This is a genomic window from Bacillus sp. CH_48, assembly GCF_038008465.1.
Taxonomy (GTDB): domain Bacteria; phylum Bacillota; class Bacilli; order Bacillales; family Bacillaceae_G; genus Bacillus_A; species Bacillus_A thuringiensis_S.
The window spans coordinates 1-57,671 of sequence record NZ_JBBOZF010000001.1; the positions used below are offsets into that span (position 1 = coordinate 1).

A 57,671-nucleotide genomic window follows, 5' to 3' on the forward strand; every position below is an offset into this window, starting at 1 on the left:
TCTTGTTCATGAGACAGGTCTTTAGACCAGTCTATCCACCCTGCAATTCCACACATAGTGTCTACCTTCTCTCAAATAGTATAGAAACCGACTAAAATCAAATATCAGTCGGTTTTCCGTAAAAAAATCCGACTAAAAACATCTTTTAGTCATGTTTATATAATAAAATGAATTGAATAAAAAATCAAATAATTCATTCAAGAAAGAAATCACCGTCCCCTTTCACTTGAATTCTCATCGTCCGATTAAAAAATTATTACCTTAAACTTTCATTTTCATCCTAAGTGATACAGTTGCATTCTATTATAGTTATATACTAGAAATAAGAATGGTGTATGTTATTCTATAAGAAGCAAATAGAGGACTTTCTATTAGGATTTACAAAATTAGAAATGAACTAATACAGAATGTAAAGACAGAAAACTTCGCTAAATATTTCAAGGATAGGGTGTAGACAATGATCAAATTAGAAAAAGAAAATAAAAAAATGAAAATCATTCAATCTGCCACAATACTGTTCTCTATGCGTGGTGTCCGTAACACAACGGTTGATGAAATTGCAAAGACAGCTAAAGTTGGTAAAGGTACTATTTATTATTACTATACAGATAAAACTGAAATATTATGCGACTGCTATATGCGTCATATTCAGCTTAAACGCTCACAATTATTTAATTTATATAAAGAAGAAAAAGATGTTTTACTTCGAATACAAAAAATTCTTCATTATATCAGCCTAGAATATCATCAAGATCCATTTGTTTCTACACTCTTTCAAGAATATAAAGAGTACCATTCACCTGAAATTACAACTTGTTTTAAACAATCTGAAGAAGAAGCAATTAACATGATAAGTAATTTACTTGAAAAAGGTTATCAGCAAGGAGCTTTGCATAAGGTCCCATTACCGCTTACAGCTTTTATGTTAGTACGAATGATTTTTAACTACGAACAGGATTATATAAAAGATGATAAAAGTGATACAGAATTTCTGCAGTTACTAAAACATATGCTTCTTAAAAACTAGTTTTAACAGCAAAAAAATAATTGTGGTACAAATATATGAAGAAGAACGTGAATAATGGATGGTTTCATAAGCTCTTTTCAGACTGGACAAACCTGCAAAATATCTAACGCTTATGTAGGAATGACTGATAAAATCCCAACCCGTGTAATTGTTCATCGACTAATAAAAGAATAACAGCGATTACAAGATCAAACTGTAAGGGAAAAAAGAATGAAATAAAGTATTCTGCTCGTAGCTAATACTTAGCGATATTAACAAGAAGTACCAATCATTTACTTGTGCTGATGGGAGAAGTAAATGATTGGTATTCTTTACGTTAGCCAATATAATTTTAATTTAAAACATGATAAGCATTCTTCCTCATTCATCGTTGCAAAAAAATAAAACGAGAAAGATTAGAATGCGAATTCAGGTGATGTTTTTATCATGTACTAATATTCGAGTTCATTTCAATGTGCTTAAGCTTTTTATTTTTTACTCTATTAGATATAGGTTCACATTACTAATCTAATTAAATTAGATTAGATTATTTAGGCACCCTCTTCTGAATCCCATATTTCAATAAATTCAAAACCTTTTAAATCACTTTGTTCAATAAGAATCTTCAATTCATCTGAAATAAAAACAGCCGTGGGATGAATTTTCCCATTTATATAAACCTTAAAAATCATCTCATTTTGAACAGTATTACTATCAAATGCGAATTTTTCGCATCCTATTATTAAACCTGTAATCAGTTTTTTAAAAATTGCTTTATCACTATCAATTGCATCTAGTACATTCAACACATGGACCAAGTAATATACCTCACTAGTTGAATCGCGTAAAAGTGGTAAGAATTCAACATTATGGCCTATTGAAGGTTCTAATAATGTTTTTGCTTTTTCACTAACCATTAGGGCACCAATTTCTCCCCAGAAGTGTGGAAAATCAGTGGTCTTTCCTCCTTCTAAGCATTCAATAGGTAACTTTCTCCATGAATCTATTAGTTTTATTGTAGAGTTGAACTTCTCTTCAAAAAACTTTTTATCTTCTTTATAATTTAATAATTGAAAAGACTCATAGTTATCAGAAGAACTTCTTAATTCCCATATCTTCATAACGATTCTCCTTTACTACTGAGTAATATGTTGTTGTTTCTGAACCTTTACTTATTTATAATAAAAAGCTTATACAATTGCATAAGCTTTTTATTTCTTGCTATATTAGATATAGGGGTATCTAATTAAATTAGATTATTTAGGCACCCTCTTCCGAATCCCATACTTCAATAAATTCAAAACCTTTTAATTCACTTTGTTCAATAAGAGCCTTCAACTCGTCTGAAATAAAGACAACCGTCGGATGAATTTTTCCATTTATGTAAACTTTAAAAATCATTTCATTTTGAACTATATTAAAATCAAATGCGAACTTTTCACAACCTACTATAAGGCCTGTAATCAGTTTTTTAAAGATTGCTTTATCACCATCAATCGCATCTAGTACATTCAACACGTGGACCAAGTAATATACCTCACTAGTTGAATTGCGTAAGAGTGGTAAAAATTCAACATTATCACCTATTAAAGGTTCAAGTACTTGCTTGGCTTTTTCACTAATCATTGGAGCACCAGTTCCTCCCCAAAATTTAGGGAAATCACTATGAATATCTCCTTCAATACACTCTATATATATATTTCCCCATGAATTTGCTAAATGAGTTACTGAATTTATTTTTCCATCAATATATTTTTTGTGATCTTCTTCAAAATTTAATAACTGGAAAGACTCATAGTTATTAAACTTACTTTTTAATTCCCAAATCTTCATACTTTCCCTCCTACAGGATCTGTTACTTACTCAATTTTTATTACTTTGGTTGATTTAGTTTTATACTGCCATCTAATAATCCTTCTCTGATTGTTTGGAGCGCTGCAACAGCATCAGCTTGAGTACCACCAAACTCTTTAATCTCTGTCAACGTATTATATACTAATTCTATATACTCAGGTCCATGATTACCTATATGCATTGCCTCCGTAGTTACATATTTACTATCTATTGCTCGATATCCAGGTAAAAATACTCCGTTAGCAGCAGAGTTAGGATCTATTTCAAACTCTTTCATTAATTTTTGTATTTCCACAGCCCTACCATCGTTCCACGGTACAATATGATGTGCGGCATTATGGTATGGAGGCGGATCAATTCCAGCATCTTTTAGTTCTTCACGTAACACTTGAGATGCCGTATAAGAATTAGGATATTCCTTTTCTACAGTTACCCTATCAAGTACTTTATCTGCATATTCCTGAATTACATCTTGTACATCCTTAACTCTACTTTTTCTACCAGTCGTAGAAAACATAAATGTTTCACGAGCTTTTTGTAAGACTTCAAAACTTTTTATTTGATTGCTTCCAAATCCACTTGCACCTGCAAATGCCAACCGATCAGTCAGTGGCAATTTATTTGCGAAAGAAGACACTCCTGTATAGAATTTTGCACCTTTTGCTAATGTAGTGACTTTACTTATCCCCTTATCACCAATAAGTCCAAGTCCAATTTGTGTAAAAGCATAACTTCCCCACTTAGCACGACTTTCAGCGTCTCCATTTATTACATCATTAATAAACGAATCTGATAATGTGTTCCACATAGCGGGTAAGGTTTCATTTAAATGAGTAAAAGCGTACCCCATGTTCTCCCATGTTTCCCATTTACCAAGTGCGACAATACCATCTATTGTATCTTCAACTGCTTGACCCGTACCTGCTAAAATACCATCTATAATTTTTTCAGAAGTAGATTTTTCAGGAGGTTTCTTGCACACCGCTCCCTCTTCTATTGATCCTTCCTTTAAAAGATTATCAACTTGACGTTTTCTTTCATCAGCAATTTCTTGGATCGAAACGGTCCAATCCATATTTAATCCTTGTGTACTAAACGTACCACTTACAGGACTAAATCCTTTTCCACTTTGGACTTCAGCAAGGCCGGCAGTAAGGCTAGCTACAAGTTGAAGAGCTGTGTGGTAGTTATTACTGGACGTATAGTTAAATTCATATAGATGCTCTAATTTTTCTTGCAGTTTTTTTCTCATCTCGACTAAAACAATAACCATGGCATCTATTCCAGGCAATACTGTAGCAATACTAATCGCTTCTATACTTGCTACCATTCGATTAATTTCTTGAATTTGCTCTCTTATTTCTTGTTCAATGACATCTGTGGAAGCAACTTGTGATTGAAAATCGCTTGGAAATGCATCATTTTGACGGATTAATTCTTCACATAAATAAATGATACCTTGTGCTAAAGGACGAAAAGTTTGGACAAAAAATATTTTTGCACTACTATATGTTTGCCCTTGTAAAACTGTATCAGTTGCAAAGGTATCAATTGATTGGATTGCTTGCTCCATAGCTTGGATAGTAGTGACACATACAGCATTCATGCTTTGGGTCTGATTTTGTACTTCCCCTAAATACATATTTAAACTCATGCTTTGTCCTCCCTTTTTAATCGCTGTTGCCGATAGGTAAGGTCGGTTTCTAAATCAATAAGATTGCGCCTTTCTTTAAGTAATGTTTCTTTTTGATTTTCCAATTCCAATGTTAATTTCCGCTCAATATGTTGCGACTCTTGAAGCTTATTCATAAAAAAATGAGAAACATCTTTATCACCATGCCATGTTTCTAAAATCCTATTAAATAAACGATTATTTCGATTTCTCAATTCGTGAAAGTCCATTTCTGCTTGTCCCTGGATTTGAATCTCCGTTTGATTTCGATCCTGTTTTTCAAATACTATCCGTAACTCATGATTAAGTTCATTTATTTGCTTTTCTACATCTTGACTCATCTTATTCTCCCTACCCTTCTCCCTTTACCGTAGGTTGCCACATTAGCGAAATGTCTTTTGTAGTTCGTTATCCATTCTTTCAAAATCCTTAGCTACTAAATGAATATTATCAATTGCTTGTTGAAAGGCCCCACAAAATTGTCTAGTCAAATCTAGCATTTGTTGATTCGCTTCTTGCGCCTGAGCATTAACAGATAGTGTAGTACGGCTCGCCTTTGCTATAGAACGATTTGTCGCACCTTGAATTGTATCCGATGCATTTTTCATTTGTGTAGCAATTTGTGTAGCCGTTTGAAAATTACTTTGAAAGTTTCCCATCATTTAAACCCCTTCTAGTTCCAAAATCATCAAGAAAATTATACCATGTAAGAATATTTCAATGTATCAAATATTTCTAGTAAGGAATTGATAGCTCTTAATGATAAGAATGAAGCTTTTCATACCGAATTTCAATTAAGGATCGCTTCAACAGATGTAGTTGAACTAGAACTATTAGAACAAATTGAAGAGATTGACCGAATAAGAACAAATACTGAAGTTACGAAGCAAGTTATGCCACTAGCAGATATGGGTGCAATGGGGAACAAATATTTTTATGGAGTTTGGTTTAGGATGAATTGAAAATAAAGGAGCAGGCCAAATTGGAAAAGTAACTTCCCTTGGAGACTCTGTAAAATTAACAAGATTCTCAGAGCATATCCCCCTATTTCAAGTCCATTATCATTGAAAGACCTCCAATTAAAGATTTGTTTGTTACTGTATGTAGAGTGAACAGTAAGGGAGTAAACAATACTACAACTAAAAGGTTTGAAGTTACGAAAGTAGAGGGAAAAAACTCCCATGAATCTAGAGGTGCAAGTTTAAAGGAAATTAAATATACCAAAATCTCAACATCCAATCAGTCAAAAAATGGTGCCATTGACAGATAGTAATGGAAAATGAATACTAAATGATAAAAAACAGCTTGTCCAAAACCATAAAGAATTTATTCATTTAATATTAAAAGAGCACCCCTTTTTGGATGCTCTTCGTTATAACTATATATTATTTAATTTTCTTCATTTATTGGTACCATTTTTCCATGTTGAGAATCCGTACCTGTACCTTCTGTTCTTTCAACAGTTTTTGCATGTTTTCCAGGTTGTGATTCTGTACCTTCTTTTGTTTCTACCATTTTTCCTTCTTGAGAATCTGTACCTGTACCTTCTGTTCTTTCAACAGTTTTTACATCTCCTTTAGATGCTGGCACTGTATCTTTAGGTACATCAAAGTTTTTTGAGAAAGACGTTGTTCCATCTGCACTCATTGTAACCCATTGATTCGAACTATTTTCATTTGACTTTAAATTGTCCGTTTTCGCATCATCTGCACCTATTGCACCACCCGCTAATAATCCTGTACTTAAAAATGCTCCTGCTAATAATGTTTTAATCATTTTTCATTACCTCCTGTTTATTTGTAATATTCATCAAAAAAGTATCTAGAGTTAATGTTTTAGTCATTATCTTTATCTACTTGCTTTTTGATTACATTTAGCATAAGGCAAGAATCTATAGCTGATATGGACTGTATCTGGAGATTATGTAAAGAAAAATAGATGATCAATTGTATATCCTAATGGATGCTTAGACAAGATTAAAATTTTATATGAGTTTGATAGTTGAATTATCCTTTGTTTTTGAACGTAAGGTTTATGGCTGGGGCAAAACCTATTGAGGACCTAATCTTTTCTAATTTGAAAATAAACTTTTAAATATAAATTTACATAAAAAAGAAGAACAGAAAAGGCTTGGATTCTATACTTCTTCCCCCTTGAACTACCCCCACTTTCACTTCGTTTAGAAGTGAGGGATTCCTAAGTAAAGAGTTCTATCGAACTCTAATTGATTAGGCTAACCCCGCAGTCCTTGCGGTTAGAATCCTTATCGCTTCATTCTTTAGATTGATACTTGCGTTAATATCCCTATCATGGTTTGTACGACAAGAAGGACAGTCCCATTCACGTAGGTTTAGATTTTTAACGTCTTTATTTTGATATCCACAACAAGAACATAATTGGCTGGAAGCAAATGTTTTCGATACGACAATGACTTGTTTGCCATACCATTTTGCTTTGTATTCTAACATGGATCGAAATTGCGACCAAGATACCTCACTAATTGCTTTTGCTAACTTATGATTCTTTAACATATTCGATACTTGCAAATCCTCTATACCGATAACATCGTGGTTTTTGATGATTTCAGTTGAAATTTTGTCCAAGTAATCTTTTCTAGTATTTGATATGTATTCATGAATTCTAGCTACCTTTACTCGTTGTTTATTCCAGCGAGAAGATCCTTTCATTCTTCTAGAAAGAACACGCGGTGCTTTCGCCAACTTATCTTCTAATGATCGGAAAAACTTCGGATTTTCATAGTGTGTTTCATCTGACAAAATAGCGAAATCTTTTAGTCCTACATCTATTCCAATGTAAGAATGTGTTTTCGGAAGTTTTTGTACTTCTGTTTCAACTAATAGTGACACAAAATATCTACCAGAAGGGTTCCATCTAACTGTAGCATTTACAATACGCCCCTCTACTTCGCGACTTTTGGCAAATCGAACAAGACCTAGTTTCGGCAACTTTATTTTGTTCCCTACAACGGCAATGTTTTCATTTGTTTGTTTTGTGGTATAAGATTGTACGTTGTTCTTCTTAGATTTAAAGCGCGGTGCGCTGTTTTGTTTTTTGAAAAAGCGCGTATAAGCATCCGCAAGATTGCGAACAGACGACTGAATCGCAATACTATCCACTTCTTTTAGCCAAACAAGCTCTTTCTTCATGGCAGGTAGTTTGGCAGAGCATGTACCATAGGTCAAGCCTTTTCCTGTCTCTTTGTATGCATGATTCCATAAGGATAGGAAATGATTGAATACAAAGCGAGAACACCCAATCGTTTTGTTGATTAGAATTGCTTGTGCTTGATTTGGATAGATACGAAACTTATAGGCTTTATTAATCATTATTTGATTCACCTCCATTTTGGTATATGACTATTATACACCAAACATACATTCGATAGGTAGTGGAGTAACACTTTCTGTATGTCGAACAATTAAGATGGCTTCCTGCCATCCCTTGTTCGAAGCCAATTCATCTCCCACCTACTCACTGGGCTGTGAACCTTCACGCTTCTTGAGGAAGGAGTCTTCTTGGCTAAAATGATAAAAAGAAATGCCTCAAAAAAGATAAAATACCTACCCATTCAATTTAGGCAAAGAAATACAAAAAATTGTACGTTTCTTTGCACTCTCTAAACTAATCTTCCCTCCATGTTTCTCCACTATATGCTTAGCAATAGTTAATCCAAGACCTGATCCCCCATTATTTTCTCGAGAATCATCTACTCGAACAAATGCATCAAAAATACTCTGTTTCATATCCTCAGGTATTCCAATTCCATTATCTATAATGTTTATATATACTTTGCTTTCATCCTCAATTAACGATACAAACACGGTTGTACCTGCCGTATTATACTGTAGGGCATTAGATATTATGTTAGAGATAGCACGGTATAGTAATCTGTTGTTAATTGGAGCAATCACTTCTTTAGAGGGAATTTGATATTGAAGGATTAAGCGCTTCGCTTGAAATAAATCATAATATTCTACAAGCAATTCACGAATAAACTCAGATACATCAGTTGGATGTACTTCAAAAGGGTAATCAGAATGCTCTAATTTAGACAGTTCAAAAATATCTTCAGTTAATACCGCAATGATTCGAATCTTATTATATATTACATTCAAAGTTCTTTCTCTTTCACTTTTTTCTGTAATGATCCCTAGTTGTAATGCTTCAATATAACCTTGAACAGTTGTAATTGGTGTCCTTAAATCATGAGACAAATCTACAAGCATCTTCTGCTTGGTTTCTTCCAACCTCTTCTTCTCTTTCTCTATTTTATCGAGTTTTTCAGACATAACATTAAACGAATGCTGTATTTGCATTAACTCAAAATATGTTTCATAGTTTAACCTTTTATCATATTTCCCACTAGCAATTTCCTCAAATCCAGTTGCTAGTTTATCCAATGGCCTGGTTATTTTCCTAGCAATTTGCCTACTAAATATATATACATTCATAGAGAAAAATACAAAAAATAAAACGATTGTAGTAAGCAATACCTTATAAAAAACATATACGTATTCCTCATTTTTATCAGAAAACGTATATTCATACTTTATTGCTTTTTTAGGAACCTTAACAAGGCAATATAATGTTTCACCTTTTTTCGTTACAAATGTTGCTACAGATGAATAATAAGGAAGCTTATCATTATCAAAAAATAAAGTAGCAAATTCTCTTTGTGAATATGATAAAAGCTTATCCTTCTTTTCCCCTTTGGTATAGATAACTTGTAAATTTTCATTAAGAATTTCTACCCAACCACCAAATGATTCTATTGATTCTGCATTAATAGTTTTAAAGTTTTCACGAACTACTTCACTTGCCTTTAAATTATTTAGCTTTCCTAGTTGCTTTTCTGTTTGATACATCAAAAATATAAATAAGATTATCACCGTGAAACCTATTGCTAGTGCAAATATAACGTAATTTTTAATTAAGATATATAAAACTTTATTTTTCATAAAGTTCTTCCTTCCTAGCAAATCTATACCCAAGTCCCCGGATCGTTTTTATATAAACTGGATTCTTAGGAGAATCCTCTAATTTCTCTCGTAGTCTACTAATATGAACCATAATCGTATTATCATCTGCACAGTAATAATCAGACCATACATTTTCAAAAATTTGTTTTTTAGTAAATATTCTCCCTGGTTCCCCCATAAAAAGGGTTAAGATTTTATATTCCGTAGCACTGAGAGAAATGGATTCGCTTGATTTATAGAGTGTACAAGAATGATGATCTAATACTAAATCACCCATATGAATTTGCTTCTCCTTACCTTCTACAGCCTTATCATTAAATTCATAGGACCTTCTAAGGTGAGCTTGAACTCTAGCTATAATTTCTAAAGCACTAAATGGCTTCGTAATGAAGTCATCTGCTCCAATCCCTAAACCTATAATTTTATCTACTTCTTGAGATTTGGCTGACAATATAAGTATTGGGAATTGTAACGTCTCACGAATCTTTTTAATTAATTGGTAACCATCCATTTTAGGCATCATAATATCAACGATAGCTAAATCAATATGATTTTCTTCTAGACACTTTAAGGCAACTTCGCCATTTGAAGCCTCTACAACAAAAAAATTTTCCATTTCTAAAAAAAGCTTTAAAAGATCAATAATATCTTTGTCATCATCAACAATTAATATATTTTTTTTCATACTCTCCCTCGCATCAGTCAGAATTTTCAAAAATCAATTTAAGGTTATTGTAAGGTAAATGAAAGTGACATGAAAGACTAACCGTTTAATATACAGGTATGAATTAAAAAAGGAGGCATTATCACATGAAAAAACTTGTTGGAATTGCGTTAGCAGCTACCATTGGAATTGGAGGTTTAGGAACTTTTGCTACTACTAAAACTCACGCTGCAGTAAACAATCAAGAATCAACAAAATCGGTTTATCAAGTATCTGACGTGCAAGGTGAATTTATGCACATTAAAGTGGGGAAACCTTGGTCAATGACGCCAAGCGGAAAACAATACAAATATGTATTATTTAGTGAAAATAAAATTTATGTAAACCCTAAAACTGGTGTAGTAACAGCATATGAAGAAGGAGCCGCTGAAGGCAGAGTACTCGATAAAAATGGAAATGTTGTTGCTATTTGGTATATCACCGCTTTTAAATAATGAAGGGTTAATTTTACAAGGTCGAAAAGAGCATCTTTAAGTTTATTATGAGAGTATTAAAAGAATTTCAATACTTGTAATTACCCTAAAATAAAAAAGCTTATCTTTTAACACGTAATGATAAGCTTTTTTATTATTCTTTTCATTTTTTGTTTTCGGAAGTATTTCTTTAAGTTGATAGTAATGCGGTGCTATTCCATCACTATCTACAACTATATAGTATCCCAAAACGGAAACAACGGATTGCATTTATATAATTAGGTTTTGGAGAATTGATAATTTTGTTTAGGGATACTTTACGATTTTAACTTGAATGACATATAGTGTTATTTTTAGCATTCTAAATAATCGGGTTCAATGTATTTTTCTGTTTCAGGAGAGCTTTTAATTTCTATAGGATATTTCTTAAAAGCTACAACAGTAATCCTATCTTCTTGAACTAAACTTCTGGATTCATTTATAGAAGAGAAACCTGTTCGCGTTAAAAAATTGTATAAAGAGGATTTTGTCATCCAAAAACTAGTAACGTTATCTAATGATGCCCATTTTGATTTTAAACGTTCTTCTATTGATGAATTAGCAGAGTGTTCTAGCATTTTGTGTCCCTTATATTCATAAGTTTTATAAAGTACTGATACATTAGGAGTAGAAGTGATATGAGTATCAATTATTACAAACCTTTTGCATACTTCATACACTTTTTCTAAAAAGGGGAATACATCTGAGCAGTCTAAATGATATAAAATACCAGAGCATAAAACAATATCAAAATGACCATATTTTTCAGCACTTAAATTTCTTACATCATCTTGATAAAAGGTTAAGTTTTCCAACCTTAATAAATCTTTAGCGAATATAGCTTTTTGTATGTTTGATTCTCTTCCTTCTATCCCTACAACAGTTGCTCCTTGCATAGCAAACTCAATAGCGTAATGCCCCTCTAAACAAGCTAAATCTAAGATTCGAAGATTTTTAAAATCACATTGTGTGATATCTTGAATCATTGTCACAATTTTTTTTAATGCAGGATTTGGTTGTCGAATATCTCTTGTATATAGAGTATCCGTTAATTTAATATCATAAGCGGTCCATTCACCATATTTACGAATAATGTTTTCTTTTTCGAGAACAAAATCTTTCATGATACAATTCGCCACCTTTAACATAATATTATGTGTAATATATATCTTAATAAGATCAATATATGTATGTATAACTTGTATTTAGACGAAGGTAAACATTTTAAAGCTTCTCACTTTATCATGTGGTACGTCCACGATTCCTTCTTTTTGGGAGCCACTCGCAAATTTAGAACAATATGCAGCTCAAATAGTCAACTAATTAAACTACCTATTCATCTCATCTATCTAAATTATAGAAATAATTCTAATTTAACTAATTAAGATTTTTTCTTTTACATAGAAAATCTTATTATATTCATTTTTAGCCATAGCCAGTGCAAATGTCATAATGATAAGTGGGACACCACATTGCTATCAAGATAAGCAAACAAAATACTCCTTAAAATAAAATGAAAAAATACATTATTTTTTCTTATAAAAGAAAAGCAAAGCAAAGAATAAACTTTAATATGTATTAATCCAAACAAGAGAAGATGATTCATGTGAAACAATTTACTAAATTTCCTCTGACATTTTTAGTTATGTTCCTAGCCAATTTAGCGAACTATTATTTTATCCTATTTATGTAATAATAAAAGCCTTCCTCATTATAGGAAGGCAACGTTCTAAAATGAAAACCTATATTTGATTACTAATTAAATTACCTCAAACTGATAATATACACTTTTCCCATTCTCCCTAGTTACTTTAATTTCAGCAAATCCTTTACCAATGACATCCATTCTAACCTTTCCATTGCCCTGTACTGTATATTTGACAACTTTTTCTCCATCTATTGTTGTATGCTTTGCTGCAACTCCATCTTCTGTTCTAGATTGACCAACACGCCAACAGTCACTGCACTTTTTTGTGCTCTTAGATATCATTTCATTTTTTACATGTACGCTGTTAGTAGATGCATCAGCAATACCATTTGTACTCAACAAAATTATGGAAGTTACTAAACCTATTCCTAGTTTCTTTAACATTATTTCATCCCTCCTGTGATAATTCATAATTTTATATTAAACTGAGATTCTTTCAGGTAACTTTCATTTACCTTACAATAACCTTAAATCCCTTTCTGTAGATATCGAATTCTTTGGAAGAAAGAATTCACATATTCATCAATTTAAAAGTTATAAAAGGAATTCAAGGCAAAAAATTATACACCTTCACTTGAGAATATCAATTTTCTCATTTTAGGCATTTCGTTTATTATCTTATTAGGAATGTGGAGACATATTAGGCTTTAGAAACCTTATCTTTTCCGTCTATTACGCTGACCTTTCCTTAACGACATACAAGACATCCAGTGTTAAAGTCACCTCTTATTTCCTTTACCAATGTCCATTTGGTCCAAAATAAAAAGTTCACCAATTAAGGCGAACTTTTTATGTACTATTGCTGCGAGTTTCGTTCACATCATTCTGTCCGTTATTTGAAAAACAAAGAAGTTTTTCATGATATATAATATGTATCTCTAAAAATAATGTGCTTATACCCAATTTCTTTTTAGGTGTTAAATCTGTTCATTATTGTGTAATTTCTATATAACAAAGAAAACATACTAAGATTAGTAGTGTAGACCAAGGCATTGGTTCGCACTACTATTTTTTATATAGTAGAAGTGAAGAAAGGGTCGTGGGTGCTTTGGGATTTTGAATCCGTAAAAAAAACTGACCTTCTTCACTTACCTTATTTGAATTAGTTTTTAGTATGTTGGTCCTCGAGATCGTGTATAAGAAATGGGAATCGATAAGTGTAAGATGAAGACTTCAATTTTCCATCAGGAGGAACTTTATGAGACACGTAATTGCTTTTGATATCAGTATGGGTAAAAGTTATATGGTGATTTATAATGCACAAAAACAATGTATCTTTGAAAAGGAAATCCAACATTTGAAGCCTGATTTTAAAGAGCTACAAAAAAAGATATATGAGCTTACCGAGAAAACTGGTAAATTACCTGAAATTGTGTTCGAGGCAACAGGAATTTATTCTAGACAGCTAGAACGATTTATGCAGGTAGTTTTTCTGTAAAGAAATATAATTCATATTAAACCAATGACTAAAACTAGGTTTTATGAGGATGTTTTCAGTTTGATCACACACTAAGTTTAGACTTCTTGAATTTGAAAGTATAAACATTGCCATGTTCAAGTAAAGGTTTGAACATATTTTCCATATAGATTGGCCCTACATTATTAGCTAATGAAGGTGAAATTTCTTTATAAATTAAAGAAGGAAAATTTATTATAGTATTTTAACTTAATATACAAAACAATATTAGTACACCTATGACACTCTAAATTGTCACAGGTATATTTTCTAAAACTCTTTTTTATCACCCTGTTTTAACTCCCTCCCCAGCCCCCTACATTGTAATTTTAATAATCTAGTCTCGGCACATACCTTTTTTTTGTAGAAAAACTATAGTACAATAAATAACCAAAAGATCTATTTCCAGATTGTCCCCATTTATGTACCTTTCAGTTCATTTTCTGCTATTAGTTCCTTTGTTACATACATCAAATACATAATGACTGGGAAAATTAGATAACTAACAGTTTTACCTTTATCAGTAATAGGATGCCTTTCTTCGACTAGAGCGACTTTTATTATTAACAGAGTTCCCCTAGATCAAATGTAACAATTTATGAGTAGAAGAATATTTTCTGAACTTTAATGTAATGTAAAATTAGTAAAGAACGTATTTCATGAAAAAATGTTAACTAATAAAGAATTAGAAGTGATCATGTGAATAAATTATTACTATCATGTTTATTAGTTACATTCTGTCTAAATACCGCAGGATGTTCTAATGATATGACTATACTAAAGGATAGTTCTAAACCTTCAACACCTACGAAGGTTAAATACATTAACAAAGCGTGGTACAAAAAATATATACCATGTAATAGTTTATGATAAAGGTCATAAGGCGAAATTATTATATATTAATCACGATATAATTAATTGTTCTAAATCTACCTAAAAAGACTATCAATAATGGTGGTCTTGTTTATATTGGTGAGATTGTACTAGTATGATAGAATAGATTTAACTGTATGACGTAGGGTGGTTGGTTGCTGTCCTTTCTCTTTTTTTATATAGAGGGAAAGGAGGTGACTCCTATGATGGAATATTTACTGTCTTTGCTACAGGATTTGTTGAAAGTATTTTTGACAATTCTTGTTACCGGTTATGGAAACAAACTGGTGAGTAATATTAGCAAAAAACGTAAAAGAACCTCCCTACGCCGTCGGAAGCAAAAGGGAAGTTCTAGAAAAAGAAAATAACTTTATTTAGTAACTACCCGCCTTACGACAACAGTTACCAGAAGAGATGTATCGAGCATCTCTTCTTTTATTATATACCCAAGATATTACTGTAATACTACTGTAGTAATAATTATAACAAATGAACATAAAAAATCAATGAGTAATGGACAAAAGAAAAGACACCCTAAGGTGCCTTCTTCCGACTTGAGTAATCCTATAGTAATGCGATGTCGATTAATAAAATAATTTATATAAATAATTCGCTATATCTTTATGTACCCTAGCTGATATAATGTATAAGGAAATTATTGGCTAATTAATAACGCACACATATATTAGGGAGGTACATAAGCCATGTTAGAGGTAATTACGGCATTTTTCTTACTAATTCTCCATTCCATTGTTTATCTCTTTTCAAGTGGAGAAACTAAGCAAATAGCAAAAAAACATATAAAAGAAATTCTTAATAGTCCGGATGGAGTAATAATATTAATTGTTGCTGCGGCACTTCTAATCGGGGGGATATATTTATTATCACTATGATTTCAAATACCTTAGCTTAAAACGTATAAGGAAATTAAAAGTATACAAATAGCACAATTATAAATAATGATATTTATAATTGTGCTATTTTTCATATTTATCATATCTATTATTCTTTCATTATTTTCAAAAGGTGAAACTCAACAAGAAGCAAAAGAAGTTGTAAACGACATTGTTACTGGTTCTAATGGGAAGATACTATTAATCGTTGCTGTGGTATTTGTAATTGGAGGGATATTTATTGTTGGTAGTATTGTAAATGATGGCTATGAATCACCTAAAAATCCAAGTATGCGAAACGATCGTACACCTTTAAATTGTGCTCATTATGGTGGAGAATGGGACACCGGTGGTCTTTTTGGAGAAGCTAAATGTGTTTATAATAAAACTTATAAATCGGATAATAAATAATATATAAAGGCCTTATCTTTTCTATAGGAAGATGAGGATTTTTTATGCATAAAAAAGACACCTAAGGTGCCTTTTTCTAATGTGTTTACATCCTTAATTGATTGTAAATTGATTTGAATACGTGAATTCACCACGATATTTAATTACAGCGACATAATTACCACTTGTATAGCTATCTGTGATAGGTGTTTGCCAAATTTCTGTTCCAGGAATGAATTCTGGTTGTATTGTTTGGAATCGTTCTAGGGTACCATTTGTGTGGATTTTATAAATTTCCATTTGCGCACCAAAATGTTCCCTACCAAAGTGCTGTGTTAAGTAAAATGTATCACCAGTTATTAAATTCCCAATCTTCCAATCAGGTTGGTATGTACTTTCCTCTGAATTTTGTAAATCCATAATGGTTTTGAATCCCCAATCATCATTAAGTGGATCTGAGTAAGCTGCAGCTGCTTGTGAGGTAGGCTTACTCATTTCTACTGCAGTAAACCCACTAAATGTTAACGCTCCAATTAATGCTATTTTTCCTAATTTCATTGTTGTTTCCCCCTGCCAAATTTCAGAATTATTTAAAATCATATACAAACAATAATATAATTCGTTGTATTATATTTCAAATATTTTCTAAAAAAAATCCAAAATAAAAAGACACCCTAAGGTGCCTTCCTCTTACTTATGAATCAAATTTATATTTTGTTCACTTTATTCAGTATGGTGATGATGGCCTTTGTATAGCAATAGAACCAAATCACGCTATAAGCATTAGCGGACATCAAAACATTCAAAATCGGTCTTTTATGTCCGCTAATACTTAACGTAAGTTTTGGTTCCGTTGCTACACAGACGACTATATCCTCTCTACTGACTGTGGTTGCATTTTCAAACAACAAAATTATAAAATCCATTTATATAATATTAATGATTTAAATTCCTCGTATTCCCTCATTCTCTTGTAAAATGTCGCTTTCTTCATGCCAGCCTTATCCATGTACTCAACAGCGTTGATCTTTCCTACCTTCCATTCCTTACTATCCTCTTGCATGTACCAAACATTAGAATTGATACCTTTGAGATTACTGTTCCCTTAACTACAAAGAAAACGCTAAACTTCATATATACTTCTGAGGATGTTATGTAATACTAATTGGTTTTTATGATAATTATTCGTAAGTGGATAATTCACTACGCGCCTCGTCTATTGTATCCCTAGCAATTCTTAACGATTTTAAACATTTGTCTAATTTCGCTAAATCTGTTTGGCTCGCAGCATCTCCATAGTTGTCTATAACAAATTGCAAGTTATCCATCGCCTTTAAAATAGATGAATGTAGACCCTTTAATTCTGTTGGGGGTTCTACATATCGTACACTTGAGATGAGATAAGACATTTTATAGAAAACATCGCCTACTTCTGAAACCCACGATTTGTTTATAGTACCCTTAATTTCTGCATCAGCCTCTAAAATTCTAAATCGGGTCGCCACATCAGATAGGTCCTTTAAATAATCATCCATTACCCATGCATAATGCTGCTTGTCTAAATGTTTATAATCACTTGTTTCGGCTCCTTGCTTTACTTCTTTTTGATTTCCTATATTTTTTTATCCGCAGTGAATTCCTCAACTGCTGCTGTAATGGTTTTTATACCTTTTTTGCTACCAACAAGAGCGTCGATAGTTAAAATACTACAGATAAAAATCACAAACATGGCAATCCACTTAGCCCATTTCAGCATAAAAAAACTCCTTACTTAATATATTTCTCCTAAATTATAATACAGGATTAACGTTCATTATAAACAACATGTCTCTTTACCTAATACCTTACCTTCTGTTTTTCCAAAATCGACATCTTTAAGTAAATCTATATCATGTCAAAAACGATGTTTAAATATTGTATCATTAAATTAAAATATAACAATATAATATTTTCCTATGAAGAATATTTTTCCAAACCAAAATCATTCATAGACTCTTCTTTTCACCATTAAACCTAAATTATACATAATAAATAAAAAAAGAGGATCGCCCCATACTAGAGCAGATCCTCTCTTTCACTTCACATACACATAGGCTTCGTTTGCTGTTACATAATATGTTTTACCTTTACTATTGTGCACTCTATATTGTGGTGAATTATTTACAATTACCTTTGCATCAATAATAAATCCTAAACCTATTTCTACAGTACCAGCAACATCTTTATCCTGCCAAGATGGAGAATCATAGAAACGTAAATTATTTACTTTTGAAATAACCCTTTTACCAATTACTGTAGCAGGTTCATTTCCTTGGTAACGTATATATGAAGAATCATAATAAATCCATTGGTTATCACCAAGATGTAACCAATTTCCTAATTTACCCCATACTTTATAAGTCTCACCTTTTTGTAGCTTACGAATAACACTATTTTCTGTTGATGGTCCAGAGCGGAGATTTACATTGTATCCTTCAATATATGCAATACCATTCGACTCTACTGTACCAGATATTTCATTTGGTTTTTGTGGTTTGGTATCCACTGTAACCGTGCTCCCATTATAAACCTTTAACACATCTGCTCGGAACTTAGCCTCAGATAAGCCATGACTACGAAGATAAGCCAGTGGATCTTCATGGTCTGTTCCACCTAATTTATAAGTAATATCCCTATGTGTCCATAATCCTTTAGAGGGATGAATATTTCGTTCTCGCAAGATTTCCGCAATTAATTCTATATATTTTTCATATGAACGTTTAAATTTCAATGGATCACTTGTCTCACACAATTCCACATGAACAAATCTAGCATTTGCTGCTGGACCTGCCCCCCATGCCTGATGTTTTGTAGATGCAATTTGAATCTTCTCATCCCAATCCACTGCGTAGTGAACAAACGCTGAACGCCATGTACGAGACTCATATTTTTGAATATTAATTGCTGGCGCCTCTGGGGTAGCTGTAGAATGTGCCACAACACCTTCATAAGCTCCAACACCATAACGGTATGGTTGTTTTGGTAAATCAGGAATAAATAGAATTCTATCAGCAAATACATTTGTTTCAATTGATAACACTAAAATAATAGCAACAACTATGGATAAAATATGCTTGTATTTCTTTTTCATTTTCTATCGGCATCCCTTTTTATAATTTTTGTATGGTCAAATAACCCACTAGCTGACAACCCGATAATCATTCCTTGAAATAAATTCATTTTAATATCCTGAGACAAAAATAAAACACCTAGCGTAATGCCAAGTGTTAAATTAAATAACGGAATATATTTTGTTTGCAATCCAGTTATTTTTGCAATTTGTGAAGTTCCTACAACAACCCCAATCATTGCTGTAATTTCAATCATTACAGACCTCCTCCTTTCAAAAAGAAGGTAAGAGCAGCTCCAATTATTCCACCAATAATAAGGCGTAGGATCCAAGTTGTATTAGCACTGATTTTATCTAATTGCTTATTGATATTAATAATGTCCTTTTCATTACCTGTTGTCCGCATTTCTAAACTTCTAATCTCTAATCGTATATCCTTAATATCTTGCCTTATTTCCTGAATATCACCTTTCACCTCTTGTAAACTATCCATTTTGCCACCTCTTTCCCACTTCTTATTTAATTCAACATAAACAAATCACGCACTAAACTACTCCTTTTATTCTTGAATCGATACATAAAAACAACTTAGTATAGAACACTACTGACACTTTCTATTTCCAATCATACTCCAATCCAAAAATTAAATAGCCACTCATACGAGTGACTCTAATTCTTTAACCTTATCTCACATCAAAATGTTCTTCTTTTACCCATGCATTATTTCCAATCGCCAAATAACCATCTTTTCGTGCCAAAATTCTATATGGAACAGACCCGTCTACAAAACCTGTATAATTTCCGTTAGGACCATCATATGTGTTAATACCACCGCCTGGTGGATATTTTGAATAAGCACTAAACCATTGCACATCAAAATGTTCCAGAGCAGCCCATGCCTCGTTTCCGAGACAAATCATAGGATTTTCATACCACGCTGCATCTATAATAAGATACGGTGTTTTATCATAAATTACCCTCGTAAAATATCCTCCTTGCGGTTGGCTATATAAATTAATCCCTCCATTATTCGGATATTTATTTACAGCAATCCCCAGACCTACTGGCTGTATTGGTTTATTATTATTGTTGTTAAATGCTTTATTTACCTTCTCAATGAATTGATCCAATCTTCCCTCGTCAAGCATACGGTGTGGACAATGTTTCCCACTCCACGATTTATGTGTACGTACATTACTAATTGGAATGTTGAATTGTTTCATTAACTGAGCTATAACAATTGCTGCATTATCTTCCGCCTTATAATATCTATCCCCACCGCTTAAAGAATAGCAAATTTCCACTCCGATGGATTTACGATTACCATTTCCGTTACCATCACCAGCATGCCAAGCATTACGATCAAACGGAATACCTTGTACTGCTTCTTTGTCATCTACTGCAACATGGAACGAAACTGCATTATTATTTCCAATCATATAAGAAATTTCATTTTCAGCTGATGCATCATTGTACGTATTATGTACTGTGATGAATTCTGGCTTCATTGCATTGGGACATTTTATAGCATATTTACTTGAATCCACTAATTTTTTTCTAATCTCCATTACTGAACATCTCCTTTTTATTCTCTCGTTTTTATTACTTAAAATTCTCACTGCATTATTTAGTACATCTAGTAACCTAATCTCCATACGGTCAGCATTTTCTCTAATAAATTCCTTGTCTTCACCTGCTAAAAAAGAAAAAGAGCAACTGTTTATCAGTTGCTCTTCCTTTAATTCCTCTCTACACTCCTACACCATCGTTTTAAACGAATTCATAAAAAAGTATCACACTGCTTCTTCCATTTAATTTGATATTTATAGATTTCAAAATACTATCTCACATTAAAATGTTCTTCTTTTACCCATGCATTATTTCCAATACCCAGGTAACCATCTTTTCGTCCTAAAAGTCTATACGGAACAGACCCATCTACAAAACCTGTATAATTTCCGTTAGGACCATCATACGTATTAATACCGCCACCTGGTGGATATTTTGAATAAGCACTGAACCATTGCACATCGAAATGTTCCAGAGCAGCCCATGCCTCGTTTCCGAGACAAATCATAGGATTTTCAAACCATGCTGCATCTATGATAAGGTACGGTGTTTTATCATAAATTACTCTCGTAAAATGTCCACCTTGTGGTTGGCTATATAGATTAATACCCCCATTATTTGGATATTTATTTACAGCAATTCCAAGACCTACTGGTTGTATCGGTTTATCAGTATTGTTGCCACTGTCACCTTTCCCCAAATAATCTAGTGGATTCACAGCATTACTCTTACTAGCATCCCAGCGCCCTTTATGCAATTCAAAATGTAAGTGTTGGCCACTAGACTCCCCTGTGTTCCCCATAACCCCAATAGTTTGTCCTTGTGTAACATAATCGCCTACTTTTACTGTTCGAGAACCACTACGCATATGAGCGTATACAGTTTCCCATGTAACTCCATCAATAGTATGCACAATCATAATACATTCACCATAACTAGATGAAAGATAAGAACGGCTAACCTGCCCGCTAGCTGCTGCATAAATCGGATGATAGCCCGCTTCAGCAAGGTCTACCCCATGATGATCTGGTCTACTACCTCTAAAACCACTTGTTACTCTTGTTGTATCTGTAGGATAAATAAATTTTGTCATATTAGTCTTCCTTTCTATTTTTACACAATATAAAAAAGGTGCTTGAATGAGCACCTTCGTTCACTGTCTATATTTATTATTTTTTGGATGTATTTTAGCTTTTCAAATCTTAAGATTAACCGAACGAAAAGCTCCCCGTTATTATCTAACATCAAAATGTTCTTCTTTTACCCATGCATTATTTCCAATACCTAGGTAACCATCTTTTCGTCCTAAAAGTCTATACGGAACAGACCCATCTACAAAACCTGTATAATTTCCGTTAGGACCATCATACGTGTTAATACCGCCACCTGGTGGATATTTTGAATAAGCACTGAACCATTGCACATCGAAATGTTCCAGAGCAGCCCATGCCTCGTTCCCGAGACAAATCATAGGATTTTCAAACCATGCTGCATCTATAATAAGGTACGGTGTTTTATCATAAATTACTCTCGTAAAATGTCCACCTTGTGGTTGGCTATATAGATTAATACCACCGTTATTCGGATATTTATTTACAGCAATCCCCAAGCCCACCGGTTGTATTGGTTTATTGTTATTACCAGCTTCATCAAAATTCACATATTGTTTAACAATTTCAGAGTAGAAGAAATTCCCTCCATTTTTATATCGATAGCCACCATTGTATGCAACAGCAATAGGCTGACTATATTTCACCATAACACCAGTCGTATTTCCAAGTGATGGAGCAACAACTGTTTTAGAATACAGATCTGCCACCGGTAATGAATGCTGTTTATTGTTAGAAGCTAACCAGCGAAGGTAAGCTCGTCCAAAATTATACGATTGAACAATGGCACTTAAATCTGTAATACCATTTTTCTTCGCATCATCAAAAGCACCCTTTAAATGCTTTACTCCGTAATAAATTGAATCTTTAGGATTTTTAATTGTATTCATCGCCCAACCTTGTGATTCACTGGACTGCATAATATCAGGTGTCGTTTCAGAATTCCCTCCACTTTCCACCATAATAATTCCAAGCACGTAAGGAACTAACTCAGGTACACCTTGTGCAGAACATTCGCTTTCTACCATTGATTGCCAACGTAACACTTGCTGTGGCAGATTTTTTGTTTTAACTGAAGCAGCTAATATACTCATTACTAAATCTCTCCTTATTTTCCTATTATTTTTTTCTATAAAACTCTTAATCTACTAAGTACATCTAACACTTAAATGAAAAATTTTTTTAAAATTACTTCATGTTGCCCACCTTCTTTCACAACAAAAAGAGCAACCATAAAAATAGTTGCCCTTTCGTCGAAATCTTATATTACTACTATAAATCACTTTTTCAATACTTTCTGTACACTGCATGTATCCTACAAAAAGGTAACATTAAAACCCATCTACAAACTTGACAATCTTTCTTATTTCAGCATGTTTTCGGCGAATATAGCCTGTACTATAATGTAATTCAAACGCTATTTGTTCTAAAGTCATTCCATCAACATACTTCATTTTGAGAATTTGATGATCTAATCCTGTAAACTTATTAATTAAAATCTTTAAATCAAATACTTCATTGATCTTATGTCCTAACTCATATTCAATCGCTTCAATCCGATCTTCTACTTTAGCCCCTTCGGATTCAGCAGTTAATCGTACATTTTGTAAGTCCCCACTAGTCCAGCGCTTTAATTCTGCTTTTGATTTGTCTAAGTTATATTCTAAATATGCAATTTCTTCTTCTAGTTTCTGATAATCTTTGAGCCAGTCAAACATATAATAATCCCCCTACTTTTCTTTATTTAAATCCTGCTTTTATTTTGATCACCAAAGATAAACTAACCTTTATTATCAATTTAATAAAATTTATAAATATTAATTATGATTTATATTTTTTTAATAAAGTTTTTAATCTCTCACGCTCTTCTTCAATAGTTAACTCATTATTTTTTATAGGCTGCTCTTCTGGAACATCTTCTTTTTCATGTAACCATTCTGGTACCATTTCACTTCGATTAGTATCCCGTGATCCAAATTGTTTTTTATTCTTACCAAGATCAAACTGTGCATCTAGCATAGCTACATCCTTGAGTGTTTTTACCTTTTTGGTTTCCCATTTTTTAAGAATCCCACGTACATATCTCCACTTTGGTACATTTTCATCAATTGATCTATTTACTGCTTCCCCAATTAGTTCACTACCTAATGATTCACAAAATACACCAAGCTCTCTAATCGCTATTTCACTTAATGAAATTCTATTCTTCATTAAAAATTGATGACTTATTTTAAAATCATCATTTATTAACCTTTGTGAGATTAATTTTTGTTTATTATCATGACGATGATTTATATTTTGTATATCAGTATTTAGTTCTTTCGTACTTTGTATATTAATATTTAGTAGCTTGTGATTTTCCACCGGTAGGTTACCAGCAACAGGTTTTCCAGCAGGTGGGTTTTCCACTGGTGGATAATCATCCACTGGGATTTCTTAAATAATTGTCTCCCACCTAACAATTTTGTTTTTTTCATCTCTAACAGGAAATCTTTTAATATATCCGTATTCTTTTAATTCCTGCATTCCAGCTCTTAAGCTATTTATACCGTCTTTTGCATGTTTCGATAATTCCTCTCTATAAAACACCCAATCATCTGGAAGTGTGAGTATGTAAGCTAATATCCCTTTCGCCTTCCAAGAAAGTCTTTTATCCTTTAAACCGGTATTATTAATAACGGAATAATTATTATCTTTTTTTACTCGGAAAATCCCCATAGTATCTACCTCTCATATTTTAAAACCTTTGTTTACCTACTTATTACATTCTTTAACTGTCCATTCACAGTTCTCTCATTCTGTCAAAATCAATAAATTCTTTTGCAATACCTATATGTCATTAACAAACCTTGTGCATTTATTACGATCTCTAATCCACTCCCTCCATTATTATTAAAATTTAGAAGGTCCGTACTCACTACTTTTAGCTTCCACCTAACAAAATCTACTTTTCATTATTTTCAAACCAGAGTGCGCTTAAAAAGAACTTAAAGTTCGATTTATTACTAAAAAAAATATTATCTACACTCTTATCAAAAAACTTTGCAATCTTCCTAGCTGTCTCCATTGATGGAGTTCTTTCTTTTTGATCAATCATTCGAATATAGCGTTCAGTTACTCCGCAATAGCTAGCAATTTCTTTATATAAGTTTTTTTTCGGATCGTACATTTTATTTCCCATTATCCTACCTCCATAAGAACAATTAGTTCTAAATACAGATTAAAGAACTAATTGTTCTTTGTCAATGCATAAAAGAACTTTTTGTGCTAAAATGAATTCAAAGAGAACAATTAGTTCAATTAGAGAGGTGAACAATATGATAGGACTTAGAATAAAATCCTTACGAAAAAAAGAGAATTTAACCCAAAAACAACTGGCAGAAAAAATTGGGGTATCCCAAAGAATGATAGGTTACTACGAATCAGAAGAGAGGTTCCCTCCACATGATGTTTTAACTAAATTAGCTGATTGCTTTTCAGTTTCAGCTGACTATTTACTTGGTCGATCTGTTACAGACGAACCAAACGAACAAGTAACGCCAAAAGATGAGAAAGATATAGCAAAAAGAATGGAAGAAATAAAGAAAGATCTACAAGGCGAAGATGGCTTAATGTTCTCTGGTGAACCTATGAGTCAAGAAGCGGTAGAGTCATTATTAGATGCGATGGAGTACATTGTAAAACAAACAAAAGTAATCAATAAAAAATACGTGCCTAAGAAATATCGTAATCCAGACGATAACTGATGCAAGCTTAGGAGGGAAAATATTGAAATTCGTCATTAGAGATCTAGTCCAACAACTTTGCACCAAATACAACACGAAAAACCCCTATGAGCTTGCAGATTACTTAAAAATACATGTACTAACATGGGATTTACATGAAGAAATAAATGGTTTTTATAAATATGAAAAAAGAAATCGTTTCATTGTTATTAATACTAATTTATCTCCATCTATGCAGAGAACTGTTTGTGCCCATGAATTAGGACACGCGGTTCTACATACTCATGCAAATACACCTTTCCTGCGTAAGAATACATTCTTTTCCGTTGATAAATTAGAGATAGAAGCAAATACATTTGCTGCGCTTTTGTTAATTGACCAAAAGACCATTCAGCGTGGTGATACAAAAGCATGTATAGCATACAAAAATAATATTCCTGTTGAACTTTTGGAATTTTACAAGCCTTGCTAAAGGAATTAAGATGTTTTAATTGTTGTTTCAAACGCTGACGAGAAAAAGAGAGTGCTCCATCTTTAAAGCAAAAGAAATGAAATAGTATCTATTGTTTAAAAAATCTATACAGTTAAAGCAAATAAAAAAAATGCACCTCTAATTGTTAATTATGTGTCTAACAATTGGGGTGCACTTCAATAACAGTAGGTCTGTTTCAAAAAATCAATAAGCCCTAATATTGTCTATCCTTCACTGTACGAAAATCAATACACTACTTAAATATTACTTTCCTTGTACAGAAATTCCTAATACATAGTAATCTGGATGTAGAGTAACTACAGACTCCCCAGGTTTTACCCACTGTAGAGGACTTACATTTAATTCTACGCTATGATTATCTTTTTCAAAACGATTGATATAATCCTTATCATTTTTTACAAAACTATCAATTTCTTTTTTTAATTCTGGATTTGGATTTACTAATCTATCAATCTCTTTATCAAGAGTGAAATTCGGATTTATCATATGCATCCAGTTTTTCGCTAACTCAACAGTTGATTTGTCAACGACAAACATGAAATAGAAGTTATCTTCATCCTTCCCAACAAACGAAAATGAACCATGAGAGTCTATCATTCTTGGCAAATTAGGAGTATATAGATCAATTTCTGATGCTACATATCTATATCTGAAATTCGCATTATATTTCTTATTTACTTCAGTAACAAGATTTTGACCTTGTTTAGAAATAGATCGCTCTCTTACAGATGAAATTTCAATTGAATATCTATCAAAGAAAAAATCATCTGTCACTAACGCATTGGGAATACCTATTGGCGTTACCCCTGGTTTTTGCTCTGGCTTTGGCTCTGGTTTTGTTTCTTTTTCAACTGCATTAATAGAGTTATATAAGAACTGACTATACGCTTCACGTGTTACAAACATTTTTGGAGAATACATATTACCTCCAGTACCAATTGTAACCCCATTTTCCTCTAATGCACTAATTGCACCGTAAGACCAAGAATTTTTATCAACATCTGCAAATTTTGTTGTTTTCGTTGCCTTAAATTTAAAAGCATTTGTAAGTGCTTGTGCCATTTGTTCACGAGTTAAAATATCATCTGGACCATACTTCCCATCACCAAATCCATTTACAAATCCTGCTTTAGCAAGTGCTAAGATTTCTTTTTCAAACAAATGTCCTTTAATATCAGTAAAAGGATTTTTGAAGCTAGCATCTGCATCTGCTGGTTTTAGGTACATATAAATCATTCGAGCAACTTGCCCACGGGTTACATTGTCACCAAAGCCAAAGATATTATTTCCGTACCCTTGCACTACTTTACGATTTGTTAAATCATAAATTGCTTTTGTAGACCAGTGATTTGCTGGAACATCTTTAAATGTTGTATCTGCCTGTACATTTGATAAAGATGTTAAAGTTGTTGCTGCAAGTACTACACCTGTTAAAATCATTTTTTTCATTTTCATGCTATTTCCCCTTCTTCTCCTAATTATTTTTACGAATGAAAATATACTTTATTTTCCAACGTAATCATAATAACATAAATACATTATATTTATATATATTTATTTATTGTTTTTAATGATAAAAATACTAATTCTCCCCAGAACGCTATAGACTCACAAAAAAACTCTTCTTGCCTATAGAAGAGTTTTTACTACATTTTTACTGTTAAATAGCATTTTCCTTTATCTTAGTAAATGTCTGCTGTATTCTTTTTAAACTAGCCGAAATATTGTTTTAGTATTTCTAGCCCTATTTTCAACTCTTCTAATGAGTTTGTAGAGGATAGAGCAACTCGTAAATACTGATTAGACATGATTTGTGCGGTAATAAAACGCTCGGAATGAAAAACCCGAATGCCGTGCCTCTCCAAATCTGTTTCTAATTGAAATGCATCATAATGATTTTGAATCGGTAGCCAACGGTAAAAACTAAAAGGATGCCCGACAGGATTGTTGGAAGAAAAATATCCTGAATAAAAGCATTCCTATAATTGCATTTCATTGCTAACACACTAAATTTCACAGTGCTTTCCATTTGTTTTGTGACTGATGTTAAATACACTGGTATTTCTCTAAATAATAGTTCTTATCGGTTCATATATTAAATATGATTTTAAGAATACATTTTTTAATGAATAGTTAGGGAACAAATAACATTTAGGGAACATTTGCTTTGAAGTATACAAACCTTGACATAAAAAGAAAGTAACTGCATCAAGCATTTTAGAACAAAAATTCCGAAATGTTGACAAGACCCTAACGAATAAAGGAGGAATAGAGCATGGCTCGCTCAATTCGTGTTCTCTACCGAGGCGTACAAGGCAGAGTACGGAGAAACTTTAACTGGCCCCCTATTAGACAAAACTCTGCAGTTGTAATCACTGCTGCAGAATGGCGATTCTCCGGAGGGGTTTTTGGTTCTGCTGGTCGTCCCCACTTAGGTGAAGCTAATGTCTTTGTAACAAATATCGGCCCGCATGATCCCGAAGGTGGACCAGGTAGTTCGGGTGGAGTAGAATTCCATCTTCACGTCAATTCAGCATCCCCTTTAGACGTCATTGTCACAATTTCTGTACTGGAGGATATTGAAAACTTTGTAAATGCCTAGCACTGTACAACTCGAGAGCTTCTAGTAAGGTTAAAACAATTAGTCGAATGCCATTACTTACCGATTCCCCTTAGAAACCCCAGAGATAAATGGGGTTTCTTTTAGTTAAATAACTATTTGGTTTAATTTTCAAAATAAAATCGCTTGTCCATTTCACTTTGCTCTATCATTGTATTTTCTATTAATAATAAGAACTTTTAGAGGTGAATTATATTGGACAAGTTTTTATCTTTTGCAGTACTTAATCCCGATTCGATTGGACCTACACTTCCACCTATGCAACCTTTTCAATTCCCTTCTGGTCACACAGGTTCAACGGGTACTATTGGTGCTACCGGACTGACCGGAAGTACTTATTCACGTAATAAAAGCACTCCATAAGGAATGCCTTTTATTATGCCGAAGAAGAAAATTTATCAGCTGCAGAACGAGAAAATCCGAATAATCGGACACTTCCTTTAGGTAAACGAGTGATTGGAGGGTTCCCAGAAGATTGGGGAACTTATACAGATAAAAAAGCATTTCATGGAAATATGACATCTACTGATACACTTGGTATTGCACCAAACGCAAAACTTTTCGATATTCGTATCTTCGAAAAAGAAGGAATAGAAGAATCTTTTCTAGATGTAGTAATTGAAGCTTATGATTGAGCAATTCAACAGCTTCGTCGCAATGGGACTCCACAAATACTTTCCAACTCATGGGGGGATAGGTGCAGTTCCAGAGGCCACTGATAACTCAAATCATTCGATGAATCGAATGATTTGAGAAGCAATTCAAACAGGCATATTAGTATTATTTTCAGTCGGTAACTGTGGAGATCCTTGTGGAAGTAGAAATCCTAATTATTGTAGAACGAATGGCCCCGGAAAGAGTATACATGGAATTAATGGACATCCATTAGTAATGACAGTAGGTGCTGCTAATATTAATGATGTTCGTGCAGGATATAACGCTCAGGGTCCAGCTAATTTTGATGAACATAAACCAGATTTCTGTGCACCTACTCACTTTACTGGTTATCATCACAACAATACTGGTACTTCCGCTGCTTGTCCGGTTGCTGCTGGAGTTGTTGCGCTTCTTAAACAAGCTAATCCTGATTTAACATAGAATAAAGCTAAAAAAGTGCTAATGGATACAGCAAAAAACTTAGAGGAACCTGGTTGGGACTCAGATACCGGTGCTGGTATGATTCAAGCAAATGCAGCATTTAATCGCCTTATGGAGCATAATTAGTCTATAAATACTCTTATAATATGAGCTAATCCTTTTTTCATTTCTTGTAATCATTCCACATAAGATCAAAAGTTAGTTTTTAGAAACTCTCCAGCCATCTATAACTGTACTTCGTTCAATTATTATAAAATTAATACAACTCAATATCTTTATCAAATTAGTTTTTAAAATTCTCGTTCTTTACATTACAAAAATCTAATATTCTTTTTTTATTCTAATACATTTTTAAAACAAGATATTTATATTTCTCTAACCCTGAAAATTTCGAGGATTATCTAAGATTTAAACAACACTTTCAAATGGTATTTATATCCAAGATCTTCATGTAATTTCATATATATATCAAAAAATAATTAACCATGATAAATGCAAATTTTCCATTTAATACTTGTATAAACAAATGAGTTCGTTCACAAGTTATATTTGAAATATTGCTTTCTAAGCAAAAATATAATTAAGGTGGTGAAACTATAAGAATGAAAACACCTATTTTCCCTGGTGGTACTAATGATCCTGAAAACGAATTACTTGTTTCCGGCAGTTTTCGTAATCATTCTACAACTGTAAATTCTATACAATCACTAGTCAATCAAGTAAGCGAAAATCAGTTCCAATCATATTTAACCCATTTAGTTTCATATCCAACAAGGTTTTCTACTAGCTCTTTTTATGAAGAAGCCGCAACATGGACTCGTGAGATATTAAAGGAAATGGGATATACAACTAGTAGCGAAACAATACGCGTAAACAATGAAAATAGCCAAAATGTTATCGCAAATAAAATGGGTACAAATCCTGATGAAGAGAAGCACTTAATTATTATTACTGCACATCTTGATTCTGTTAACCATAGTGGAGGGCCTTCATCTAATGCTCCTGGAGCCGATGATAATGGCAGTGGTAGTGCAGGAGTTTTGGAAATTGCTCGTGTATTCAAAGACATTCCCGTACAACATGATCTACGTTTTATCCTTTTTGGAGGAGAAGAACAAGGATTATTAGGTAGTAAACAATATGTTGAGAACCTAACTACTCCAGATAAAAATCGCATTCGAGCAGTTATTAATATGGACATGATAGGAAAATTAAACACTTCGACACCAGCAGTATTAATTGAAGGTTCACCTTTATCTGAAGAGCTCATTAATGGATTAAAAAATGTAGCATCTTTATATACAAATATCGATGTCAAGGTATCTCTAAATCCATTTGATAGCGACCATGTATCTTTTCTTAATAAGGGGATCCCTGCTATTTTAACAATAGAGGGCGAAGACTCTTTGAATCCTAATGACCATACCGCAAACGATACTCTTGAGCATATCTATTATCCACTTGCTCTTGATATTTTACGAATGAATATAGCTTTTATTGCTTCTCAAGTTACAAATTTAGAATGAAAGAGGGAATTTTCATGAACAACTTTACTCATGAAGAAAGTTTCCATAACTCAACAGACAATTCTAAAGACCCGATCCCTACAAGACGTAATTGTGGAACTATGAGTATGCACGAAAAATTATTAAAGGAATCCGAAGAATACAGAAAAGAACGCGAAAAAATTGAAAAAATGACTGAAGAATTTATTAAGAATAAAAAACAATAAACATTTTTACAATCGTTTTCGAATCAAACATTATTCGAAATATTGAACGAAACTTACAGAATATCAGCTAAAAGGAGAAATTAAAATGCCAAATCAAACTAACTCATCAGAAGGAAAAAATACACCTACTGTGCGTAGATGCGCAACTATTGAGCTTCACCATAAATTACTAAATGAGTCTGAACAATATAAGAATGCTCGTATTGAAATTGAAAGTGTAACAAATGAATTCCTGAATAGTGCGCGTCTAGAATCAGAAAGACCAGTTGTTAAAATCCCTGTAGTAGTCCATATTGTATGGAATACTGAGGAACAAAACATCTCAGATGAACAAGTCCATAGTCAAATTGATGTTTTAAATCGTGATTTCCGAGCAACAAACCCTGACATAGCAAATGTACCTTCTGCATTTAAAGATTCTGTAAGTGATGCTAGAGTAGAATTCTTTCTTGCTACAAAAGATCCTGACGGAAATCAAACAAATGGTATCACTCGTACCCAAACAACTCATCAATCATTCTCAGTAGATGATGCAGTCAAATCAGAAAGTGCTGGTGGAGTAAATGCCTGGCCAGCTGATAGATACTTAAATTTATGGGTTTGTAAGTTAGAAGGTGGGCTTTTAGGATATGCACAATTCCCTGGTGGACCAGCTGATAAAGATGGAGTTGTTATCACATACACTGCATTTGGTACTACAGGTACTGCAAAAAAACCTTTCCATTTAGGACGAACAGCTACTCATGAAATTGGTCATTGGTTCAATTTATTCCATATTTGGGGTGATGATGGAAATGCATGCAATGGCACTGATCGAGTTGATGATACGCCTAATCAAGGAGGAGACAATGTTGGTAGTTCACAAGGTGCACCTGGTCGTCCTGTAATAACATTTCCACATACTTCTTGTAACAATGGACCTGATGGCGATATGTTTATGAACTATATGGATTACGTTGATGATGATACTATGGTTATGTTTACAAAAGGTCAAGTAGATCGTATAGATGCATGTCTTGCTGGACCACGTTCATCCTTTCTTACAAATTAATACGATAACCTAATTTTAAATCGATTTAGGTTAGGATTAAGTAATAAGTATATACATGCAATAAGTACCCTATAAATCATAATAAATTAAATCTCGTTAAAACAAAAAGAGATGTCCTAGTACTATATCTAGGGCATCCCTTTATTTTTACTCAGCTTAAAACATAACTCGTCTAAATTTCTAGATTTTATACACCTCTAACAATTAAACAATTATTAGAGATATCTTCTACCTAAAACCATACCGTCTAAACCAATATCATCAGCAGTTTTCAAAGTATTATTTGGTTCCCACTCTTTATAATAAGTTACTGAAACATCAGTTGCAGCTTATGCTCTTTCTCCTAATACAAGTGATAAGGATAATAGCATTGTCGTCGAAAGTACACTCATTCCTATTTTTTTATAAATTGACATAAAATACATCTCCTTTCCATATTTATTCCAACTTTACATAATCAATTAATATATTAAAATATTAAAATATTTTTATCAATTTCAAACTGAATGTTCAGACTATAAAACTAGATTTCACATATCCTATCTAAATACTAAAAGTAAAATATGAAACTACCGATGTTTTATTAGTGATTTCGTATTTTTGTAGTTCAAATATAAATATTGCTTTTTTAATGTAAATTAAACCATCCTCGTTAGAGGTTTGAAATTTTATTGAAATATTTCCATTTAGCGACCTTACAGCCTATTATAAGTAGAAGTATTTCAATTCTCTAACATGGATTGTGGAACAACTTTTTTTCCCACTATTTTAAATTCAATTTCCCCTTTTTCCCCGTATGCAAGTTTTATCATTGGAATAGTTACCATTAATTCTTCTTTCTTTTTTCTTACTGCTTCTAAGTCAATTATTTTCATGTTAAAATCCCCTTTTCTTATTTATTTACTTATAATAACAAGGAGAAAGCACTCATTTGAGTGCTTTCTCCTTGTTATTATAAGTGGACCTTGTAGGACTCGAACCTACGACCGAACGGTTATGAGCCGTTTGCTCTAACCAGCTGAGCTAAAGGTCCAGAGCATAAATTTCACTTCATAGAACTTAATCACTTATAATATTTTACCACATAAGGTATCAATTTACATCACTTCCTATTTAATATGCACATTTTCATCATGTTAACAGTGTTTATACTCCTCATTCCATACACTTTCTAATTCGTACTATGTTCCTATACCCTTATCGGTATTTGTTTAACAATAAAACATAACCTTACTATTAGAACTTAATACCTATATACTCTTTCATTTTATTAAATAAAAAGAAGTTACTCTAATTATAGTAACTTCTTTTCATAATTAATGACTTATTCTTACTATCTCTTTTAGATATCTCTGCATATTTTGATTTACTGCATGAACGTAACATCCATTTATCCCGCGAGATAATAGCACGTAATAAATACGTTTAATATAGGATGTTAACTCCTCATTATTTATATCTGTTCCCTTAATTGGAAGACCATTTCGATCTTTATATTCTTTTGGATTCACCACAATCTTAGCTTTATTTAAATCATAGTCTCCATTTTCTTCACCTGCGTAATCACAATCAATTTCAGCTCCTAAAATCACACCCACATAATTTAAATCCGCACCTTGGGTAGTATGTATACATCCTATTTCCTCTATACTATTCTCAAAGTTAATCCAACCTTTTACCTTTGAGTTCCATCTGAATGTATCGCCTGTAACAGGATCTTTTATATCATAATGATTTTTGTCCTTCTGTGTAATCCATTTCCAAGAATAACCTGCGACTACACGACATAATTCATGTTTTTCATTTAACGCTTTCATAGATTGATTCAACTCTGTAATAGAGTCCATTACCTTAAAGTCATAACCCCGCAATAACCCTTCTTCATACACTCCAACATTATTTGCTATTTGTAAATATTTACGAAGCCATGCTAAATATTGATCTCCAGATTTCAAACGGAATTGTTTATGTAAGGGATGCCTCTTATAATTCGCTGTCAACTGCTGGAATACATCTGTATCTATATCTGCTGGTCGAATTGTTTGGTGTGGATCATAAACTATTGTTAAATGATACGCAAATGTTTCTATTAACTCCAACTCAGTTGTATAACCATTATCGGTGACTAAATGTTTTAAATCACGTGCTTGTTTACCAAAATATTGTTTCAGACGATGGGCTTCGTCCACAAAAACATATTTATATTTTGTGTCCCTACTTTTTGCCTGCTTAATAAATTGTGAAGGTGAAAGTACTGTAATACTTTGTAGACCTAGTTTGTTCATTAAGCTCTTATATAAATTTAATGAGTGATTTTGTGGAACAACAAGTGCTATATCCTCATAATTCAATCCCTCTCTCGCTTTACCAGTTTCACTGTCATAAGCTAGCGCATATAAGATGTTTGTTAATACAATTGTTTTACCGGTCCCCGGGTCCCCTGTAATCAAATGTCTACTATTTGATGTAGTAAGCATCGTATTAAAAATGTCTTTGCAAACTTCAATTTGGTTTGCCGATAGCTCTTTAAATGGTGAGTATTTATAAATAAATTTATTATGTATCTCACCTAAATTCTCACTAGCTACCCCTTCTTTCATTAAATGCTCCCAAATTCCTGCAAACATATTTTCAACATTTTCAATTCCATTATAGAAATGAATTTTTTGTCCTCTGACTTTATTCAGTAAGTTAAATTTTTCATCTGCTAATAAATATTCAATTAACAATGTTTCAATATGCTTAATTGAACTTTCATTAAATAATTCACTTTTTATTACAATCACTTCATTGAATGTTTTAGCTTCATCACTTATATGTGCAACAAAACGCTCATATATATCTGTAGACTTACCTACATACAAATTCTTCTTATCCCGTTGAATATAGACTACTGGTATTCCATCTATTTTAGGATCTCTGATACAACATTGCTCAAACTCTTTTCGCTTCTTTTTAATTATGTAAAATGAAGATAATTTTGCCGCAAATGATAGCATTTGAATAACTCCCTACTTTTTAATTTTAAGAATACTTAAGGATGTGTGTATTTCATACTTTTGAAATACAATCCATACATCCAAATCATGATCTCAACCATCTGCTTTCTCATAACCATTTCAAAAAACTGTAAAACGATTTTCGCTTTACAGTTCGTTATATTTTTTATTACTTCCAAATGCTTTTTCTACAGGATATTTCTCTGCATTCTTTTCCAACTTAGCATGTACTACTTCTTCTAGATCAATATTTAATTTATCACTTAACATAAGTAAGTAAATCATTACATCGGCCATTTCTTCTTTTATTTCCTGCATTTTCGTCTCTGTTGCTTCTTCACTAGACTTCCATTGAAAAGTCTCAAGCAACTCTGATGCTTCTAAATTTAAGGAAATTGCTAGATCCTTCGCATTATGAAACTGCCCCCAATTTCTCTCATCTCGAAATTTTATTACTACCTTTTGCAAATCTTCCATCATTATTAATCTCCTCTCAATCACTTACTATCTCTTTAAAACAAATTCATTACATCTATAATTCCCTCTAATTAACCTTGATCCAGATATAATCATCTTCATATTTAACATTTAATTTTAATCGAATACCCTTCATATAGTCCTCTAATTTTCTTGTAAAATCCTCATCATTCAATTGATCATATTTATCTATGGCTAGATATAACTTGAATATATTCCCTTTCGTTAAATCAAACTCCCATTTCAAAAAATTATGTAACATATTTTCCTTACTCATGTAGTGATTAGCTTCCATATAATCTAGTAATTCATATAGATTATAGTATACCAAGTTATTTGGTTTAAGCTCTTCACATTTGGGACAATATTCTCTATATCTATCTTGTAATTGCATAATCATTTCTGTTCCACATTGATTACAGTTATACATGTACCATTCCCCTTTACTGGATAACCCAATTCGTCTCTCTTATGTTCTTCCTGTCCTTGAAGTTGAAAATTATACTATTTTACTTTAAAAATATTCCTCTTATGCCACTTAAAGTATAATTTATTTTCCGGTTGAATTCCTATCTTAGCTTTTGGTATTAATCCCAATTTCAAATAATCTGTTTCCACTATTAATGAGGAAATATGCAGTCGTCCCTGTCCATCAAATGTGATAAATCCTTTATCATAAAGAGCATCATGATTACAGCACAGTAGTACACCGTTATGCGGATCTAAGCGTTCCATACTTGTACTATCTTTCCATGGCTTAGAATGACTTGCTCTTAACAATTCTGGTAAATCTATTCCGCATAATGCACATTTTCCGCTCCAAATCTCAATTAATTCCTCTCTAAATTTTTGCTGTCCAATTCGGATTTTTGCTTTTACTTCGGATTCCGTCTCAGCTATAACTGGAATTAATGTGTTATTTTCTGTCCTTCTTACCGGATCAACTGCTAACTCTAATTGCTCATCATTTATTTTATAAATGTTTGAATCACCAATTAGTTCCATTAATTTAAGGGCTAATTCTTCATTACATGGATATAAATAACCTTGGTTTCCATTTGCATCTGATTGAAAAGGTGAATATTTAATTGGCAACAGGTGCGATATCTCTTCAAATTTCTCACGTATATTAATTGGTTTTTCTAACTCATGAAATTTTAAAGATACCAAATAGCCTTCATCATTCCATTGATCATGGCTTTTCATAATCGATGGTTTATTCGATTCCTTACAATCCTCTTCAGCTATACTAACTGCTACAATATTCCCTTTTACATAATGAAAGATTCGATCCCCCTCTTTTACATCCATCATTCTTTTCCATGAATGTGGTACATTACCGCCTCTATCCTTTTTAGGTGACCAAATAATTTCTAATCCTTTTTCCTCTTGATATGTATGCCCCTGCATAACAATAAAATGATTCATATACTCTCTCCTAAAGCGTTAACTCATTACGCTGTTTTCTATTTAATATAATACTAAAAAACTCTCCTATGATTAGCAAATTGTCTGTTTCATTTTCAATACCAAACAACCTTTTCTACAGAAAAATTCTGCAATTCCTTTTACTCAACAATTGAGAAATTCAATTTTATAACCATTTATAACAACAAAAGAGTTGACCCAAAAGGCCAACTCTTCTATTTAAAATTATTTATTTCTCTTCTTCTTCTTTTTTTGCAATTTCCCGTTCATTTTTAGCGATTAAATCATGAAAATGTTCTTCTTTATTTTCTTCAATATAATTCATAAGGTCTTTAAATTCCATTTATATCGCCTCCTGTATTTATTATATCAATAATATAATAAATTGTCAGGAAAAAATCTATTAATTATGTTATAAAATTTATACGATATATATTCACTAAAAAACAAGAGCTGATTTCTCAATAAATTGATTATTTCGAGATTCATCTACAATAATTTCTTTTACTCGTTTTGATTCTTTAAAAGCAAAAACTTCTGGTTCCTTCCCGGTATTATCATATAAAGTATAGCAATCTATTAAATCCTTAATTTTAGAAAATGTAATCGCTACTTTCATATGACTTTCTTTAATTATATATTCGGGTACCAATCTTCCTGTTACTTTAAAACGCAAATTAGATCGCTCTAAGGCAACTTTTATTGGGACATCTACAATAATTGCTTTAATGCTAAAACTTGCTAGTCTTAATTGTTGAATTAACTTTTTGTATTTTACTTCATTTTTCATTGTACCATCGTACATAAAGTTTATTTTTCTTTTCATGCAGATTTTTAAAAGTTTCATGGTAATATCACTACTTTCATCATGAACTAAAAAAGCTGCTTGTTTCATTAACTCAATATTTTCAGATTCTATTAACTCTTGATATTCTGGTATTTTTTCTTTGATCTTATCAGGATCTATCCAAACCATATTTTGTTTCTGATGTTTATATCCCTTACTTACTAACTCTCCAATTGAGCTTTTTCCAGCAGCAGAACCACCACCAAGTAATATAGCTTCAGGTTCTTGCTCTTGCTGCGGTTGATCATTTAGAAATAATTTAATGATTTCATTATGTAAAAGCTTACGTTCTATTGTATACTCCCCATTAATTACGTACTTTTCTCTAGTTGGTTTCAATTTTTATTCTCCTCTTCTATAGATGCATTATTGTGTCCCTTTAAAAATTTGAGACCTTCCCCTTTAACTACGCTTATTACTTCGGTATTTTGAAATCTCTATAAGAGATTTAACTTACTATAATTTCATATAACTCTTTTTGTTAGATGTTCTATCCTTTATTTCTTTTTTTTACACATTCCTTCTAAACAACGATTTTTCTCTCTGACTCAATGTCTTCTACATATATCCACTTAAACAAAAAAAGGACTTCTTTAAGTCGATTAATTGTGCATAGCAAAATAAGCTATATACACTAATCGGCTCAAAGAAGCCCTTTCAAAATCAAAACAAGAACAAAACTTGTTTCTACACCTCTACCACAACACATAAGGTGTGGGAATAAACGGAATCAAATAAACTAACAATATAACTATATATTACATAATAAGGTTGTTATTATCAATATTATATATCATACTTTTTCCTATCGTTCACCTTTCTCCTTTTCCGCTTTTAAATAGTTAATCATTGTACTCCATATCTTCAATGTAATACTTTCATTTGAAGCATTGAGATATGACTCCCCTTTCTATATCTAACCTTTAGCTTTATAGACTACTAATATACCTGTGGATCCAGAATAGATTAGTCTAGAAATAAATGAGTTTTATCTATTTACAATGATCTTTGTATATATTTCCATCTATCTTATGGTAGGTAAAAAGATAAATAAAACTTACAGGTGTGAAAGATTTTTAGAACTTCTTATAACAAATAGAAAAAAGCATAAACCCAATCATGGTGCTATATAAAGAATTTCCCCACGTGTTAGGTGCTGAAACTATAGAATTATTTCCTTAAAGAGGAACAGCAATATACTAATTATTAAATCTCACCCTTTTGAATGTTGAGTACGAATCAATTGGTATAAAGTTGTACTTAAACAAACCATTGAATTAATAAACAAAGATCTCATCTTATCCCAATGGAAAGTAATATTTACATCATATAGAGAACTGGAACTGTTCCTGTTCTCTATGCAAAATTTAACAATGTAATACGTAATATTCATGATATAACAGCGGTTGTTAGCGACACTTATTTCTTTCGAAATAAATTTGTTATAGAGTTGTACAATGAAGATGATTTCTCCTTTTCATAACGAGGGGTATCAGTTTTATATTAATTACGTTTTAATGAGCCTACAGAATAATAAACGTTAAAAGCTACAAGATTGTTGAGACAAGTACTGACAGTATTATGTAGTGAAAGAATTCGAATGAGACCGACATTTTTGACAGTTTATTTTCGATACTAAATAAAAAATTATACTGATTAACATAAGTGATTGAAACACAATTCAATATAAAAATATAAAATTCATATATACTTAAGATACATGAATTGTAATATAAAACCGATCAACAATTGAGGCTTCCCCTGACCATTCTTGCCAATTTTTTATATAAATCTCATATACCCCATCCTTTGTGGTACGAAGTTGAAAAATTCTTAAACCAGATGAACCAATACCATTATTACTTAACTTAAAATCATCTTGTACTAATTCAATACCTTCTATTTCTTCTAATGCCCATCGATATCCTGTTGTTGGATTTTCCTTTAATTGTATAGAAAAAATATCTCCTATACTCATAGTAACAGTACGTCCAGAATCTTGTTTGGTTAATATCATAATTCAGCACCTCCTTGCTATATACATCCATCCTCAATAATAACTAAGATACGTTTTGGATGGATGTATATAACTTAAATGTATTATAATTATCCTATGACTAAAAACGTACTTGTATAATACTTTCTCACTTCAATTGACACAAAAATAATCCAATATAGCTGCATTTAACTATTTATAAGTATTCTCCTCGTAATATAAAGGTCTTAAATAGTATCCACACCATGGTTACACCAATGATCTATTCCACATTCTCCATATGCTATACGGAAGAAACCTTGTTCGCCCCAAGTGTTGTTCCAACTATTTTTACAGATCCAGCAGCCTTGGCTATCATCATAGCCAACTATCGATATACAATGTCCTCCAACCTGATTACCTGTGACATGTTTGTATACGCCTTTTCTATAACTTAAAAAATCTTGGTAAACAATTATAGCTGCGCTTACTGGTCCTTTAGTAGATAACCACTCCTTAATTTTTGCAGGGTTCCCTGTCAATTCTGTATAATTTTTAATTTTTGTAAGGCGATTATTTGAATCCGTACATAATCCACTACAATCTTTTTTTGTTAGCCCTTCATCATATGGATAGCAAGATTCATCAACAACTCCTTTGGTTTTTAAAGCCTCATACGCACTTTGAGGCCACCATCCAGTACTACAATTTCTACCTTCAGCTTGTCCATGACAGAAAAACAAATGAGCCTCACTAAAATCGACTTGAAGATTTGGATCATTGTGTTGCATGCGTAAGCTCGCTTCTACAGTGGCTATTGTTCCAAAAGAAACGCATGAGCCACAATCTTTTTGATTTTTTATTGATGTTACAAAATTTTTCCCATTTATATTTCGCAAGTCAAAGACAGGAGGTAAATTTGCTGCTCCTAAAGTCTCAGTTTGGATGGATTCTAAAATGGAAGGTATTTTTTGTTCAATTTCCGTAATACTTGGTGCATTTGTTGGAGGTGTAAGCCCCAACCAATTTTGTTGTTCTTGACTTGTAAGTAATGATAAATGTGTTTCTTCTGCTTCCCAGGTTGCATTAGCCTCAGCTAGCTTTCTTTGTAATTCTTCTACATTTATTTTACCGATATCCATATAAATCATCTCCTTTTTATATAATAAAACACAAATCAAATGTATTATTTATCTAAAAAACTAAACTATACATAGGAAACATTTATAGGTATATAAGAATATTTTCATAAACTACCAATTTAAAATCACTCTCAATTAATACATAAAATAGATATCATTAACAAATTATAACTTTGCAACGATATTAAATTAAACTGGAGGTTTTAATAGTCATGCCCTTATTTAAATATGGAGTATTAAAAGGTAAAGTTTTTGATGTGAGACCCGTAAATTTAAAGGATCGTACTCCTCATTACGAAGTACATATTAAAGCTGCTGGTAATGATTATCGAATTGCCATCAACGTTGCCTCTCAAGATAGTCCTTCAGAGGTTTTATACTATGTAAGTGAAGATTTCAACTCAGAACAAATCACAATTATTCCAACATTAGAAGAAGGATTTACACAAGTCACCAACGATAACCAAGACATTGCATTAGATTATGTTCGTGGTAACCTGTTTGATCCACCAAAAATGATTCCCCTTCCTGCAACAGAAAATGGACCAGATAATGATTTAAATGAGAAAGTGAATCGATATATTAATGAAGCTAAAGAGAAGAATGCTACTGTATACGCTTACGGGGAAAAATTCAAAAATGAAAAAAATAAGGATAAATATTTTGGTTTTTCACCAGGTAGAGGTATTCATGATATTCATATGAATCAAGGCAATAGCTCTAATTGGAAAGGTGACGATGGAATTTGGCAAGATGGCGGCATCCTTATTCAATTTGAAGAAGAAAAGAGATGGGTAGGTATGTTTCTAGCATTTCAATCTCAATCTTGGTGTACAGATAAACAAGGACATGCTACTAAACCAGTTAGTGAATGTAATCATACAAACAGCAAAAAAAGCTTGTAATTGATTATAGAAAAACGATTAAATCTTTACAAACATTTTGGATGCTTAGTATTTGGTATTTTGACGTTTGCTATCTTCTAAATTATAAAACTTAACATATACCTCTTTTAATGTATTAGGTTAGTTAGGTTCTGTATTAGGTCCAGCCTTTATTTCAGTTGAAATGTTTACTTTAGATAAATTGAATTTAAAATAAATGTTCCTTCAATACTGTATATAATCCTATTTCCATGAATAGAGCAGTTAGCTTTTGCTAGCTGTTCCTTTTTTCAAGTATTAATTAACCTAAACAAACCTCAAAAAAACTTCATGTGTTTCTCTTCCACAATCGACATAATTTTCGACTGTACATACAACCTATAAATTATTATTTACTATTTGTTTTATCGCTTTGTGTAAGTAATATGCAAATTATATATATTCGAACGATTTTAACCTTCTCTCCATTAGGGCCAAGTCATGTTATCTTATAAATAATCTCTTCTGTATTTCATTCATTAAATTTTTTTCATTTCCCGCGAACACTTTTATAAAAGTAATTTAGCTAATGGGGCTCCCATAATCCCCTTCTATTTGAAGTACAATTTTTTTATTATGCTTACTGTTCAAGTTATTATAAATTATCCTAAATAATATCTTCTCTCTACTGGATGTGTTTATATACATTCAACCTTTTTATTTCTGAATTTTCTGTTTTATGTTGAAAAATGAGTTGGAATAGATTTTAATAGAGGAAATTTCTGATATGATACTAATTGCTGCATAATATCTTTGGAGAGGATGAAATTGAACAATGAATGTTCATATACAGGGGAACGAGCAAATAACTCATTTATTAAATGAATGGTATCAAAAAATTAGAGCTAGGCATGTAGACGCCGCTCAATTACTTAAACAAGAAATCGAAAACAAAATCCATAACATAGAGGAAAATCAAACGATATTATTATACTTCTCACTACTAGATTTTAGACATCAATATTTAATTGATAGTTTAAGTATTTCTAAAGATAGCTTTAAACAAAGTGATGCTTATAAAACTCCTACAGACGATTTCCTTTCATACTATTATCACTTCTTTAAAGCCATTCATTCCAATGTTACTGGCAATCATAGCCTTGCAAAAATACATTACGATAAAGCTGAATACCTATTAGAAACAATTCCTGATGAGATTGAACATGCTGAATTCCATTATGAGTTGGCCATTTTCTATTGTCATACACATAAATCGATTTTATGTATTAATCATGTAATGAAGGCGAAAGATATATTTTCAAAACATCCTGGGTATGAATTGAAAGTTGCCTTCTGTAATAACCTATATGGATTAGCATGTACTCATTTAAAGGAGTGGGAATTAGCTGAGGAACACTTTATCTCGGCTATGGATACATTCCAAAAAGAAAATTTAGAATACAATATTTTGATTGTTCGTCACAATCTAGGATTTATGTATGCTACACAAAATTTATCCGAGGTAGCATTACGTTATTTATCTGAAGTTAATCAGAAGCTACCTAGCGATTATAAAGCTGTTTTTATTGAAGCTAGGGAACATTATAAATTAGGAGAACATCAAATTGCTCAAGAATTAATAAAAAGAGGCCTACAGCTTTCTACTCAATTGGGAATTGAAGGTTATATACATCACTTTAAGATTTTAGAAAAAATGAATCTAAATAGTTGTGCTACTGATATAGAAAAAACTGTTTTAGAAGGAATTTCTTATTTTGAACGCGAAGAACTATATGAGTATATAAATGAATATACTGAAAAGTTAGCAACCCAATTTTACAAAGAAAATAATCATAAAAAAGCCAGCTATTACTATTATGAAGCTAGTAAAGCCAGTGAAAAAAACTTTAAAAAAGGAGCATTAAAATGAAAAAATTAGCGGTTAGCTTACTTGGTATTTTAATTGTCGTTACAGTAACTTTTGGATCAAGTCCTTCAACAGGTACTCAAGGTACTGTAAATATTATTAAATATTCGCACGGACATACTGGATAATGAAAGGAAGGATTACACCTTCCTTTTTTATTTTTTAGAATGATAAACGTATCCCCTCTACATCTATCTATAAAAATTAAGAAATAAATAATTCAAAAGGTAAAATAAAAATACTACAATTAAAAACTTCCATTTGTTTCTTTTCGTTGGTTTTCCAGCATGTTGTATATAAAAAAATAAGGCAATACCTGCCATAGCAATTAAAAACATTTGATAGTAATCAATCATCTGTAATACCCCCTCCATACAAAAAATAAGAAGTCTCTTTTTAAGAGACTTCTTATTTTTAATACAAACGACATACATAGGCTAAACATACACAATAAAGTCAGGATGATGTACTTTATTGCCTTTTTATCATAACATATAATTTATCATTTTTGTTTAATAATTCCATATAATAAAACTTTATCAACCTTAAAATGTTTTATAATAAACGCTGTAGAAATAAATCCGAATATCGGTTCAAACATTGATTAACTCCTTCTGAACTCATATGTGTAGCTGTATTTGCATAAAACTGATTAAATAATCAAGTAACAGAATCGCTTGCTCCTTCTCGACGATTCCAGATACATAAGACCGTCAAATCTCTTGCACTATACTAACTTTTACATTTTACCAAACCTATCTCTTATTCAAGTTGTTGAAGATGGGTATCGCTGTAGTTCTTTAGTGAACAAATGAAACCCATTCTGAATTGATGGATTTATACAAAACGCCATCCTTTCTGTATATTTCTACAAAAAGAATAGCGTTTTTTGTTTTATGGATACACTTTTTTAACTTAATAGCGACGTGCTATAATCCCCAACCATTTCTGTAAAAGATTAATATCCCCAAATGTCTACTTCAGCTACTGAAGCAAATCCATTCTGTCCATTCGTTACTTCTATTTTTACATACTTTGCAGTAACTGGGTTAAATGTTGCCGTTTTCTTATCACTATTATTTCCCCATGTTCCTGATGATGCTTTTTCATATTTAATACCATCTACACTTGTATAAATACTGTACCCTAAAATACGGCCGTTCTCTGATCCATCTTGTCTTGGAAGATAATCCACTTTTGAAATTGTTTGATTTTTGTCAAGTTCCAATGTCAAATTGTATGGATATTGATTTGGTGTCCAACTGCTATGCCAAAATGTATCTGTTTTTCCATCAATTGCTTTACTAGCTGAACCACTTGATTCCTCACTATTTGCACTTGCTTTCATTGTATTTTTAGGCAATACGTATGGTTTAACAGATGGAGAATCAGTTAGAATATCTACTTCAGCTGCTGAAGCAAATCCATTCTGTCCATTTGTTATTTCCACTTTTACATATTTTGCAGTAACTGGATCAAATGTTGCATTTTTCTTATTACTATTATTTTCCCACGTTCCTGATGATATTTTGTCATACTTAACACCATCTACACTCGTATAAATATTGTAAGTTAAAATACGGCCATTTTCTGACCCATCCTGCCTTGGAAGATATGCCAATTGTGAAATGGTACGTGTATCGCCAAGTTCTAGTGTTAAATTGTATGGATATTGATTTAGTGTCCAACTACTATGCCAAAATGTATCTGTTTTTCCATCTATCGCCTTACTAGCTGAACCCGTTGATTCCTCACTATTTGCACTTGCCTTCATTATTTTTTTAGATAATACAGCAAGTGGTTTAACAGGTTTAGCATCCGTTGCTTCCCATATAGGTGCAATTAATGTCGGGTTATTTAAAGCTTCTACTTTTTGTCTCGTTTCTTGGGTTGCCTTCAATCCCCACTGATCAAAAAACGGTAGTACATTTTGTTTTGCTATTTTCGATGTATTGTAAATAAAAGCTTGTATTTTATCTTCGTCTGTTTTGGGAAGTTGATCCTCTGGTATCTCACGATATAATTTGTGAAGATTTGGATAAAAATCATCCCCATATGCCAAATGAAGCTGCCAAAGCATAACAAGTTTTACAAACAGGTCATCAATATTTTTATATTCTTTATTCGTTTGTTTTAAATAAGCAAAAGCCCTATTATAATCTCCCTCTGTATCTAAACGTGTTGGTTTATTTGGATATATTTTCTTGAATGCAGCTAAAGAATATAGATTAACAGTTACTTCACCCATACCTCTTAAATCATTCCACGTCCATGGATATTGTTGTCTTGCATGTCCCGCTTCATGCATTTGTCCCCATCCAAACTCATTTACATTTAAAGTACTTTTGATTGCTTCACCAGCAGTTGTAAAGACGGCACCATCCCAACTTGCATACATGCCCCAGTTTTGTGCATTAGGGTTTTCTACAAAGGTCCAAATACGACGAGTTGAACGATGTAAAGGATTAGATTCTGTTTCAGATAGCCCCGATATCTTGTCTTGCGCTCGAATCATTTCATCATATTTATTTAATAGTGGCACAGGATCTTGATTTACAATATATTTATTGGCACTATCACGAGTTACAGTTAATACTGCTCGTTCTGATTTCAATTGTACCGCATGTGCATCTGGATATTTGTTCATCATGGCAACCCAGTCTTCTTTCGTGTGTTTCCCTAATTCAAAGAAAGGAATAGGACTTCCGCCTTGCGTTACCTGCACCTTAACTGTTCCTGTACTTTGAAAATTATCTAACCCTAATACACCGCCGTTTGGTGAAGAAATAGTATTAGAGCCGGGAGAAAGGTCAATTTCTTTTCCCCATTCTTTATCATATTGATGTGTCCCAATAATGGCTCTAATCTTTTGCGTTCCTGATACTGTAATAGTAACCTGTTCATTAGGTTTCACATAAATGCCTGTTGGCATATAATTTTTTTGCTCACCTCTTTTTTCTCTTTTTGCTTCATCCGAAAAACTTCCTGTACCTGGAAGATCAAACTCTCTTTGTTCAAGTTGAGTTGCAGTTTGTGCAGTTTCAGCATGTACAGCTAAATTATTTGTCATGATAGGGGCAAATAAAGTAGTTGCTAAAATAGCGGATGTCGCAAACACCTTTATAGTTTTTTGTAATCTACCACTCTTTCTTTTGTTCATATAAATCAGTCCTTTCGTTCAATTTCATTATTACTTACATACGAAATATCAGTTTTCTCACTAATTTCAAAAGTGGATATATTAAATGTACACGTATTTTAAACAATGCTGATTATATTTTTGGATGAGTATAATAACACTTCAAATTCTTTTCCTAATTAATCTAGAGATACATTTCCTTCATTGATTTTTTAAATCACTCCTCTAAATAAGAATTTAAGATAAATGTCCTGTCTCAAAGGTCCTTTCCTAATTTTGGTATTACGAATTAAGTATAATTCGAAAATAAAATTATACAATTGAGAAAAATAGTAATGTTAAAAATTTACATACGCGTAAAGTTTTTAACATTTACTGAAAAATAATGTGTTATATGAGGATTAATTTAATATATTTGGTGTTAAAAAATATTTTTAATAGAGGATTGTTCATTTCCATTCAGAAAAACTCCACCTTGGTGTTTTCAAATTATGAATTCCCCACTTTCTAGTCTTTCTACATAAGATATAAAGTTCATTTACAATCTGATTCATGATTTTTTTAAATTACCCTTCCCTTCTGTTAAGAAGACTTCAAAACTTGAATAGATTACCTTATATCGCTACTTTGTGTATGCAAAATTACATACCAATTCCCATTGAAAATAGTTCTCATTGTAACTATAATGGTTTCAGGGATTGAGATTTTCACTTTCGTTTCAAATCTCACAATATATTAAAGGAGGAAATACTAGTATGAAAAAATTGATTTTAGCAGGGGCACTAGGAATTGCAGTATTATCAGGTATGAACTTACCAGGGGCTGAGGCATCAAAAGCGAGTGCAGCTACTACGAATTTAGAAATTCAAGAAGTCACAAAATACTACTCTATGAGTTCCTATGAAGTGTCTCAAAAAGAAGCATTTAATCTTAAAAAAGGGGAAGAACTTACAGTCTTTGTGCAAAATTCAGGGTTCCCAATTTCTTATACGGTCTTTGATGCTGATAATCAAGTAATTGGTACATTCAATGCTAATTCCCCATATGGTCGCGTATTTAAAGCACAAAAAGACGGTAATATTTCTGTACAATTTCAAGCAGGTGTAAATTCTACGTACATGAAGAAGATGAATTTTACAGCTAAATTTGCTGTTTCTAAACTTAACCAATAATAAAAAATGTAACGATCCTCTTTAAAAACAAATTAAAAAGGTATATCCCTTCAATGGGATATACCTTTAGTTTTAGTGAATTTTATATTGACCAGATAGCTGCTCTTGCGCCATACGAACTAAACGTTTTGTAATCTCTCCACCTACTGAACCATTTGCTCGTGCAGTTGAATCAGGTCCAAGTGTAACACCAAACTCCTGAGCGATTTCATATTTCATTTGTTCAATTGCACTTGCTGCAGCTGCTATTAAGATTTCGTTTGAATTATTATTTTCGCGAATTTGCATTTTTTAAACACCTCCGTTGAATTTGGTAATATCATGCTCTATTTCCAACAAAATATGCAAAAAGTTATTCGTTTAGCTATTTTACATATATACCTAAGCTTTCATCTCTTATATAGGAATAAATAAAGGTATAGGTCATACTCTATACCTACACCTTCCCCTATCCTACTTATTTTTGAATTCCCCTATTAACCCCTGTAACTCTTGCGAGAGCCAATTTAAAGAATTTGCTAACTCTGCAATATCTTGTACATATAGTTCTTGCTCTTTCATACTTTTCTCCACATTACTACTGCTATTCACATATGTATTTGCAATGTGTGATAATTCATTTACAAACTGAACAATAGTTTGATTATCTTTTAGAATGTCACTTGAATGATTCGAAGTCGCTTTAATTTGATTTGTAACAGATTGTGCAGATTCTGAAATCTTTTCAAAAAAAGCACCACTACTTTGAACAAGTATTATTCCTAATTCTACTTCCTTTGAACTCTTCTGTATGGATCTTACAGCTCTCTCTGCTTCAGTCTGGGTTTCACCAATTAATTTAGCTATATCCCTTGCAGATGCCTCGGTTCTTTCCGCTAATATACGTACCTCGTCCGTAACACCTGGAAATTCCTCCCCCATCTCTCCAGCACATGAGGATTCAGTAGAAGCATCTAAAGCTAATGAATTTGTTTGGTTTGAAATGGTTGTAATTACAGTAAGAATTTCATTAATTTCCTTAGATCGTGCTTCTAATGCATAAATACTAGAAGATACATCCTGAACTGTATCTTTGATTCTTTTCATTTGATTCACAATTTGCTTAATCAAATCTTTTCCCTCTACAGAATGCTGTTCTATGTCTTCCGAAACATTCCCAACTTGTTTTGCAGCTCCTTTAATTTCTTTCATCTTACTTTCCATTTCCTGTACAATTCCTAAAAATTTTTGCAGTACATATTCATGAGAATGTGCTCCTAAATTTAATCCTGTTATAGCACTTGCAATTTCTTTAAAGGCTATGCTATTCTCTTTTGTACTTACCGACAATTCCTGTGAAGATGTCGAAACCTGTTCAGCAGTCTGCCTTACTTTATCTATAATCCTATTAAACTTTTTAATAGTGTTATTAAAATAGATATTGGTTATCCCTATATCATCAGATCTTTCATTCAATTTAATACTTAAATCCCCTTCACCAACTTTACGTAACCCTTCTTGTAAATCCTTTAAAGGCGATATGGAGTTTCGTGAGATAAATATTTGCATTGTAATTGCGATTGTTAATGAAATTATAATAAATAGTAAACCTTGTATCATAAAGTTTTTCTTTGTAATTGGAATAATAGAAGCGTCCAAATCCGCTGCAACAATTGCAATTATATTTTTATTTTCATCTGTAACTGGCTCTAAAATTGTTACCCAGAACCCTAATTCATCTTCATACACTTCTGTCATTTGTGCCTGTTTTGTTTGTTTTACTTTATCATATGTTTTTATCCAATAAGTAGGCTGCTCATAGTATTCACCTGGTTTTACAGAAACAGTATTTGCTAATTCTGTATCCAAAGCTACTATTTGTAATTCAGCTTTATCATTTAGCTTGGCTCCAGTAACATATGTTTGCCCAACACTTTTCATATCTTTTATAGCTTTATCTAATTGCTCTGTCAATTTTTCTTTATTCACTCTTTGAGCTGTGGGGTCTTTTGCTACATCTCTTACTATTTCTAGATCTAATTGATTTAATACCGCATCACCTGTTTCAAAAGACTGCCTCTCAAATATAGACATCATACTATTTTGAAACATATTAAAACTTAACGCTCCCATACTTCCAACAAGGGTCAGAATTACTAATACCGTTAGTAATACATTTTTTTGAAGCAACGATAGCTTATGCCAATATTTTTTCATTGATTTCTCCTTTCTTATTTTCAACAATACAAAAACAAAGTAGTAACATATTAAGAGGTTTTCTTTCTGTTATTAATTTAAACTTTAAAATAGCATACTAATCGTTCAACCAAACGTTCCAATTTTTTTCATTTGCGATCGCATCTTTTATATGTCCAGCTACTCCTGGAAATCTATTTAAAGGAAGACACAATACTTCTACTACTTCATCTTTTCTATTTGTACTGATTTCTTCTAAATCGATGATATTAAAGGGTTTGCCTATAATAATTGCTATAATGTTTAATAGACGACTAAGAATATTTAAAATTCCATATTTATCTCCTAAAGATTTTCAAATTAGATTTGTTGCAGTACCTTCAGCGAGGATTTTTTATACTATCGTTAGTTTTAAATAAAGATAAGAATTTTTAAGAGCCTCATCTTTAGTTATTTTTATCTTGCAGAACAATAAAATCTGAAAGTTTAATTCAATCTCCTATTTTATAACTTTTTTCCTTATTTTTCTATAACATTATAATATTTACCTGTACAATCTAAACTTAGACTCTTTTGGCCTTTACTCTTTAATTGTCTTAAATTCATATGAGGTAGCGCAGAAAGTAAATTTTTAATAAAAAACTTTTGTATTAAAAAATGCAAAAATACATACTCCTCTAAAACTATATGCACTTAAATATTCACATAGTAAAATAATCAGTACAAGCGTGTCCTATACAGCATATTTCCTTAACGGGCTTGATATTATATTCATCATAAAATTGGTGTGACCTTAATATCTCACTTAGCTCTTTAATATTTTGATATTAACAATATAGTGTTAATATATCCCTACTTTATCGCTACACCTACATATAAGCCAAGGATTCAATTACAGAACGGTTTTCATCAATAGTAGACGAAAACATGTCAAACAAAAAGAGACTCGATTATTTATTACTTTTCGTATAGATATAATAAAAGATTATAGGAGAAATATATATGCTCAAAAAAATAAATAGATTTATGTTTGCTTTGCCTACAATTTCTTTTATTTTTCTTATTTTATTAGGATCATTTTTATTTGTAATACCATTAGATCTATTCTTACCTGAAATACAACAAAACCCAATAACAGAAGCACCTCTTATTCTTCAAGTTTTATTAGGGGTATTAGCGGCACCTATATATGAAACTGTAGTTTTTCAAGTATTTTTATTTTGGATATTGAGTTGGATTCCTCACATTAAAAATCGCGATTACCTTATCATTTTAATAGCTTCAATTATATTTGGATTAAATCATCGATATGGAATCAATTATATAGTTGGTACAACAATAATTGGTCTTTTATATAACTATGCTTATTGGGTATATAAAAAAAAGAATGAAAAATATCAGGTTACCATGTCTGCTTTTGGGGTTGTTTTTTTGATTCACTTATTACATAATTCTGTTACTTTTATAGCTTCAAATTTATCATTTTAGCCAAGAAGACTCCTTCCTCAAGGAGCGTAAAGGGTCAAAAAGCCAATTTAAATATGTAGAAGAAATGAATGCATTTGCTTGTCCGATGGGGTGTATTTTAGAGTATGCGACAACGGATCGTGAAGGATATCATCAATATAAATCCAACCCAGAAGACTACGCTGTTTGTCCGCTACGTGAGGTATGTTTTTCAAAGAAACAAAAAGTTATCACTCATCATATATGGGAGAAATATAAGGATATCGCTAGAAAAAACAAACTAACAGTTACAGGGAAAAAGTTTTACAAAGTACGCTATTCAACTATAGAGCGAAGCTTTGCGGACGCCAAAGAACTACATGGCTATCGATATGCTCGATTTCGGGGGCTGAAGTCTGTCCAAATGCAGGCTTATCTCACCGCAACTTGTCAAAACATGAAAAAAAATAGCCCTCCATCTGACCAAAAAAGGTCTGGTGGAGGGCTATTTTTTTGAAACTCTATTATTTTATATTGTTTTTATTCGCTAAAATCAAAAACAAACTCATCTTATGACCGCGTTTCTTCTTACGAAATTAAGTAATTGTTTCAATAGCTGGTTTTTTAGTCATAGAATTACTTTATCTCTCAGCTTTATTATTCTGTTCTTTCGCCTAAAATTCCAATATCCCCATTACTTCCTTCGTAAATAGTTTGAAATCAGTTAAATGTTTTTCAATAATTTGACGAACAATATCTAAATTTACACTTTGATAATCATGAACAGCAATATTACGAAATCCAACCATCGCCTTTAACTTATTTGCTAGATCAGCGCTAAGTAATCCTGCTGTAACCAATAAATCAAAGGCCTCTCGACTAGATTGGGGTAGTCCTAATTTTTTCCCAGCAACAATATGCATTGCTAGATCAATACTCGCTTCACAAGCTCTTTGTATATTCAATATTATTGAATCTTGTTTTGTAAAGTCCTCTAAATTTTCAGGGTCATTTCCATACACATCTTGGATTCTTTTTATACAACGCTCTATTGTAGAAATTTTATTTAAAATAACCTCATTCTTCATATATAGAACCTCTTTTCTTTATATCATCAAATACTACCTGTCGTTCTTCATTCAATTTTGAATACATTTTTAAAGTTTTCATTTCAAAAATAACCTTACGTTTTTCATCGGAACAAAATATTGTCTTTCCTGTATGTATAATCTGAGCTTGAAAAACTGTAGAAGCTTCGGATAAATCAACTAAATCAACATCTCTCTGAACACTGTTAGCTAACTCCTGTGCTAATAAAAAACGTTCATAGTTCCCTAATGTTGTGTCACTTACATAAGCTATATCAATATCACTATCTTCTCGTTCTCTGTTCTCAGCCGTTGATCCAAACACAATTATCCAATAGGGATTCACCGTCTCTTGTAATTTTTCTATAATAGCTGTTATCATGCTTTGAAAAATCATTTAATTAATCCCCCTTATTGTACTTGAATTTTATTATATCATAACCAATCATAAATCCTTTAAACGACTATAAATACGTAAACAAAATTAAGCTTTTTTAGTACTTAACTCCTCACAAAATCAGAAGCTTATTTCTGACCTAAAATTATTATAGTTCAGGAGTAGATATATTGTAGCTTTGGATCTTAAATAATTGTTAATAATCCAACACTTTCCTGTTAAATGCCTTTTTTATTTTCTTCCTGCAAAATTAAAAGACTGACAATAACTGTCAGCCTCTTACTTTAACAACTCTAAAGAACTTTCGCCTATTTCACAATATACATTCTAATAGTTTGAGGATATATTGCTCTATTGAACTACCCCCACTTTCACTTCGTTTAGAAGTGAGGGATTCCTAAGTAAAGAGTTCTATCGAACTCTAATTGATTAGGCTAACCCCGCAGTCCTTGCGGTTAGAAGTCTTATCGCTTCATGCTTTAGATTGATACTTGCGTTAATATCCCTATCATGGTGTGTACGACAAGAAGGACAGTCCCATTCACGTAGGTTTAGATTTTTAACGTCTTTATTTTGATATCCACAACAGGAACATAATTGGCTGGAAGCAAATGTTTTCGATACGACAATGACTTGTTTGCCATACCATTTTGCTTTGTATTCTAACATTGATCGAAATTGCAACCAAGATACCTCACTAATTGCTTTTGCTAACTTATGATTTTTTAACATATTCGATACTTGCAAATCCTCTATACCGATAACATCGTGGTTTTTGATGATTTCAGTTGAGATTTTGTCCAAGTAATCTTTTCTAGCATTTGATATGTATTCATGAATTCTAGCTATCTTTACTCGTTGTTTATTCCAGCGAGAAGATCCTTTCATTCTTCTAGAAAGAACACGCTGTGCTTTCGCCAACTTATCTTCTAATGATCGGAAAAACTTCGGATTTTTATAGTGTGTTCCATTTGACAAAATAGCGAAATCTTTTAGTCCTACATCTATTCCAATGTAAGAATGTGTTTTCGGAAGTTCTTGTATTTCTGTTTCAACTAATAGTGACACAAAATATCTACCAGAAGGGTTCCGTCTAACTGTAGCATTTACAATACGTCCCTCTACTTCACGACTTTTGGCAAATCGAACAAGGCCTAGTTTCGGCAACTTTATTTTATTCCCTATAATGGCAATGTTTTCATTTGTTTGTTTTGTGGTATAAGATTGTAAGTTGTTCTTCTTAGATTTAAAGCGCGGTGCGCTATTTTGTTTTTTAAAAAAGCGCGTATAAGCATCCGCAAGGTTGCGAACGGACGACTGAATCGCAATACTATCCACTTCTTTTAGCCAAATAAGCTCTTTCTTCATGGCAGGTAGTTTGGCAGAGCATGTACCATAGGTCAAGCCTTTTCCTGTCTCTTTGTATGCATGATCCCATAAGGATAGGAAATAATTGAATACAAAACGAGAACACCCAATCGTTTTGTTAATTAGAATTGCTTGTGCTTGATTTGGATAGATACGAAACTTATAGGCTTTATTCATCATTATTTGATTCACCTCCATTTCGGTATATGACCATTATACACCAAACGTACATTCGATAGATAGTGGAGTAATACTTTCTATATGTCGAACAATTAAGATGGCTTCCCGCCATCCCTTGTTCAAACCCAATTCATCTCCCACCTACTCACTGGACTGTGACCCTTCACGCTCCTTGAGGAAGGAGTCTTCTTGGCTAAAATGATAAAGAATTATATATTAATCCACCTTTAATTTTTCTTTTACCTTTGTAGGGAGTTCATCTTTTTTCACTTCTTCCCAAGATTTCACACCTTTTTTCTCAGAGTAATATATACGTAAAAACGCTTCTTTACGAAGGTTTTTTAACGCTGTAAACTCCATTTCTTTCTCTTTACCATCCTTATCAAATCCAGGTAATTTATATTCGTAAGTCGTATCCCCATTTACATTTTTCTCTTTTAATTTTTCACCATCCTTGGTAATTTGCACATAATATGTATCTGTACCAAGACGATTTAAATTACACCCGGATAACAACACAGTAAACATCACAAAAACGCTACACATAAGCACTATTCGTTTCATATTATTCACCTCATATCTTTTCTCACAAAAATTATATCCTAATCTATTGGCTGCCAAAATTCATTTCCATTACGCTAACATTACGTTTTTGTAAGGTAGGTAAAACAGCTTAAAATAAAAAGGATATAAATTCATATTTCTATGGAATTCATATCCTTTGTTCTTATTGAGTAAACTATTTTGCCCCATGCTTAATAGGAGGTATTTCTATTATTCTGGGAAAATAAAGCTAGAGTCCCCTTCACTATTAGCGGAATCTTCTTTTGGGAACGTAATAGTAGATCCTTCATTTCCCTTATTCCCTTTATTTATTTCTTGTTCCTCAGGAAATACAATGGAAGAATCATTACTTAAGTTTGGTGAAAAACCAAGTTTAGATAAAATGGCTTTTAAGTCAGGTAAAACACCAATTTTATCAGAAGTTGGATCATTAGATTTCGTTCCGGTGCTAGAATCACTTAAAATATCCCTAAGCTGGCTTGGTGTATATACTTTTCCCTGATTATTTTTTGCTATTCCTTGAATTGATGCTGCAGCACCAGCAATAATAGGTGATGCGCTAGATGTTCCAGCAAAACTAGATGTATATAAATTTGTTATAAATTCACTTGGTTTAGCATCTGTAGTATCTACTGCATTCCCCCATCCATACACATCCACTCTACTACCGTAATTAGAGAAATATGAACGCTTATGAGGAACCCTTGCAGAAGCTGCCCCAACCATAATTGCCCCTGAATCTTTAAAATCAGGGCTATTACGATTTAAAACTTGTTTACCATTACGGTCTCTAAATTGATCCAAGTCATTTCCGCCATTTGCGCCTGCTTCAATAATAATAATTCCCTTATTTGTTCCCATACGAATTGCATCAAATATGTCTGGTTTTACTTCCACAGGAAAATAGTTCTTATCTCCATATCCATCGTAAGTTGCTTGTGCCTCTAGTAAAAGAATATCTCCAGCTTGCATATTGTTAACCGCGCTTAAAATAGCATCAGCTGTATTATAATTTCCGTTATCCCTAATCTGAGATACAACCTTTACCTTAGCTTTCGGTGCGATCCCAATTCCACCTATGTTATTATCCTCTGCCGAAACAATTCCTAAGACTGAGGTACCGTGATCATGGTGCTCGCTTTTATTCTGTCCAGATATCAATTCAATCTTTTGATTCACTAAATCCTCATGATTAAATAACCACCCATACTCCATATCTACGAAAGTAGTTCCTTTTCCATCTCCACCTTTTATGCTCCAGGCATAAGGTGCATTAATTCCTAATGGTGCTGGTTCAAGGTAACCTTGTCTTGTAAGTCTAGGCTCATCATATGGATTAACAGATAAATTTGGCAAACGCTCTGCTGGTGGCGCCTCTTCTTCCTGTAAATACGCTGTTTCAACAAGAGATGATTTTTCAATTTTTGTAAGTAATGCTTGTACATCAATATCATCTTGAGTTTCTACAATATAATAGTTTAACAAATTAGAAGAAATTTGATCGGAATCTTTTATTTCTTTACCAAGATTTTTAATTTCTTTAGGATTTAAAGAATTAAAAAGTCGATTTATAGTTACATTTGGATATTCAGCTAAAATTCCAATTAATTCAGGATCTTGTTTTTCTTCTTTAATGAATTTTTCTATTCCATCCTGATATGGTAAATTCGCTTCATTTTTAAATTTCAAAATTAATTGTTTAGTAACTTGCTTATGTACAGTAGAATTCAATTGCTTATTTGAATAATTGTAAGTAGCTGCATAGGCAACTTCTGATTTTTCACTTGGAAGTAGTCCGCCTATCCCATTAAATGCTGTTAATGCAATTGAAGAAACTAGAATTCCCTTAAAAATTTTCAAAACATGCACCTCTTTTTTATTAATATATAGTTATAAAAAAATGTATATTACCTAATTTCTTTTTATACAAACGTTTTATATGTAGGACTA

61 protein-coding genes, 1 tRNA gene and 6 pseudogenes (1 of these 68 running past the window's edge) are annotated in these 57,671 nt (G+C 32.3%); 24 read left to right on the top strand and 44 right to left on the bottom strand.

Translation table 11 applies throughout. The features are described 5' to 3' along the window. The first annotated feature begins 457 nt into the window (after positions 1-457). Together N2V92_RS00005 and N2V92_RS00010 are read left to right on the top strand one after the other, a co-directional pair. Positions 458-1,027 carry a TetR/AcrR family transcriptional regulator gene (locus N2V92_RS00005; RefSeq protein ID WP_229145349.1) on the top strand — a complete coding sequence of 190 codons (570 nt, stop codon included), beginning with the start codon at positions 458-460 and terminating at the stop codon, positions 1,025-1,027. A 54-nt stretch (positions 1,028-1,081) separates the two neighbouring features. After that, positions 1,082-1,431: pseudogene (locus N2V92_RS00010) on the top strand (IS4 family transposase); the annotation flags it as partial. Between the two features lie 126 nt (positions 1,432-1,557). Here the strand turns inward: N2V92_RS00010 and N2V92_RS00015 are convergent. The 5 genes from N2V92_RS00015 to N2V92_RS00035 all read right to left on the bottom strand — a co-directional run bounded on the left by N2V92_RS00015 (position 1,558) and on the right by N2V92_RS00035 (position 5,194). Further along, positions 1,558-2,127: an imm11 family protein gene (locus N2V92_RS00015; protein WP_016078297.1), complete on the bottom strand. Its 570-nt coding sequence runs from the start codon at positions 2,125-2,127 to the stop codon at positions 1,558-1,560. Between the two features lie 139 nt (positions 2,128-2,266). Continuing rightward, positions 2,267-2,839, bottom strand: a complete 573-nt coding sequence (locus N2V92_RS00020) for an imm11 family protein (RefSeq protein ID WP_016078296.1) — start codon at positions 2,837-2,839, stop codon at positions 2,267-2,269. Between the two features lie 40 nt (positions 2,840-2,879). Further along, a complete protein-coding gene (locus N2V92_RS00025) occupies positions 2,880-4,514 on the bottom strand; it encodes an AHH domain-containing protein (RefSeq protein WP_170265088.1) in 1,635 nt (544 codons plus the stop codon). Beyond that, entirely contained in the window at positions 4,511-4,873 is a 363-nt protein-coding gene (locus N2V92_RS00030; protein ID WP_074790096.1) for a DUF3958 family protein, read from the bottom strand. Before N2V92_RS00030 ends, N2V92_RS00025 begins: the two co-directional genes overlap by 4 nt. A 42-nt stretch (positions 4,874-4,915) precedes the next feature. Further along, positions 4,916-5,194 (bottom strand): TIGR04197 family type VII secretion effector, encoded by a 279-nt coding sequence (locus N2V92_RS00035; RefSeq protein ID WP_074790097.1) that lies wholly within the window; start codon positions 5,192-5,194, stop codon positions 4,916-4,918. 84 nt (positions 5,195-5,278) lie between these two features. Between N2V92_RS00035 and N2V92_RS00040 the strand changes: the two genes are divergently transcribed. After that, complete coding sequence (locus tag N2V92_RS00040) at positions 5,279-5,494, top strand: hypothetical protein (protein WP_170265090.1); 216 nt, start codon at positions 5,279-5,281, stop codon at positions 5,492-5,494. Positions 5,495-5,921: 427 nt separating this feature from the next. Here N2V92_RS00040 and N2V92_RS00045 read toward each other — a convergent pair whose 3' ends face one another. The 4 genes from N2V92_RS00045 to N2V92_RS00060 all read right to left on the bottom strand — a co-directional run bounded on the left by N2V92_RS00045 (position 5,922) and on the right by N2V92_RS00060 (position 10,217). Further along, positions 5,922-6,308, bottom strand: a complete 387-nt coding sequence (locus tag N2V92_RS00045) for an alpha-ketoglutarate permease (RefSeq protein WP_153603118.1) — start codon at positions 6,306-6,308, stop codon at positions 5,922-5,924. Between the two features lie 452 nt (positions 6,309-6,760). Beyond that, positions 6,761-7,879, bottom strand: a complete 1,119-nt coding sequence (gene tnpB, locus N2V92_RS00050; RefSeq protein WP_340864002.1) for an IS200/IS605 family element RNA-guided endonuclease TnpB — start codon at positions 7,877-7,879, stop codon at positions 6,761-6,763. Between the two features lie 234 nt (positions 7,880-8,113). After that, complete coding sequence (locus N2V92_RS00055) at positions 8,114-9,511, bottom strand: sensor histidine kinase (RefSeq protein WP_170264968.1); 1,398 nt, start codon at positions 9,509-9,511, stop codon at positions 8,114-8,116. After that, positions 9,501-10,217 carry a response regulator transcription factor gene (locus tag N2V92_RS00060; RefSeq protein ID WP_016078289.1) on the bottom strand — a complete coding sequence of 239 codons (717 nt, stop codon included), beginning with the start codon at positions 10,215-10,217 and terminating at the stop codon, positions 9,501-9,503. The genes N2V92_RS00055 and N2V92_RS00060 overlap by 11 nt, the downstream gene beginning before the upstream one ends. Positions 10,218-10,342: 125 nt before the next feature. Here N2V92_RS00060 and N2V92_RS00065 point away from each other — a divergent pair, with 125 nt between their 5' ends. Then, positions 10,343-10,690, top strand: coding sequence for a hypothetical protein (locus tag N2V92_RS00065; protein WP_016078288.1), 348 nt, complete (start codon positions 10,343-10,345; stop codon positions 10,688-10,690). A gap of 332 nt (positions 10,691-11,022) precedes the next feature. On the opposite strand, the gene N2V92_RS00070 is transcribed toward N2V92_RS00065, so the two are convergent. Together N2V92_RS00070 and N2V92_RS00075 are read right to left on the bottom strand one after the other, a co-directional pair. Further along, positions 11,023-11,832 (bottom strand): class I SAM-dependent methyltransferase, encoded by an 810-nt coding sequence (locus N2V92_RS00070; RefSeq protein WP_140157263.1) that lies wholly within the window; start codon positions 11,830-11,832, stop codon positions 11,023-11,025. Between the two features lie 635 nt (positions 11,833-12,467). Then, the gene (locus tag N2V92_RS00075) at positions 12,468-12,800 is read right to left on the bottom strand and encodes a hypothetical protein (RefSeq protein WP_000914230.1); all 333 of its coding nucleotides are present in this window, start codon (positions 12,798-12,800) and stop codon (positions 12,468-12,470) included. An 814-nt stretch (positions 12,801-13,614) separates the two neighbouring features. Between N2V92_RS00075 and N2V92_RS00080 the strand changes: the two are divergent. From N2V92_RS00080 to N2V92_RS00095, 4 genes and pseudogenes are all read left to right on the top strand, one after another. After that, positions 13,615-13,839 (top strand): annotated as a pseudogene (locus tag N2V92_RS00080) (hypothetical protein); the annotation flags it as partial. A gap of 1,109 nt (positions 13,840-14,948) precedes the next feature. Further along, on the top strand, positions 14,949-15,113 hold the full coding sequence (locus tag N2V92_RS00085) for a hypothetical protein (RefSeq protein ID WP_165375055.1): 165 nt from the start codon (positions 14,949-14,951) through the stop codon (positions 15,111-15,113). 336 nt (positions 15,114-15,449) lie between these two features. After that, complete coding sequence (locus N2V92_RS00090) at positions 15,450-15,638, top strand: hypothetical protein (RefSeq protein ID WP_000895161.1); 189 nt, start codon at positions 15,450-15,452, stop codon at positions 15,636-15,638. Positions 15,639-15,704: 66 nt separating this feature from the next. Next, a complete protein-coding gene (locus N2V92_RS00095) occupies positions 15,705-16,049 on the top strand; it encodes a hypothetical protein (RefSeq protein WP_097914630.1) in 345 nt (114 codons plus the stop codon). A gap of 93 nt (positions 16,050-16,142) precedes the next feature. Here the strand turns inward: N2V92_RS00095 and N2V92_RS00100 are convergent, their stop codons facing one another. From N2V92_RS00100 to N2V92_RS00155, 12 genes and pseudogenes are all read right to left on the bottom strand, one after another. Further along, a complete protein-coding gene (locus tag N2V92_RS00100; protein ID WP_170264965.1) occupies positions 16,143-16,586 on the bottom strand; it encodes a DUF5065 family protein in 444 nt (147 codons plus the stop codon). Between the two features lie 623 nt (positions 16,587-17,209). Next, entirely contained in the window at positions 17,210-17,533 is a 324-nt protein-coding gene (locus N2V92_RS00105) for a hypothetical protein (RefSeq protein ID WP_229145242.1), read from the bottom strand. A 107-nt stretch (positions 17,534-17,640) separates the two neighbouring features. After that, a complete protein-coding gene (locus tag N2V92_RS00110; protein WP_170264963.1) occupies positions 17,641-17,784 on the bottom strand; it encodes a hypothetical protein in 144 nt (47 codons plus the stop codon). A gap of 318 nt (positions 17,785-18,102) precedes the next feature. Continuing rightward, positions 18,103-19,158: an N-acetylmuramoyl-L-alanine amidase gene (locus N2V92_RS00115; RefSeq protein ID WP_170264959.1), complete on the bottom strand. Its 1,056-nt coding sequence runs from the start codon at positions 19,156-19,158 to the stop codon at positions 18,103-18,105. Then, entirely contained in the window at positions 19,155-19,394 is a 240-nt protein-coding gene (locus N2V92_RS00120) for a holin (protein ID WP_098205733.1), read from the bottom strand. Before N2V92_RS00120 ends, N2V92_RS00115 begins: the two co-directional genes overlap by 4 nt. Beyond that, positions 19,394-19,630: a hemolysin XhlA family protein gene (locus tag N2V92_RS00125; protein WP_098205734.1), complete on the bottom strand. Its 237-nt coding sequence runs from the start codon at positions 19,628-19,630 to the stop codon at positions 19,394-19,396. Before N2V92_RS00125 ends, N2V92_RS00120 begins: the two co-directional genes overlap by 1 nt. 190 nt (positions 19,631-19,820) lie before the next feature. Beyond that, positions 19,821-20,705, bottom strand: coding sequence for a peptidoglycan recognition protein family protein (locus N2V92_RS00130; protein WP_000405795.1), 885 nt, complete (start codon positions 20,703-20,705; stop codon positions 19,821-19,823). A 272-nt stretch (positions 20,706-20,977) separates the two neighbouring features. Next, positions 20,978-21,799: a M23 family metallopeptidase gene (locus N2V92_RS00135; RefSeq protein ID WP_170264956.1), complete on the bottom strand. Its 822-nt coding sequence runs from the start codon at positions 21,797-21,799 to the stop codon at positions 20,978-20,980. A 141-nt stretch (positions 21,800-21,940) separates the two neighbouring features. After that, a complete protein-coding gene (locus tag N2V92_RS00140) occupies positions 21,941-22,909 on the bottom strand; it encodes a lysozyme family protein (protein ID WP_170264954.1) in 969 nt (322 codons plus the stop codon). Positions 22,910-23,146: 237 nt separating this feature from the next. Next, the gene (locus tag N2V92_RS00145; protein WP_000460736.1) at positions 23,147-23,533 is read right to left on the bottom strand and encodes a DUF1492 domain-containing protein; all 387 of its coding nucleotides are present in this window, start codon (positions 23,531-23,533) and stop codon (positions 23,147-23,149) included. Positions 23,534-23,636: 103 nt separating this feature from the next. Next, positions 23,637-24,533 (bottom strand): annotated as a pseudogene (locus tag N2V92_RS00150) (DnaD domain protein). A gap of 226 nt (positions 24,534-24,759) precedes the next feature. Next, on the bottom strand, positions 24,760-24,996 hold the full coding sequence (locus tag N2V92_RS00155) for a helix-turn-helix transcriptional regulator (protein WP_000527099.1): 237 nt from the start codon (positions 24,994-24,996) through the stop codon (positions 24,760-24,762). A 136-nt stretch (positions 24,997-25,132) separates the two neighbouring features. On the opposite strand from N2V92_RS00155, the gene N2V92_RS00160 reads away from it, so the two are divergent. After that, positions 25,133-25,561: a helix-turn-helix domain-containing protein gene (locus N2V92_RS00160; RefSeq protein ID WP_097939119.1), complete on the top strand. Its 429-nt coding sequence runs from the start codon at positions 25,133-25,135 to the stop codon at positions 25,559-25,561. A gap of 22 nt (positions 25,562-25,583) precedes the next feature. Continuing rightward, the gene (locus N2V92_RS00165) at positions 25,584-26,012 is read left to right on the top strand and encodes an ImmA/IrrE family metallo-endopeptidase (RefSeq protein WP_000673778.1); all 429 of its coding nucleotides are present in this window, start codon (positions 25,584-25,586) and stop codon (positions 26,010-26,012) included. 264 nt (positions 26,013-26,276) lie between these two features. Here the strand turns inward: N2V92_RS00165 and N2V92_RS00170 are convergent, their stop codons facing one another. Continuing rightward, positions 26,277-27,488, bottom strand: a complete 1,212-nt coding sequence (locus N2V92_RS00170) for an S-layer homology domain-containing protein (RefSeq protein WP_016078276.1) — start codon at positions 27,486-27,488, stop codon at positions 26,277-26,279. A 257-nt stretch (positions 27,489-27,745) separates the two neighbouring features. Continuing rightward, positions 27,746-28,003, bottom strand: a pseudogene (locus tag N2V92_RS00175) (PLP-dependent aminotransferase family protein); the annotation flags it as partial. A gap of 305 nt (positions 28,004-28,308) precedes the next feature. Between N2V92_RS00175 and N2V92_RS00180 the strand changes: the two are divergent. The 7 genes and pseudogenes from N2V92_RS00180 (at position 28,309) to N2V92_RS00210 (ending at position 32,534) form a co-directional block, all read left to right on the top strand. Next, positions 28,309-28,635, top strand: coding sequence for a hypothetical protein (locus tag N2V92_RS00180; RefSeq protein ID WP_016078275.1), 327 nt, complete (start codon positions 28,309-28,311; stop codon positions 28,633-28,635). Between the two features lie 213 nt (positions 28,636-28,848). Continuing rightward, positions 28,849-28,989: pseudogene (locus N2V92_RS00185) on the top strand (exosporium leader peptide-containing protein); the annotation flags it as partial. Between the two features lie 116 nt (positions 28,990-29,105). Beyond that, positions 29,106-29,288, top strand: coding sequence for a hypothetical protein (locus tag N2V92_RS00190; protein WP_016078274.1), 183 nt, complete (start codon positions 29,106-29,108; stop codon positions 29,286-29,288). A 136-nt stretch (positions 29,289-29,424) separates the two neighbouring features. After that, positions 29,425-29,751 (top strand): S8 family serine peptidase, encoded by a 327-nt coding sequence (locus tag N2V92_RS00195; protein ID WP_080117736.1) that lies wholly within the window; start codon positions 29,425-29,427, stop codon positions 29,749-29,751. 602 nt (positions 29,752-30,353) lie between these two features. Further along, positions 30,354-31,277: a M28 family metallopeptidase gene (locus tag N2V92_RS00200; RefSeq protein ID WP_170264951.1), complete on the top strand. Its 924-nt coding sequence runs from the start codon at positions 30,354-30,356 to the stop codon at positions 31,275-31,277. A 14-nt stretch (positions 31,278-31,291) separates the two neighbouring features. Next, the gene (locus N2V92_RS00205) at positions 31,292-31,483 is read left to right on the top strand and encodes a hypothetical protein (protein ID WP_016078271.1); all 192 of its coding nucleotides are present in this window, start codon (positions 31,292-31,294) and stop codon (positions 31,481-31,483) included. An 85-nt stretch (positions 31,484-31,568) separates the two neighbouring features. Then, on the top strand, positions 31,569-32,534 hold the full coding sequence (locus N2V92_RS00210; protein ID WP_016078270.1) for a zinc metalloprotease: 966 nt from the start codon (positions 31,569-31,571) through the stop codon (positions 32,532-32,534). A 722-nt stretch (positions 32,535-33,256) separates the two neighbouring features. Here N2V92_RS00210 and N2V92_RS00215 read toward each other — a convergent pair. The 7 genes from N2V92_RS00215 to N2V92_RS00245 form a co-directional block, all read right to left on the bottom strand. Further along, the gene (locus tag N2V92_RS00215; protein ID WP_016078268.1) at positions 33,257-33,409 is read right to left on the bottom strand and encodes a hypothetical protein; all 153 of its coding nucleotides are present in this window, start codon (positions 33,407-33,409) and stop codon (positions 33,257-33,259) included. An 84-nt stretch (positions 33,410-33,493) separates the two neighbouring features. Beyond that, positions 33,494-33,567: transfer RNA gene (locus N2V92_RS00220), tRNA-Ile, on the bottom strand. Positions 33,568-33,850: 283 nt separating this feature from the next. After that, positions 33,851-35,533 (bottom strand): DUF2075 domain-containing protein, encoded by a 1,683-nt coding sequence (locus N2V92_RS00225; protein ID WP_170264950.1) that lies wholly within the window; start codon positions 35,531-35,533, stop codon positions 33,851-33,853. Positions 35,534-35,680: 147 nt separating this feature from the next. After that, complete coding sequence (locus N2V92_RS00230; RefSeq protein ID WP_078994335.1) at positions 35,681-36,010, bottom strand: nucleotide pyrophosphohydrolase; 330 nt, start codon at positions 36,008-36,010, stop codon at positions 35,681-35,683. A 67-nt stretch (positions 36,011-36,077) separates the two neighbouring features. Beyond that, positions 36,078-36,440, bottom strand: a complete 363-nt coding sequence (locus N2V92_RS00235; RefSeq protein ID WP_000282135.1) for a hypothetical protein — start codon at positions 36,438-36,440, stop codon at positions 36,078-36,080. A gap of 74 nt (positions 36,441-36,514) precedes the next feature. Next, positions 36,515-37,438: an HNH endonuclease gene (locus N2V92_RS00240; RefSeq protein WP_170264949.1), complete on the bottom strand. Its 924-nt coding sequence runs from the start codon at positions 37,436-37,438 to the stop codon at positions 36,515-36,517. Positions 37,439-37,877: 439 nt separating this feature from the next. Further along, positions 37,878-38,624: a zeta toxin family protein gene (locus tag N2V92_RS00245; protein WP_170264948.1), complete on the bottom strand. Its 747-nt coding sequence runs from the start codon at positions 38,622-38,624 to the stop codon at positions 37,878-37,880. Positions 38,625-39,681: 1,057 nt separating this feature from the next. Here N2V92_RS00245 and N2V92_RS29930 point away from each other — a divergent pair. Then, positions 39,682-39,768 (top strand): hypothetical protein, encoded by an 87-nt coding sequence (locus N2V92_RS29930; RefSeq protein ID WP_422109908.1) that lies wholly within the window; start codon positions 39,682-39,684, stop codon positions 39,766-39,768. Between the two features lie 228 nt (positions 39,769-39,996). Here N2V92_RS29930 and N2V92_RS00250 read toward each other — a convergent pair whose 3' ends face one another. After that, complete coding sequence (locus tag N2V92_RS00250) at positions 39,997-40,302, bottom strand: protease inhibitor I42 family protein (protein WP_000604089.1); 306 nt, start codon at positions 40,300-40,302, stop codon at positions 39,997-39,999. Between the two features lie 206 nt (positions 40,303-40,508). Beyond that, entirely contained in the window at positions 40,509-41,402 is an 894-nt protein-coding gene (locus N2V92_RS00255; protein WP_001988449.1) for a C1 family peptidase, read from the bottom strand. 212 nt (positions 41,403-41,614) lie between these two features. Between N2V92_RS00255 and N2V92_RS00260 the strand changes: the two genes are divergently transcribed. The 3 genes from N2V92_RS00260 to N2V92_RS00270 all read left to right on the top strand — a co-directional run bounded on the left by N2V92_RS00260 (position 41,615) and on the right by N2V92_RS00270 (position 44,320). Beyond that, positions 41,615-42,307, top strand: a complete 693-nt coding sequence (locus N2V92_RS00260) for a YukJ family protein (protein WP_170264947.1) — start codon at positions 41,615-41,617, stop codon at positions 42,305-42,307. A 793-nt stretch (positions 42,308-43,100) separates the two neighbouring features. Next, positions 43,101-44,195, top strand: coding sequence for a Rap family tetratricopeptide repeat protein (locus N2V92_RS00265; RefSeq protein ID WP_098506542.1), 1,095 nt, complete (start codon positions 43,101-43,103; stop codon positions 44,193-44,195). Continuing rightward, positions 44,192-44,320 carry a hypothetical protein gene (locus tag N2V92_RS00270; protein WP_016078263.1) on the top strand — a complete coding sequence of 43 codons (129 nt, stop codon included), beginning with the start codon at positions 44,192-44,194 and terminating at the stop codon, positions 44,318-44,320. Before N2V92_RS00265 ends, N2V92_RS00270 begins: the two co-directional genes overlap by 4 nt. Positions 44,321-44,383: 63 nt before the next feature. Here N2V92_RS00270 and N2V92_RS00275 read toward each other — a convergent pair whose 3' ends face one another. Together N2V92_RS00275 and N2V92_RS00280 are read right to left on the bottom strand one after the other, a co-directional pair. Then, positions 44,384-44,548 carry a hypothetical protein gene (locus N2V92_RS00275; protein WP_016078262.1) on the bottom strand — a complete coding sequence of 55 codons (165 nt, stop codon included), beginning with the start codon at positions 44,546-44,548 and terminating at the stop codon, positions 44,384-44,386. Positions 44,549-45,150: 602 nt separating this feature from the next. Then, the gene (locus N2V92_RS00280) at positions 45,151-47,352 is read right to left on the bottom strand and encodes a discoidin domain-containing protein (protein ID WP_098506541.1); all 2,202 of its coding nucleotides are present in this window, start codon (positions 47,350-47,352) and stop codon (positions 45,151-45,153) included. A 734-nt stretch (positions 47,353-48,086) separates the two neighbouring features. On the opposite strand from N2V92_RS00280, the gene N2V92_RS00285 reads away from it, so the two are divergent. After that, positions 48,087-48,503, top strand: coding sequence for a hypothetical protein (locus tag N2V92_RS00285; RefSeq protein WP_074790498.1), 417 nt, complete (start codon positions 48,087-48,089; stop codon positions 48,501-48,503). Between the two features lie 72 nt (positions 48,504-48,575). Here the strand turns inward: N2V92_RS00285 and N2V92_RS00290 are convergent, their stop codons facing one another. Both N2V92_RS00290 and N2V92_RS00295 read right to left on the bottom strand, forming a co-directional pair. Further along, complete coding sequence (locus N2V92_RS00290) at positions 48,576-48,791, bottom strand: alpha/beta-type small acid-soluble spore protein (protein WP_001167047.1); 216 nt, start codon at positions 48,789-48,791, stop codon at positions 48,576-48,578. A 165-nt stretch (positions 48,792-48,956) separates the two neighbouring features. Continuing rightward, a complete protein-coding gene (locus tag N2V92_RS00295) occupies positions 48,957-50,699 on the bottom strand; it encodes a methyl-accepting chemotaxis protein (protein ID WP_098506540.1) in 1,743 nt (580 codons plus the stop codon). Between the two features lie 981 nt (positions 50,700-51,680). Between N2V92_RS00295 and N2V92_RS00300 the strand changes: the two genes are divergently transcribed. Together N2V92_RS00300 and N2V92_RS00305 are read left to right on the top strand one after the other, a co-directional pair. Further along, a complete protein-coding gene (locus N2V92_RS00300; RefSeq protein ID WP_098506539.1) occupies positions 51,681-52,166 on the top strand; it encodes a CPBP family intramembrane glutamic endopeptidase in 486 nt (161 codons plus the stop codon). A 34-nt stretch (positions 52,167-52,200) separates the two neighbouring features. Continuing rightward, positions 52,201-52,675 (top strand): annotated as a pseudogene (locus N2V92_RS00305) (transposase); the annotation flags it as partial. A gap of 123 nt (positions 52,676-52,798) precedes the next feature. Here N2V92_RS00305 and hepT read toward each other — a convergent pair. From hepT to N2V92_RS00335, 6 genes are all read right to left on the bottom strand, one after another. After that, complete coding sequence (gene hepT, locus N2V92_RS00310) at positions 52,799-53,212, bottom strand: type VII toxin-antitoxin system HepT family RNase toxin (RefSeq protein ID WP_000787540.1); 414 nt, start codon at positions 53,210-53,212, stop codon at positions 52,799-52,801. Further along, on the bottom strand, positions 53,202-53,609 hold the full coding sequence (gene mntA, locus N2V92_RS00315) for a type VII toxin-antitoxin system MntA family adenylyltransferase antitoxin (protein ID WP_086407477.1): 408 nt from the start codon (positions 53,607-53,609) through the stop codon (positions 53,202-53,204). The genes hepT and mntA overlap by 11 nt, the downstream gene beginning before the upstream one ends. 429 nt (positions 53,610-54,038) lie before the next feature. Then, positions 54,039-55,157, bottom strand: a complete 1,119-nt coding sequence (gene tnpB / locus N2V92_RS00320; protein ID WP_170264946.1) for an IS200/IS605 family element RNA-guided endonuclease TnpB — start codon at positions 55,155-55,157, stop codon at positions 54,039-54,041. A gap of 216 nt (positions 55,158-55,373) precedes the next feature. Further along, complete coding sequence (locus N2V92_RS00325; RefSeq protein WP_000822914.1) at positions 55,374-55,721, bottom strand: YxeA family protein; 348 nt, start codon at positions 55,719-55,721, stop codon at positions 55,374-55,376. Between the two features lie 210 nt (positions 55,722-55,931). Further along, positions 55,932-57,581 carry a S8 family peptidase gene (locus N2V92_RS00330; RefSeq protein WP_098506810.1) on the bottom strand — a complete coding sequence of 550 codons (1,650 nt, stop codon included), beginning with the start codon at positions 57,579-57,581 and terminating at the stop codon, positions 55,932-55,934. A gap of 62 nt (positions 57,582-57,643) precedes the next feature. After that, positions 57,644-57,671, bottom strand: the 3' portion of a protein-coding gene (locus N2V92_RS00335; protein ID WP_003308548.1) for a hypothetical protein. Its footprint extends 101 nt past the window's final position; the window shows 28 of its 129 coding nt (coding positions 102-129); its start codon lies off the right edge, out of view — the gene reads right to left on this strand; its stop codon occupies positions 57,644-57,646.

What these genes read in the sequence shown, in the direction of transcription:
- N2V92_RS00300 (WP_098506539.1), top strand. Translation starts at nt 51,681, where the DNA reads ATGCTCAAAAAAATAAATAGATTTATGTTTGCTTTGCCTACAATTTCT.
- N2V92_RS00115 (WP_170264959.1), bottom strand. Translation starts at nt 19,158, where the DNA reads ATGAAAAAGAAATACAAGCATATTTTATCCATAGTTGTTGCTATTATT.
- tnpB (WP_340864002.1), bottom strand. Translation starts at nt 7,879, where the DNA reads ATGATTAATAAAGCCTATAAGTTTCGTATCTATCCAAATCAAGCACAA.
- N2V92_RS00020 (WP_016078296.1), bottom strand. Translation starts at nt 2,839, where the DNA reads ATGAAGATTTGGGAATTAAAAAGTAAGTTTAATAACTATGAGTCTTTC.
- N2V92_RS00060 (WP_016078289.1), bottom strand. Translation starts at nt 10,217, where the DNA reads ATGAAAAAAAATATATTAATTGTTGATGATGACAAAGATATTATTGAT.
- N2V92_RS00110 (WP_170264963.1), bottom strand. Translation starts at nt 17,784, where the DNA reads ATGCTGAAATGGGCTAAGTGGATTGCCATGTTTGTGATTTTTATCTGT.
- N2V92_RS00225 (WP_170264950.1), bottom strand. Translation starts at nt 35,533, where the DNA reads ATGCTATCATTTGCGGCAAAATTATCTTCATTTTACATAATTAAAAAG.
- N2V92_RS00075 (WP_000914230.1), bottom strand. Translation starts at nt 12,800, where the DNA reads ATGTTAAAGAAACTAGGAATAGGTTTAGTAACTTCCATAATTTTGTTG.
- N2V92_RS00005 (WP_229145349.1), top strand. Translation starts at nt 458, where the DNA reads ATGATCAAATTAGAAAAAGAAAATAAAAAAATGAAAATCATTCAATCT.
- N2V92_RS00095 (WP_097914630.1), top strand. Translation starts at nt 15,705, where the DNA reads ATGATATTTATAATTGTGCTATTTTTCATATTTATCATATCTATTATT.
- N2V92_RS00125 (WP_098205734.1), bottom strand. Translation starts at nt 19,630, where the DNA reads ATGGATAGTTTACAAGAGGTGAAAGGTGATATTCAGGAAATAAGGCAA.
- N2V92_RS00265 (WP_098506542.1), top strand. Translation starts at nt 43,101, where the DNA reads ATGAATGTTCATATACAGGGGAACGAGCAAATAACTCATTTATTAAAT.
- N2V92_RS00090 (WP_000895161.1), top strand. Translation starts at nt 15,450, where the DNA reads ATGTTAGAGGTAATTACGGCATTTTTCTTACTAATTCTCCATTCCATT.
- N2V92_RS00215 (WP_016078268.1), bottom strand. Translation starts at nt 33,409, where the DNA reads ATGAAAATAATTGACTTAGAAGCAGTAAGAAAAAAGAAAGAAGAATTA.
- N2V92_RS00290 (WP_001167047.1), bottom strand. Translation starts at nt 48,791, where the DNA reads ATGCAAATTCGCGAAAATAATAATTCAAACGAAATCTTAATAGCAGCT.
- N2V92_RS00140 (WP_170264954.1), bottom strand. Translation starts at nt 22,909, where the DNA reads ATGAGTATATTAGCTGCTTCAGTTAAAACAAAAAATCTGCCACAGCAA.
- N2V92_RS00275 (WP_016078262.1), bottom strand. Translation starts at nt 44,548, where the DNA reads ATGATTGATTACTATCAAATGTTTTTAATTGCTATGGCAGGTATTGCC.
- N2V92_RS00070 (WP_140157263.1), bottom strand. Translation starts at nt 11,832, where the DNA reads ATGAAAGATTTTGTTCTCGAAAAAGAAAACATTATTCGTAAATATGGT.
- N2V92_RS00045 (WP_153603118.1), bottom strand. Translation starts at nt 6,308, where the DNA reads ATGATTAAAACATTATTAGCAGGAGCATTTTTAAGTACAGGATTATTA.
- N2V92_RS00180 (WP_016078275.1), top strand. Translation starts at nt 28,309, where the DNA reads ATGGCTCGCTCAATTCGTGTTCTCTACCGAGGCGTACAAGGCAGAGTA.
- N2V92_RS00295 (WP_098506540.1), bottom strand. Translation starts at nt 50,699, where the DNA reads ATGAAAAAATATTGGCATAAGCTATCGTTGCTTCAAAAAAATGTATTA.
- N2V92_RS00280 (WP_098506541.1), bottom strand. Translation starts at nt 47,352, where the DNA reads ATGAACAAAAGAAAGAGTGGTAGATTACAAAAAACTATAAAGGTGTTT.
- N2V92_RS00085 (WP_165375055.1), top strand. Translation starts at nt 14,949, where the DNA reads ATGATGGAATATTTACTGTCTTTGCTACAGGATTTGTTGAAAGTATTT.
- N2V92_RS00235 (WP_000282135.1), bottom strand. Translation starts at nt 36,440, where the DNA reads ATGTATAACTGTAATCAATGTGGAACAGAAATGATTATGCAATTACAA.
- N2V92_RS00055 (WP_170264968.1), bottom strand. Translation starts at nt 9,511, where the DNA reads ATGAAAAATAAAGTTTTATATATCTTAATTAAAAATTACGTTATATTT.
- N2V92_RS00250 (WP_000604089.1), bottom strand. Translation starts at nt 40,302, where the DNA reads ATGATATTAACCAAACAAGATTCTGGACGTACTGTTACTATGAGTATA.
- N2V92_RS00285 (WP_074790498.1), top strand. Translation starts at nt 48,087, where the DNA reads ATGAAAAAATTGATTTTAGCAGGGGCACTAGGAATTGCAGTATTATCA.
- N2V92_RS00325 (WP_000822914.1), bottom strand. Translation starts at nt 55,721, where the DNA reads ATGAAACGAATAGTGCTTATGTGTAGCGTTTTTGTGATGTTTACTGTG.
- N2V92_RS00065 (WP_016078288.1), top strand. Translation starts at nt 10,343, where the DNA reads ATGAAAAAACTTGTTGGAATTGCGTTAGCAGCTACCATTGGAATTGGA.
- N2V92_RS00240 (WP_170264949.1), bottom strand. Translation starts at nt 37,438, where the DNA reads ATGAATCATTTTATTGTTATGCAGGGGCATACATATCAAGAGGAAAAA.
- N2V92_RS00025 (WP_170265088.1), bottom strand. Translation starts at nt 4,514, where the DNA reads ATGAGTTTAAATATGTATTTAGGGGAAGTACAAAATCAGACCCAAAGC.
- N2V92_RS00030 (WP_074790096.1), bottom strand. Translation starts at nt 4,873, where the DNA reads ATGAGTCAAGATGTAGAAAAGCAAATAAATGAACTTAATCATGAGTTA.
- N2V92_RS00255 (WP_001988449.1), bottom strand. Translation starts at nt 41,402, where the DNA reads ATGGATATCGGTAAAATAAATGTAGAAGAATTACAAAGAAAGCTAGCT.
- N2V92_RS00260 (WP_170264947.1), top strand. Translation starts at nt 41,615, where the DNA reads ATGCCCTTATTTAAATATGGAGTATTAAAAGGTAAAGTTTTTGATGTG.
- N2V92_RS00200 (WP_170264951.1), top strand. Translation starts at nt 30,354, where the DNA reads ATGAAAACACCTATTTTCCCTGGTGGTACTAATGATCCTGAAAACGAA.
- N2V92_RS00135 (WP_170264956.1), bottom strand. Translation starts at nt 21,799, where the DNA reads ATGACAAAATTTATTTATCCTACAGATACAACAAGAGTAACAAGTGGT.
- N2V92_RS00120 (WP_098205733.1), bottom strand. Translation starts at nt 19,394, where the DNA reads ATGATTGAAATTACAGCAATGATTGGGGTTGTTGTAGGAACTTCACAA.
- tnpB (WP_170264946.1), bottom strand. Translation starts at nt 55,157, where the DNA reads ATGATGAATAAAGCCTATAAGTTTCGTATCTATCCAAATCAAGCACAA.
- N2V92_RS00155 (WP_000527099.1), bottom strand. Translation starts at nt 24,996, where the DNA reads ATGGGAAATAAAATGTACGATCCGAAAAAAAACTTATATAAAGAAATT.
- N2V92_RS00035 (WP_074790097.1), bottom strand. Translation starts at nt 5,194, where the DNA reads ATGATGGGAAACTTTCAAAGTAATTTTCAAACGGCTACACAAATTGCT.
- N2V92_RS00270 (WP_016078263.1), top strand. Translation starts at nt 44,192, where the DNA reads ATGAAAAAATTAGCGGTTAGCTTACTTGGTATTTTAATTGTCGTTACA.
- N2V92_RS00145 (WP_000460736.1), bottom strand. Translation starts at nt 23,533, where the DNA reads ATGTTTGACTGGCTCAAAGATTATCAGAAACTAGAAGAAGAAATTGCA.
- N2V92_RS00160 (WP_097939119.1), top strand. Translation starts at nt 25,133, where the DNA reads ATGATAGGACTTAGAATAAAATCCTTACGAAAAAAAGAGAATTTAACC.
- hepT (WP_000787540.1), bottom strand. Translation starts at nt 53,212, where the DNA reads ATGAAGAATGAGGTTATTTTAAATAAAATTTCTACAATAGAGCGTTGT.
- N2V92_RS00205 (WP_016078271.1), top strand. Translation starts at nt 31,292, where the DNA reads ATGAACAACTTTACTCATGAAGAAAGTTTCCATAACTCAACAGACAAT.
- N2V92_RS00230 (WP_078994335.1), bottom strand. Translation starts at nt 36,010, where the DNA reads ATGGAAGATTTGCAAAAGGTAGTAATAAAATTTCGAGATGAGAGAAAT.
- N2V92_RS00100 (WP_170264965.1), bottom strand. Translation starts at nt 16,586, where the DNA reads ATGAAATTAGGAAAAATAGCATTAATTGGAGCGTTAACATTTAGTGGG.
- N2V92_RS00015 (WP_016078297.1), bottom strand. Translation starts at nt 2,127, where the DNA reads ATGAAGATATGGGAATTAAGAAGTTCTTCTGATAACTATGAGTCTTTT.
- N2V92_RS00170 (WP_016078276.1), bottom strand. Translation starts at nt 27,488, where the DNA reads ATGAAAATGAAAAAAATGATTTTAACAGGTGTAGTACTTGCAGCAACA.
- mntA (WP_086407477.1), bottom strand. Translation starts at nt 53,609, where the DNA reads ATGATTTTTCAAAGCATGATAACAGCTATTATAGAAAAATTACAAGAG.
- N2V92_RS00130 (WP_000405795.1), bottom strand. Translation starts at nt 20,705, where the DNA reads ATGGAGATTAGAAAAAAATTAGTGGATTCAAGTAAATATGCTATAAAA.
- N2V92_RS00210 (WP_016078270.1), top strand. Translation starts at nt 31,569, where the DNA reads ATGCCAAATCAAACTAACTCATCAGAAGGAAAAAATACACCTACTGTG.